Source organism: Paenirhizobium cremeum, assembly GCF_022884085.1.
In the GTDB taxonomy this organism is placed as follows: domain Bacteria; phylum Pseudomonadota; class Alphaproteobacteria; order Rhizobiales; family Rhizobiaceae; genus Allorhizobium; species Allorhizobium cremeum.
The window spans coordinates 170,287-227,957 of the sequence record NZ_JAGGCS010000004.1 but is presented as its reverse complement, the minus strand read 5'-3'; the positions used below and the strand labels follow the sequence as shown (position 1 = coordinate 227,957).

The window sequence follows — 57,671 nt, the reverse complement described above, 5'->3', positions numbered from 1 at the left end:
CGATGCCGATCACGACGTTGGAAACGAGCGTCAGCAGCAGGTAGAGGGCGCCTGCCGCGCAGAAGAACAGCATGTAGGCCTTGGTGCTGCCGGCCGCCTGGCGCGTCACGAGTGTCAGTTCGCTGAACCCGACGACCGCTAGCAGAGCGGTGTCCTTGGTGGCGATCAGCCAGAGATTGGCGAGTCCGGGAATGGCAAAGGGCAGCATGGCAGGAAGCGTGACGCGGATCATCACCTTGATCGGCGACATGCCATAGGCCCGCGCAGCCTCGATCTGCCCAGGCGGCACGGCCTTGATCGCGCCGCGCAATACCTCGGTCGAATAGGCCCCCTGCACCACGCCGATGACAAAGACACCGGCCGCAAGTCCGCTGATGTCGACCGAGGGCAGTCCGGCCAGCGAAAGCAGCGCGTTCACCGCGTCCGTGCCGGCATAATAGAGGAGAAGGATCAGGACCAGTTCCGGTACGGCCCTAATGACGGTGGTATAGACCTCCAGGAGGTCACGAAGGATAGGCCCGCCATAAAGCTTGCCGAAGGCTCCGCCGATCCCGATCAGGATGCCGAGCCCGTAGCCGCCCACCGCAAGCTGCAGCGATTGCGCAAAGCCTTGCAGAAGCACGCCGCCCCAGCCCGGCGGCGAAAGCGCCAGAAGGCTCCAGTCGAAAAGGCTGCCGGACGCTGCCGCCATCTTGAAACGCCTCGATTGTCAGAAGTGCGGAGAAGGCATGCGGCGGACCCCCGCCGCATGTCCGGGGAAACGGTCAACCGCCGTAGATGTCGAAGTCGAAATACTTCTTCGAGAAGGTGTCGTAGGTGCCGTTGGCACGGATCGCCTTGATCGCAGCGTTGACCTTATCCTTCAGCTCGGTTTCGCCCTTGCGCAGACCGACGCCAACGCCCGCTCCGAGGATGGCCGGATCGTCCTTCACATTGCCCTTGAGCTCACAGCAGGTAGCGCCGGCTTCGGACTTCAGGAAGGCGTCGAGCGCGATGGCATCGGCCTGAACGGCATCGAGACGGCCGGCGGCGAGGTCCTGGTTTGCCTCGTCCTGGGTCTGGTATTCCTTGATTTCCGATGCCTTGTCGCCGAAATACTTGTGAGCGTAATCGGCGTGGACGGTCGAAACCTGTACACCGAGGATCTTGCCGGCAAGCCCTTCGGGCGTCGCTTCGAACTTTTCGCTCTTCGGCCCGACAATGCCGGTCGGCGTGTTGTAGTATTTGTCGGAGAAGTCGATGGTCTTCAGGCGTTCCTCCGTGATCGACATCGAGCCGACGATCATGTCGATCTTCTTCGAGGTCAATGCCGGAATGATGCCGTCCCAGGCGACCGGAGTGATGACGCAGTCGAGCTTGGCCTCGGCGCAGATGGCCTCCATGAAATCGACCTCCCAGCCGACCCATTTGCCGGCAGCATCCGGCGATGCGAAGGGCGGATAGGGCTCGGCGGAGAAGCCGACCTTGACCTGTTCGGCGGCAGCGTTGCCAAAGGCCGCTCCGCCGATGGCCAGTGCGATAAGGGTGATCTTCATTGCATTCTTCATTATGTTCCCCTGTTGTTTTTAGGTTTGATGAAGTCTCAATGGATTGAGCTGATGAATTTCTTGAGCCGTTCGGATTTCGGCGCGCCGAACAGCTGTTCCGGCGGTCCCTGTTCCTCGATCACGCCGTTGGCGAGAAAGACCACATGGTTGGAGACTTCGCGGGCGAACTTCATTTCATGGGTGACGAGGATCATCGTGCGCTTTTCCCGGGCGAGATCGCCGATGACGGAGAGAACCTCGCCGACAAGCTCCGGATCGAGCGCCGAGGTCGGCTCGTCGAACAGCATGACTAGCGGTTGGATGGCCAGCGCCCGGGCGATAGCGGCACGCTGCTGCTGCCCGCCGGAAAGGAAGGCCGGATAGGCGTCCCGCTTCTCGTAAAGACCGACCCGCCTGAGCAGCGTTTCGGCGATGGCGACCGCTTCGTCCTTGCGCATGCCCAGGACATGCACCGGCACCTCGATGACATTCTGCAGCACCGTCATGTGCTGCCAGAGATTGAAGTTCTGGAACACCATGCCGAGCCGGCTGCGGATGCGCTGCACCTGCCTGCGGTCCGCCGGCATCAGGCCGCCATGACCGTCCTTCTTCATGGCGATCGTCTCGCCATGGATCGTCACCGAGCCCGCGCTCGGCAGTTCCAGCATGTTGATGCATCTGAGGAAGGTGGATTTTCCCGAGCCGCTGCCGCCGATGATGGCGATCACGTCGCCCTGCCTTGCCGATAGCGAAACACCCTTCAGGACCTCGAGCGGACCGAACCGCTTGTACAGATCCTGCACGTCAATGGCTTGCGCCGATATCGTCATGAATACCGCCAATGCCCGGAGGCAAAGCCCCGGCAAGATGGTTGCCACTGTTCCCGCCAGCTTCTTGTCTGCCCGGTGCGGCGCTGGATCCCGCCCGGTGGATTGCCCGGGAGTTTTGCACTTGTGCAGTAATTATTCAAGCGTATAAGTAAATCAGTTTGCAGTGCGGTCAGACATGCCAGGCCGTGGGATCGGGAAGGGCGCATGAAGAATTACGGCTCTCAGGACATGTCGGGGAAACTCTTGAGGGTGGTGATGCGCCGGCCGGGTGCGAGCCTCAGGGATGCCGATCCCTCCGTCTGGCATTACGGGCCGACCTTCGACGGCGCGAGAGCCGTCCAGCAATACGGGCATTTTGCCGATCTGGTGGCGGGCGCCGGGGCTGAAATCCTGTGGCTAGAGGACCGCGGCGACGGTTTGGCGGACGCCATGTTCACCCACGATCCCTCGCTGATGACAGATCACGGCGCCATCATCCTCAACATGGGCAAGCCGCTGCGCCAGCGCGAACCGGAACTGCACGAGGCAGTCTATAGCAAGGCCGGCATTCCGATTCTCGGTCGCATCGAAGCTCCCGGCACGATCGAAGGTGGCGACTGTGTGTGGGTGGACGCAACAACGCTTGCGATCGGCCGCGGTGTGCGCTCCAACCAGGCCGGCATCGAGCAGATGACGGCGATGCTGGCACCCCATGGTGTCACGGTTCTCGGCTTCGACCTGCCGCTCTGGCAGGGCGAGGAAGCCTGCCTGCACCTCATGTCGGTCATCAGCCCGCTCGCCAAGGATCTGGCGCTCGTCCATGCGCCGCTGCTGCCGGCCGCCTTCTATTTCCTCTTGAAGGAAAAGGGCATCCGGCTTGTCCTTGCTCCAGAAGAGGAGTTTGCCGCCAGCAACGGCCTGAACCTCAACGTCCTGCCGACCTCGCCGCGCAAGGTCATCATGGTGGAAGGCTTCCCCGGAACCCGCGCCGCCATGGAGGCAGCCGGCTGCGAGGTACAGACCTTTGCCGCCGACGCGCTCTGCATCGCCTGCGAAGGCGGTCCCACCTGCCTGACCCGGCCGATATTGAGACTGGCGTCATGAGCCGGCGGGTCTTCCATCGCGCCGGGGAGGCGGAGCGGCGGCAGGACCTGATCAGGGCAACGCTGGACTGCATTTCGGAGAAGGGACTGGAGGGCGCGACCGTACGCGAGATCGCGGCCCGCGCCGGCGTCACCGGCGGCCTGATCCGCCATTACTTCGCCAGCAAGGACCAGATGCTGCAGGCCGCCTATCGCGAGACCATGGCATCGATGACCACGACGGCGATCAGCGCGGCTGGGGTCGAGGGCGGGGGCGACGTGAAGAGCGCGCGCCTCAGACTGCATGATTTTATCATCGCCAATGTCAGTCCGCCGGTCACCGATCCGCGCACGCTCTCGCTTTGGGCCGGGTTCATCAGCCACATCCGCGTCGATCCGGAATTTGCCCGCATCCACCGCGAGAACTACCTGATCTTCCGCGATGCGCTGGAAGAACTCATCTCCGACTTTCTCGCCGAATGCGGCCGCACGCCGGCATCGGGCGAGAGCCGCAAGCTGGCCATTGCCATCAACGGCCTGATCGACGGTCTCTGGCTCGAGGGTTCGCTTGCCCAGGATCTTTTTGACGACCATGCTCTGCCGCGTATCGCTCTGAAATCGGTCGAGGCCCTGCTCGGTGGCCTGCGCCTTACCGGGCCAGATGCCGGCACCAACGAAAAATGATCGGAACACCCATGCGTTACGCCTCCATCACCGAGCGGCTTGCTCACCTTGGTTCGGGAAAATGGGCCGTTCACATCGAGGCCCGTCGCAAAGCCGCGAAGGGCATTCCCGTCATCGAACTGACGATCGGGGAGCCGGACGTGGCACCAGATCCGGCCCTGCTCGCCGAATGTGCCCGCGCCATGTATGCGGGCCGCACCCGCTATTCGAACGGCCGCGGCGAACCGAGCGTGGTAAAGGCGCTGGCCGCCAAATACGTAAAACGCCGTCCTGACGTTACCGAGCGCAACATTCTCTGCTTTCCAGGCACCCAGACCGCTCTCTTCACGGTGATGCTCGGCCTGCTCGAACCGGGCGATGAGGTGCTGGTCGGCGACCCCTTTTACGCAACGTACGAAGGCGTCATCGCCTCCAGCGGCGCGCGCATGGCGCCCGTTCCGCTTCGGCCGGAACACCACTTCCATCTGCAGCCGGACGATCTTGGCCGGGCGATTACGCCCCGCTCGCGCGTGTTGCTTCTTAATACGCCGCACAATCCGACCGGCGCCGTTCTGTCGGCAGACGAGATTGCCGCCATCGGCAAGGTCTGTCGCGATCACGATCTCTGGATCGTCTGCGACGAGGTTTACGAAGAACTGATCTTCGACAAACCCTTCGCCTCGCCCTTCGACCAGCCGGATCTGGCGGAACGGACCGTCGTCGTCTCCTCGATTTCCAAGTCCCACGCAGCCCCCGGTTTCCGCAGCGGGTGGGCCGCCGGTCCCGTCGAATTCTGTGATCGCCTGCTGCCGGTTTCGGAAACCATGCTGTTCGGCGTCCAGCCCTTCATCGCCGACATGACGGCAATGGCGCTCTCCGAACCCTTCGACACCTCCGCCGTCATGCGAGGTAATTATGCACGCCGCGCGCGACTTGTGGCCGAAGGCCTTGCCGGCAACGGACCGCTGCAGCCGATGATGCCAGAAGGCGGAATGTTCATCGTGATCGACGTCAGCGCGACCGGGCTCACTGGCCTAGAGTTTGCTCACCGCCTCCTGGACGAGAAGAACGTCGCCGTCATGCCGGGCGGCTCCTTCGGCAAGCAGGCGGAAGGTTTCATCCGGGTGTCGCTCACCGTCGATGACGAAAAGCTCGAGGAAGCCACCGGACGCATGGCCGAACTGGCGACGGAACTGATCGAGCGGGAGGATGAACAGAAATGGGCGGCGAAATGAAGACAGTCGGAGAAGCACTGATCGATATTCTGGAAGCCAATGGCGTCGATACCGTCTTCGGCATTCCGGGCGTCCACACCGTCGAACTCTATCGCGGGCTTGCCGCTTCCAACATCCGCCATATCACCCCTCGCCACGAACAGGGTGCAGGTTTCATGGCTGACGGCTATGCCCGCGTCAGCGGAAAACCGGGCGTCTGTCTGCTGATTACCGGCCCCGGCCTTACCAATGCGATAACCGCCATGGCGCAGGCCCAGCAGGATTCCGTGCCGCTCCTCGTTATCTCCGGCGTCAATGCGCGGTCGAGCCTCGGCCACGGACGCGGCCGGCTGCATGAACTGCCTGACCAGCATGCGATGATGGCTTCCTTCACGCTGATGAGTCAGACCCTTCTCGATCCGGCCGATCTGCCTGCGGTGATGGCGAGAGCCTTCACCATCCTGCGTTCCGGCCGCCCGGGACCGGTTCATATCGAAATCCCGATCGACGTCATGTCGATGGAGATCCCTCTGCCGAGGCTTCTTCAAAGTCCGGCCTTCTTGCCCCGCGCCGATCTTGCCAGCGTGCTCGATCTGGCGGAACGCTGCGAACGCGCCCGAAATCCGGTCATTCTTCTGGGCGGCGGCGCGGTTGATGCGGCAAAGGCGGTCGCAACGCTTGCCGAACGGCTCGATGCGCCTGTTGTTAGCACCGTGAACGCCCGCGGCATGCTTTCGGGGCATCCCCTGTCGGTGCCGGCAAGCCCGAGCCTCAAGGCCATGAGAAAGCTTGTCGCCGAGGCTGACCTCGTGCTGGCGCTCGGCACCCAGATGGGGCAGACCGACTACGGCATGTTTGCCGATGACGGTTTTCCGGAACTCGACAATCTCGTTCGCGTCGATATCGACGCCATGCAGCTCGCACGGGGCCCACGGGCCGTCCTGTCGATCCTGTCGGACGTCGGCACGCTGGTCGAGGATCTTCTGACGGAGATCGGCGAGGAGAAGACATCTTCCGGCGGAAGAGGGCGTGCCGCCGCTGCGAGAACCGCGGCCCATGCCGAACTGACGGACAAAATGCGCGCCGAAATCTCCATCCTGGAGACCATCCGGGATACGCTTCAGGGCGCGATCATCGTCGGCGATTCCACCCAGGCCGTCTATGCCGGCAATCTCTATTTCGAAGCGGGCCGCCCGCATGGCTGGTTCAATTCGGCGACCGGCTACGGCGCGCTTGGCTATGCCGCGCCGGCATCGGTCGGTGCAAGTCTCGCCGAACCGGACACGCAGATCGTCTGCCTGACGGGCGACGGCGGCCTGCAGTTTTCGCTTGCCGAACTCGGCTCCGCCAGGGATGCCGGCGTCCGCGTCATCTTCCTCGTCTGGAACAATGACGGCTACAGGGAGATTGAGACCTATATGATCGAGCAGGGGATCGTGCCGGAAGGCGTGAAACCTTCGGCGCCCGATTTCCTGAAGATCGCCACGGCCTACGGTATCTCCGCGGAACGGCTCGGGCATGTCGATGATCTTCCTGCGGCTCTGCGCAAAGCCCGGGACAATGGCGGCCTTGCGCTGATAGAAATTCATGAACGGAAGACCGCCGGCATGGTCGATTGATACCCGCATGGCGACTATCGGCGGCGATCAGCAAAATGTCTGATTGCCATGGCCCCTGCCCAGAGACTATCAGTCGGCCGGTGGGGAGAAGACGATGACCGACAGAACACCGGAACGGAAGAGACAGCACAAGACCGAGGCGGATAACGAGCCTTTGCGGGCGCCGCTGCGGCAGGACCCGCATGCCGTGCGCGATCCCAAGGAAAACAATCTGGAAATCGCGATCGGTCACGAGGTCAGGGCCTTCCGCAAGAAGCTCGGTATCACCGGCTCCGACCTGGCCGCCGCGACCGGCATATCGCTCGGCATGCTGTCGAAGATCGAAAACGGCAATACCTCGCCCTCGCTCACCACGCTGCAATCGCTGGCGCGGGCGCTCGGAGTGCCGGTCACCACCTTCTTCCGCCGTTTCGAGGAGCCGCGCAATGCCGTCTTCGTCAAGGCGGGCGAAGGCGTGGAGATCGAGCGCCGCGGCACCCGTGCCGGCCATCAGTACAACCTGCTCGGTCACATCCCGACGAGCGGCAACGGCGTGCAGGTGGAGCCCTATCTCATCACCCTGACCGCAGATTCCGACGTTTTCCCCGCTTTCCAGCATGCCGGCATGGAATTTATCTACATGCTGGAAGGCGAGGTGAAATACCGTCACGGCGACAGGCTCTACACCATGCTTCCCGGCGACAGCCTGTTCTTCGACGCCGATGCCCGCCACGGGCCGGAAGTGCTGGTACGCCTGCCGATCCGCTTCTTGTCGATCATCTGCTATCCCGACCGTCCTGAAAATCCGTGACGCTTTCCGGCGTCGCGTCCCATGGGCCGGGCCAAGGCTCTCGATGTAATACCCCTTGGCTACGGCTTTGAAATACGGCATAAAAAAGCCAATTTTCCCAGCGAAGGCACGAAAGATTTCCGCCTAGACCAGTTTTCTGATCGGCATCGCTGCGCAAACCGGCTTTTTGAGTTCGGATGATTGAACGACCGGCCGGATTTGTGCAAAGCGAGGCGCCGAAGGACGGCAGTGGTCGAGACAAACCCTGACGAACGCCTTCTAAACCCAGAACCCGAGAAATTAAGTCTTCCCATGACTCCGCATGTTCCGTCGCGCGACTTTGAATCCAGACAGATCGATCACAATGACTCGATCCGGGCCGCCTATTTCACGATCGACGAGCTGCGTGAAAGCGCCGAAGCGCTCGCGCGGGATGGCGCAAGCGAGTTACCGGGCCTGATCGATTTCGATTTCTTTGCCCGGCACAAGGAAAACGAACGGGAAATCCTGCGCGTCTATCGCGCGACGGCGGCGGATGTCGAGGCCGGCGCAACCATCACGCCTGCTGCCGAATGGCTGCTCGACAATCACTACATCATCGAGGAGGCGATCCAGGAAGTCCGGCGTGACTTCCCGCGGCGTTTCTACCGCCAGCTTCCGACGATGAAAATCGGCAACCGCGAGATCCCGCGCACCATGGCGCTGGCCTGGCTCTATGTCGCCCATACCCATTCGACCGTGTCGATGGAAAGCATGACGGCGCTCGTCGAAGGCTTCCAGAAGCATCAGGTGCTGGAAATCGGCGAACTCTGGGCGCTGCCCTCCATCGTTCGTTTCGTGCTGATCGAAAACCTGCGGCGTATCTCCACCCGCGTCGACCGCTCGCGGCGCATGCGCCGCAAGGCCAACGAGGTCGCCGACGAGATCATTCGCATCAACGACGCCGACGCCTCGGCGGACATCCTGAAGCAGATCGAGCAGCTGGCAGAAGACAATACCTTCGCCACGCAGTTCCTCTACCGTCTGCGCAACGGTTCCCAGGACACGAGCTTTGCCGTCAGCTGGCAGGAGCAGCGACTGGAACAGGCGGGTCGCAGCGCCGAAGAGGCGATGACCGCCGAGCAGAACCGCCTGTCCTCCGGTAACGTGACCACCGGCAATATCGTCAAGGGACTGCGGGAGATCGACGACAAGGAATGGTCGGTCTGGGTGGAAGACGTCTGTCTGGTCGACAAGGTTCTCAGCCAGCACACAGACTACCGTCAGCTCGACTTCGGTTCGCGCAACGCCTATCGCAACACCATCGAAAAGCTTGCCCGCCGTTCCGAAAAGTCGGAAATCGAAATCGCCCAGGTGGCGATCGATCTCGCGCTTGCCGCTACGCGCTCGGGCGAAGCCGGCGCCGCTCCCGATGTCGGCAGCTATCTCGTCGGCACCCGGCGTCCATTGCTCGAACAGGCGATCGACTATCGCGTGCCGCTGTGGCGCCGTCTCGCCGACGGCATCAAGCGGCTGAACTGGCTTGCCATTGCCGTGCCCGTCGTCGGCCTGACGATCGCAGCGCTGGCCCTTGTCGGCTATTTCCTCGCTCAGGCGGGCCTGTCCACGCCGCTCATCCTAATCCTGCTGGCGATGTTCTCGCTTCCGGCCTCCGAGGGCGCTACCGGCCTGTTCAACACGCTTGTGACCCTGATGGTCAAGCCATCGCGGCTTACCGGCTACGAGTTCAAGGCTGGAATTCCAGCCGATGCGCGTACTCTTGTCGCGGTGCCCTGCCTGATTGCCAAGCGCGACGATGTCGACGAACTCATCCGCAATCTCGAGGTCCATTACCTCACCAATCCGCATGGCGAGATCTATTTCGCACTGCTGAGCGACTGGCGGGACAGTCCCGTGGAGGAAAGCCCTGCAGACCTAGAGGTCCTCGAATATGCCAAGCAGGAAGTGGCAGAGTTGAACGCCCGCTATGCCCATGTGGGAAGGACGCTGTTTTATCTGCTGCATCGCCGCCGGCTCTACAATCCGGCTGAAGGCTGCTGGATGGGCTGGGAACGCAAGCGCGGCAAGCTGCACGAGATGAACCTGCTTCTGCGCGGCGATCGCGACACATCCTATCTGCCGGGCGCCAACATGGTGCCCGAAGACGTGAAATACGTGATGACGCTCGATGCCGATACGCGCCTGATGCGCGACGCCGTCACCAAGCTGGTCGGCAAGCTGCATCATCCGATCAACCGCCCGGTCCACGATCCGAAGAGCGGTCGGGTCGTCAGCGGCTACGGCCTCCTTCAGCCGCGCGTAACGCCTTCGCTCACCACCGGTGAGGACGCCTCGGTCTTCCAGCGAATCTTCTCGATCAACCGCGGCCTCGATCCCTACGTCTTCACCGTTTCGGACGTCTATCAGGACATCACCGGCGAAGGCACCTTTACCGGAAAGGGCCTCTACGACGTCGATGCCTTCGAGACATCGATCAAGGGACGTATCGACGAAAACACCGTTCTCAGCCACGACCTGCTGGAAGGCTCCTTCGCCCGTTGCGCGCTGGTGACCGATGTGGAGCTGGTGGAGGATTTTCCGACCCGATACGAGGTGGAAATCTCACGTCAGCATCGCTGGGGTCGTGGCGACTGGCAGCTTCTGCCTTATATCCTCGATCCTGCCCGCGGCATCACGGCGCTCGGCCGCTGGAAGATGGTCGACAACCTGCGCCGCTCGCTAACCCCGATCGCCTGGTTCATCGCCTCCGTGCTCGGTTGGGCCACCATGGGGCCGATGGGTGCCATGGTCTGGCAGCTGGTGCTGATCTTCAGCCTTTTCGTCGCTCCCACCATTTCGCTGCTTTCCGGCCTCATCCCGCGCCAGACCGACATCGTGCCGGCTGCGCACTTCCAGACCCTGTGGTCCGAAGTCCGCTCGGTCAACGCCCAGGTCGCGCTGCGTATCGTCTTCATCGCCGATACCGCCTACATGATGGCCGACGCCATCATCCGGTCGCTCTACCGCATGCTGGTGAGTCGCAGGCTGCTTTTGGAATGGCGGACCGCCGCAAGCGTGCAGTCGGTCGCCCAGGGTGATATCGCTTCCTATTACCGCTCGATGCGGCACGCGCCGGTTCTGGCCGTGCTCGCGGTTCTCGCCGCATCGCTGTCGGGCGACTACGGCTACCTGACCGGCCTGCCCTTCGTCGTGCTCTGGGTCTTTTCTCCGCTCGTCGCCTGGTATGTCAGCCAGTCGGCGGAAACCGAAGACAGCCTGGAAGTTCCCGAACAGGTCACCGTCGAACTGCGCAAGATCGCCCGCCGCACCTGGCGTTTCTACGAGACCTTCGTGACCGCCGGAGACAACTACCTGCCGCCGGACAACTACCAGGAGGAGCCGGAGCCGATCGTCGCGCACCGCACCTCACCGACGAATATCGGCGTCTATCTGCTTTCCACGGTTTCGGCGCGGCACTTCGGCTGGCTGAGCTTCGAGCAGACCATCGAGCGTCTCGAACAGACGATTTCGACGGTGGAGCGGATGGACAAGTTCCGTGGCCATCTCTTCAACTGGTATCACACCGATACGCTGAAGACGCTCGGTCCGCGCTACATCTCCGCCGTCGACAGCGGTAACCTCGCCGGCCACCTGATCGCGATTTCATCGGCGTGCCGCGAATGGGGCGAAGCTCCTTCCGCCCATCTGCAGGGCAATCTCGACGGCATCGGCGATGTCTGCGGCATCCTCTATGAGACGCTGAAGGAACTGCCTGACGACCGCAAGACGGTGCGTCCGCTGCGCCGGCGCTTGGAAGAACGTATCCTCGGCTTCAAGACCGGCCTTGCCTCGATCAAGCGCGAACGGGAATTTGCCTCGATCCGCATCGCCAATCTCGCCGTGCTCGCCCGCGACATCCAGAAGCTCGCCGCCAACCTGCATCACGAGGTCCGCTCGGAACAGAGCGCCGAAGTCACCCGCTGGACGGAATCGCTGGTCGGCGTCTGCGAGGCGCATATCGCCGACTCGTCTTTCGACCTGTCGAACATCGACCCGCTGCGCCAGCGTCTCTGCGTTCTGCGAGACCGTGCCCGCGACCTCGCCTTCTCGATGGACTTCAGCTTCCTCTACCGGCCGGAGCGCCGCCTGCTGTCGATCGGCTACCGCGTCGAAAGCCGCGAGCTCGATGAGGCCTGCTACGACCTGCTCGCATCCGAATGCCGCCTGACCAGCCTGTTCGCGGTGGCGAAGGGCGACCTTCCGACCGAACACTGGTACAAGCTCGGCCGTCAGGTGGTGCCGATCGGCGCCCGTGCGGCGCTGATCTCTTGGTCTGGCTCGATGTTCGAATATCTGATGCCGCCGCTCGTCATGCAGGAGCGTCAGGGAGGTATTCTGAACCAGACCAATAATCTGGTTGTCGTCGAACAGATGAACCATGGTCGCCGGCTCAACATCCCCTGGGGTATCTCGGAAGCGGCCTTCAATGCCCGCGACCACGAGATGAACTACCAGTACACCAACTTCGGCGTACCGACGCTCGGCCTCAAGCGCGGCCTCGGGCAGAATGCCGTCATTGCGCCCTATGCCTCGATCCTTGCCAGCCAGTATTATCCGGAGGAGTCCCTCAGGAACCTGGAACGCCTGCGAAAGCTCGGCGCGCTCGGCGCCTACGGCTTCCACGATGCCGTCGACTTCACGCCCACCCGTATTCCGGATGGCAAGACCTGCGCGGTGGTCTACAACTACTATGCCCACCACCACGGCATGTCGATCGCGGCAATTGCCAACGTCGCCTTCAACGGCCGCCTGCGCGAACTCTTCCACTCCGATCCGGTGATCGAAGCCGCCGAACTCCTGCTGCAGGAAAAGCCGCCGCGCGAAATCCCGGTGATGAGCGCCAAGTACGAGCCCCAGACCCCCGGCAAGGGACAGGCCGACCTGTTGCGTCCGGAAATCCGCACCATCACAGATCCGGCCAACAAGGAACGTGAAGTCGCATTCCTGTCGAACGGACATTACTCGGTGATGCTGACGGCAACCGGCTCGGGCTATTCGCGCTGGAACGGTCAGTCGGTTTCCCGCTGGAAGGCCGACCCGACCGAAGACCGCTGGGGCACCTTCATCTTCCTGCGCGACACGGCAAGCGGCCAGTGGTGGTCCGCGACCGCAGCGCCGCGCCGCGCCGAAGACGAAAAGACCAAGGTCATCTTCGGCGACGACAAGGCCGAATTCTTCAAGACGGTCGGCGATATCCAGACGAGCGTCGAATGCATCGTCGCTACCGAGCACGATGCGGAAGGCCGCCGCCTGACCATCCTCAACACCGGCCCGGAAGACCGCTTCATCGAAGTGACCTCCTATCTGGAACCGGTGCTGGGCTTCGACGACGCCGACAACGCCCATCCGCTGTTCTCGCGCATGTTCGTCAAGACCGAGTTCGGCCGCCGTCGCGACGTTATCCGCGCCGAGCGCAACAAGCGCAGCCCCAGCGATCCCGATATCTGCGTCGCCCATCTGGTGGTCGACAATGCCGGCCCCGGCCGTCCGACCGAATTCGAGACGGATCGCCGTCGTTTCCTCGGCCGCGGCCGCAGCCTCGCGGAGGCGGCCGCCTTCGATCCGGGTGCGACGCTTTCTGGCACAGAGGGTTTCACACTCGATCCGGTGCTCAGCCTGCGCCGCGTCGTGCGCGTACCCTCGGGTAAGAAAGTCAGCGTGATCTTCTGGACCATCGCCACGCCGAGCCGCGAAGAGGTGGACAAGGCCATCGAGCGCTACCGGCACCCGGATGCCTTCGCCCACGAACTCATTCACGCCTGGACCCGCGCCCAGGTGGAACTGCGCCACATCGGCATCACCTCGCAACAGGCCGCGGCCTTCCAGCATCTCGGCCGCTACCTCGTCTATCCCGACCCGCATCTGCGTGCAGACCCGGAAACGGTCCGCAACGGCCTGCGTTCGCAATCGGCGCTCTGGCCGATGGCGATCTCGGGCGACTTCCCGATCTTTGCGCTGCGCATCAACGACGACATGGATATCGACATCGCCCGCGAAGCGCTGAGCGGTCTCGAATACCTGCGTCGCCGAGGCGTCACCGCCGACCTCGCCATCGTCAATGAGCGTGCGACCTCCTACATCCAGGACATGCAGCATGCGCTGGATCGCATTGCGGAGAACATGCGCAACCGCCTGCAGGATGTGTCAGGCCGCCAGCACGTCTTCACGGTCCGCCATGACCTTATGGACGAGAACGGCTCCCAGGCCCTTCTTGCCGCCGCGCGCGTCGTCTTCCATGCCCGCAACGGCAAGATCGTCGACCAGATCAACCGCGCGGTCTCGCTGTTTGCCACGCCGCGCATTCCTGACGGATCCGAAGGCGAATGGGCCGGTCTTCTGCCGGCAACGCCGGCTTCGGCCCCGGTCGCAACGACACCCGCAACGGCCGATGACCTCGACATGTGGAACGGTTTCGGCGGCTTCGCCAAGGACGGCACGGAATATGTCGTGCGTCTCGATGCCGCGACCTCGACGCCGCAGCCGTGGATCAACGTGATCGCCAACGAACAATTCGGCTTCCACGTTTCCGCCGAGGGTGCCGGTTTCAGCTGGAGCCAGAACTCCCGCGACTATCAGGTTACGCCATGGTCGAACGATCCGGTGACAAACCGTCCCGGCGAGGCTTTCTATGTGGTCGATCTTGAAAGCCGCAACACCTATGTGCCGTTCCAGTCGCTGAACCTCAGCGACAGCGCCCGTTTCGAGACACGCCACGGCCTCGGCTATTCGGTCTTCACCAGCCATCACGACGGTCTCGAACTGGAACTGACCCAAACGGTCGACAGGAACCGCCCGGTCAAGCTTTCACGTCTGGTGCTGAAGAACACCGGCAGCGAAGCCCGCACCTACCGGGTCTACGGCTATGCGGAATGGGTGCTGGGCAACAACGCCCAGAAGACGGCTCCCTTCGTTCTCGCCTCCCATGACGAGGAAACGGGCGCACTCTTCGCCACCAATCCGTATGACATCAACTATCCTGGCCGTATCGCTTTCCTCGCCGGCGTTGAAACGCCGACCGGCTTCACCGCGAGCCGGAGGGAGTTCATCGGACGCCATGGCACGATCCGGATGCCGCAGGCGCTCGCCCGCCAGTCGCGCCTCTCTGGTTCCATCGATACCGAGGGCGATCCCTGCGCGGCCATCGCCTTCGACATCGAAGTGCCGGCGGGAGCGGAAAAGGACGTGACCTTCCTGCTCGGCGAGACAGCAACGGCGGACGCCGCCCGCGCACTGATCGGCGACATCAGGAAGGAGGACTTCCAGTCGATCCTGTCGACAACAAAGTCCTTCTGGAGCGATTTCACCGGCAAGCTGCAGGTCAGGACGGGTGACCAGTCCTTTGACAACCTCGTCAACCGCTGGCTGCCCTATCAGGCGCTCGCCTGCCGCATCTTCGCCCGCGCCGGCTTCTATCAGGCCAGTGGTGCCTATGGCTTCCGCGACCAGCTGCAAGATACTCTCGCCTTCCTGCTGCACCAGCCCGCACTTGCCCGCCGCCAGATCCTCAACGCGGCTGCACGCCAGTTCCTCGAAGGCGATGTCCAGCACTGGTGGTTGCCCCAGACGGGCGCTGGCGTGCGTACCCACATCTCTGACGACGTGGTGTGGCTTGCCCATGCGGTGGACGAGTACATCACGGCAACCGGCGACAAGAGCTTCCTCGACGAGAAGCTCGCTTTCCTTGAGGGGCCGCTGCTTGACGCGAACCAGCACGACTCGTTCTTCCAGCCGACCGTGTCGGAACAGGAAGCGGATCTCTACGAACATGCAGCCCGGGCGCTCGACCTTGCGGTTGCCCGCACCGGTCCGCACGGCCTGCCGCTGATCCTCGGTGGAGACTGGAACGATGGCATGAACCGCGTCGGCGCCAAGGGGCAGGGCGAAAGCGTCTGGCTCGGCTGGTTCCTTGCGGCAACGCTGAAATCCTTCCTCATCTATGCCGAGGAGCGGGGAGACAAGAACCGCGTGTCTCGCTGGACGGCCCATCTTGCAACGCTTTCCGAAGCTCTGGAGACTGCCGGCTGGGATGGCGACTACTATCGTCGCGGCTACTTCGACGACGGCACGCCGCTCGGTTCGAAGGACTCGCAGGAGTGCCGGATCGACTCGATTGCACAGTCCTGGAGCGTGCTTTCCGGTCAGGGCAAGCCTGAGCGTACTGTCAAGGCGCTCGACGCGGCCGTTTCCGAACTGGTCGATGAAGAGGCGGGCATCGTTCGCCTGTTCACGCCGCCCTTTGCCAAGTCGCCGCTCGATCCCGGCTACATCAAGGCCTATCCGCCGGGTGTGCGCGAAAACGGTGGCCAGTATACCCATGCCGCGATCTGGCTCGGTCTGGCGCTCGCCAGGGCCGGCCGGGCGTCAGACGCCTGGCGCTGCTTCGAAATCCTCAACCCGGTCAATCACGCCCGGGATGCGGAGGCCGCCGAGCGCTACCGCGTCGAGCCCTATGTCGTCGCAGCCGATGTCTATGGCGGGGAGGCCTATCTCGGCCGCGGTGGCTGGACCTGGTATACCGGCTCGGCCGGCTGGCTCTACCGCTTCGCTGTCGAAGGGCTGCTCGGCATCAGCCGCAAGGGCAATCTTCTGTTCGTCCGTCCGGTCCTGCCGCCGGAATGGAAGACCTTCGAAGCGACGGTAACGATCGACGAAACGGCTTACGCAATCGTGGTCGAGCGCAGAGGCGATGCGGCTTATGCCGTGACGATCAACGGCAAGAAGGTTGCCGATCCGGAAAAGGGCTTCAAGCTCGCAAAGACGAAGTAACCCGACTTCGAGGTTCGACAAAACAAAAGCCCGGCTCGACGAGCCGGGCTTCTTTGTTGAAGGACGGTGTCTGCGCCCGGCTGTCAGCCGGCAAAAACCACCAGCAGGTCCTTTGCATCGATCTGGTCGCCGGCCTTGACGAGGACTTCGGAGATGGTTCCGTCGCGGTCCGCATGGAGTGCGGTTTCCATCTTCATCGCCTCGATGGAAAGCAGCACGTCGCCGACCTTGACCGCCTGACCAGCAGAGACAGCCACTGTCGATACGACACCCGGCATCGGCGCGCCAAGATGGGCGGCGTTGGTCACATCGGCCTTCCGGCGTACCAGCGAGGTGGCGGCGCGGTTGCGGTCCGGGACCTTGATCAGGCGTGGCTGGCCGTTCAGCTCGAAGAACACCTTCACCATAGCCTGCTCGTCCGGCTCGCTCTTGGCCTGATGCAGAATGACCAGCGACTTGCCCCGCTCGATCTCGGGCTGCAGTTCCTCGCCCGGCGCCAGCCCGTAGAAATAGGCAGGCGTCGGCAGAACGCCCACCGGGCCATAGGTCTCGGCGACCAGCGCGTAGTCGGTGAAGACCTTGGGATACATCAGATAGGAGGCGAATTCAAAGTCCGAAACCGCGCGTTCCAGCTTGGTCTCGATCGCCTTGCGCTCCGCATCGAGATCGGCCGGCGGCAACAGCGAGCCCGGAACCGCCGTATAGGGCTTCTCACCCTTGAGCGCTTTCTTCTGCAGGGCCTCCGGCCAGCCGCCCGGAGGCTGACCGAGGTCACCCTTCAGCATGGAAACCACCGAATCCGGGAAAGCGATGTCCTTGTCCGGATTTTCGACGTCGGCCACGGAGAGATCCTGGCTGACCATCATCAGCGCCATGTCGCCGACCACCTTGGAGGACGGCGTCACCTTCACGATATCGCCGAACATCTGGTTGGCATCGGCATAGGCCTGTGCGACCTGATGCCAGCGCGTTTCCAGCCCCAGCGAACGGGCCTGTTCCTTGAGATTGGTGAACTGGCCACCGGGCATTTCGTGCAGGTAGACCTCGGAAGCCGGTCCCTTGAGGTCGCTTTCGAAGGCCGCATACTGGTTACGGACGGCTTCCCAATAGAAGGAGATCCGGCGGATCCATTGCGGATCGAGGCCCGGATCGCGCTCCGAACTCTTGAGCGCTTCCACGATGGAGCCGAGGCAGGGCTGCGAGGTGTTGCCGGACAGGGCATCCATCGCCGCATCCACCACGTCGACGCCCGTTTCCACCGCCGCCAGCACGGTCGCAGCCGCAATGCCGGAGGTGTCGTGCGTATGGAAGTGGATCGGCAGGTCGGTCGCCTCGCGCAAGGCCTTGAAGAGCACGCGGGCGGCTGCGGGCTTCAGCAGGCCCGCCATGTCCTTCACCGCGATCATGTGGGCGCCGGCCCGTTCCAGCTCGGCGGCGAGGGCGGTGTAGTATTTGAGGTCGTATTTCGGCCGGGCGGAATTCAGAATGTCGCCGGTATAGCAGATTGCCGCCTCGCAGATCCGGTTTTCTTCTGCGATGGCATCCATCGAGACACGCATGTTCTCGACCCAGTTGAGGCAGTCGAACACGCGGAACACATCGATGCCGCCCTTCGCCGCCTGTCTTACAAAATACTTCACGACATTGTCGGGATAGTTCTTGTAGCCGACGCCGTTTGCGCCGCGCAGCAGCATCTGCAAAAGCAGGTTCGGAGCATCTTCACGAATCCGGGCAAGGCGGTCCCAGGGGTCCTCGGTCAGGAAGCGCATGGAAACGTCGAAGGTCGCGCCGCCCCAGCATTCCAGGGAGAAGAGCTGCGGAAGCGCCCGGGCATAGGTGCCGGCGACCCGCGCGATATCGTAGGTGCGCATGCGCGTCGCCAGAAGCGACTGGTGACCGTCGCGCATGGTGGTATCGGTGACCAGCACCTGTTTCTGGGCGCGAACCCATTCGGCGAATTTTTTCGGGCCGAGTTCGTCGAGTTTCTGCTTCGTGCCGGCCGGGATATCTCCTTCGATGAAGGGCACTACCGGTGCTGCGATATCCGCGGGAGGTTTCGGTCGTCCCTTGGCTTCCGGATGGCCATTGACGGTCACGTCCGCAAGATAGGTGAGCAGCTTCGTGGCGCGGTCCTGGCGCTTGACCTGCTGGAACAGCTCCGGCGTCGTGTCGATGAAGCGGGTGGTGTAGCTGTTGTCGCGGAACTTCGGATGCGTGATGATCGCTTCGAGGAAGGTGAGGTTGGTGGCAACCCCGCGAATACGGAACTCGCGAAGCGCGCGGTCCATGCGCTGGATGGCTTCGAGCGGATCGGGTGCCCAGGCCGTTACCTTGACCAGCAACGGATCGTAGAAACGGGTAATAACCGCGCCCGGATAGGCGGTGCCGCCGTCGAGACGGATGCCGAAGCCCGAAGCCGAGCGGTAGCCTGTGATCCGGCCATAGTCCGGAATGAAGTTCTGCTCCGGATCCTCGGTCGTGATGCGGCACTGGAGCGCATGGCCGTTCAGCCGGATGTCCTCCTGCTTCGGCACGCCCGACCCCGGAGTGCCGATCGCGTGGCCATCGAGGATGTGGATCTGCGCCTTCACGATGTCGATGCCGGTCACCACTTCGGTGACGGTGTGCTCGACCTGAATGCGCGGATTGACCTCGATGAAGTAGAACTTGCCGGTATCCGCATCCATCAGATATTCGACGGTGCCGGCGCCGACATAGTTTGTCGCCTTGGCGATCTTCAGCGAATAGGCGGCCAGTTCCTGGCGCTGCGCCTCCGAAAGATACGGAGCCGGTGCGCGCTCGACGACCTTCTGATTGCGCCGCTGGATGGAACAGTCGCGCTCGAACAGATGCACGACATTGCCGTGAGTATCGCCGAGGATCTGGCTCTCCACGTGCCGCGCCCGCTCGACGAGTTTCTCCAGATAGACCTCGTCCTTGCCGAATGCAGCCTTCGCCTCGCGTCTGGCTTCCGTCACCTCGCGGATCAAGTCCTTCGGGTCACGGATCGCGCGCATGCCGCGCCCGCCCCCGCCCCAGGACGCCTTCAGCATCACGGGATAGCCGATCTCCTCCGCCAGCCGATGAATTTCCGCTGGATCGTCCGGCAGCGGATCGGTCGCCGGGACGACAGGCACACCGACCGAAATCGCCAGATTGCGGGCAGCGACCTTGTTGCCCAATTGCCGCATGGTTTCGGCGCGAGGACCGATGAAAGTGATACCTGCAACGTTGCAGGCGTCGACGAACTCGGGACTCTCCGACAGGAGACCGTAGCCTGGATGGATAGCATCGGCGCCGGAAAGCTTCGCAACCCGAATGATCTCCTCGATCGAAAGATAGCTTTCGATCGGTCCGAGTTCGCGGGAAAGATGCGGGCCGCGGCCGATCTGGTAACTTTCGTCAGCCTTGAAGCGATGCAGCGAAAGCTTGTCTTCCTCCGCCCATATCGCGACTGTTTTCAGGCCGAGTTCGTTGGCGGCGCGAAAGACGCGAATGGCAATTTCGGATCGGTTGGCGACAAGTATCTTGGAAATGGGCAAATCGGTCTCCTCAAACGACAGGCCAAGGTATTTTTGCAACTGCGAAATATCTTCATAACCTGGTGTCCGGGGCAAGCCCCATCTGCGTCGTTTTCTGGAAATTTTAGCCCACGCCCGATGCCGTCAGGTGATGAGCCCGAGCCGGAGCGCTAGCGCCACGACATGCTGGCGGTTCTTTGCCTTCAACTTGTCCTGGATGCCATTCATGTACCAATCCACGGTGTGGTTGGATATCTGCAGCACCTTGCTGATCTCGTTGGACGTCATGCCGTCGGCGAGATAGTTCAGAACCTCCATCTCGCGCCGCGTCATTTTCGTGTCGACCGTGGCGGCAGCCTCAAGCTCGCCGGTCTCCTGTTTCAACTCCAGAAGACGCCAGAAGGCCTTCTTGGCCACGGCGTCGAACAGCGTGATTTCCACCGGCGACAGGTCAACGGGCTTGCCGCCGAGCGTCATGTTGCCCAGCAGCCCCTGTCGTCCGTGAACCGGGAAGATGTAACCGTCCTCAAGGCCGAAGCGTATCGATTCGCCCATCATGCGTTCCATGCGCTTGCGGTGCGGATCGTTGCGGAATGCGACAATCGTGTCGCGCCAGCGGAATCCCTTCTGGGCCTGCGCAAGATAGCGGATGGTCGGATCGATCAGCACGAATTTCTTGGAAATGTAGGTTTCCGGCCAGCGCTCCGGCCAACGGCCGACAAGCACCAGCTTCATGGGATTTTCGTGCGGTTTCGGATGCCGCAGAATTCCATAATAATCAAAGCGATAGGTGCGAAGGAGCTTTTCCAGCTCGACGACGACCTCTTCCGGCGACCTGCATTCGTCGGCAACCACAAGGAACTGGATTATCTGATTGACACTCACTTAAACCCCCAAGGCCGCCGAAGCGGCAACACCACGAAAAAGCCATAGCCGTCGCGTTTGTCTTGTGCCCGTCCGGCACGATGTAAATCATTTGCTACCATATTCGGTTAGGAGGCGTTTAAATTCGACATCCGAAATCTAGCCATTGCCGCCGGAACAACCAATCGAAATCCGCCGCCCGTCCCGGTTGCAGTGTTCTTTTTATCGAGCGCGTGGCTTGAGCTGCACAACAACCATATGCCCCGGTTTCCCGCCTCACTCTTGCCTTCCTACGCGAAAAGCGCTTGAAGCTTTGAACGGATAGCGGTTGACCGACGAGAGAACGCAATTGTCCCTGTTTCAAGTCTATATAAAGGCGCTCAAATACCTCGCGACCTACAGGTTCCGGGTGGCGCTGGTAGTGTTCGCCAACATCATTCTCGCCGTCATCACCATTGCCGAACCCATTCTCTTCGGTCGCATCATCGACGCGATCTCCGAAAAGCGCGATCCGAAGATGATCCTCATCGCCTGGGGCTGTTTCGGCGTCTTCAATACTTTCGCCTTCGTTCTTGTCGCACGCGAGGCTGACCGTCTCGCGCACGGCCGGCGGGCCGACCTGCTGACCGAGGCTTTCGGCCGCATCATTTCCATGCCGCTCAGCTGGCACCAGAAGCGCGGCACCTCGAATGCCCTCCACACGTTGCTGCGCGCCAGCGAAACGCTCTTCGGCCTCTGGCTCGAGTTCATGCGCACGCATCTTTCAACCGCTGTTGCGATTGCGCTTCTGGTTCCGACCGCGTTTTCCATGGATGTCCGCCTTACCGCCGTCCTGGTCGTGCTCAGCATCTTCTACGTTCTGATCGGCAAGACGGTGATGACCCGCACCAAGGAAGGGCAGGCATCCGTCGAGAGCCATTACCATACCGTCTTTTCCCACGTCAGCGACTCGATCAGCAACGTGTCGGTGCTGCATAGCTATAACCGCATCGAAGCCGAGACGCGCGCGCTAAAACGCTATGCCGAGCAGCTTCTCGCCGCACAGTATCCCGTACTCGACTGGTGGGCCATCGCCAGCGCGCTGAACCGCATCGCCTCGACCCTGTCGATGCTCATCATTCTGGTCATCGGCACCCTGCTCGTCCAGAGCGGCGACCTCAAGGTCGGCGACGTCATCGCATTCACCGGTTTTGCCACCCTTCTGATCGGCCGTCTCGACCAGATGCGGCAGTTCGCGACCCAGATATTCGAGGCCCGCTCGAAGCTGGAGGACTTTTACAAGCTGGAGGATGCGGTGCAGGAACGTGAGGAGCCGGCCGGCGCCGTCGAACTGCGGAACGTCAAGGGCGACGTGGAATTCCGCGACATTTCCTTCGATTTCGCCAATACCGGACAGGGCGTCCACGACGTATCCTTTTCGGTAAAGGCCGGCCAGACGATCGCGATCGTCGGGCCGACGGGTGCCGGCAAGACCACGCTCATCAATCTCTTGCAGCGTGTCTACGAGCCCCGGAAGGGCAAGATCCTGATCGACGGCGTCGATATCTCCACCGTCACCCGGAAATCGTTGCGTCATTCGATCGCGACCGTGTTCCAGGATGCGGGCCTGCTCAACCGCTCGATCCAGGAAAACATCCGCCTTGGCCGCGAGGATGCGACCGAAGAAGAGGTCATGAAGGCGGCAGAGGCTGCCGCTGCCACCGATTTCATCGAGAGCCGCCTGACGGGTTATACCACAGTGGTCGGCGAACGCGGCAACCGGCTTTCGGGCGGCGAGCGTCAACGCATCGCGATTGCCCGTGCAATCCTGAAGAATGCCCCGATCCTCGTGCTCGACGAAGCGACGAGTGCGCTCGACGTTGAAACCGAAGCCCGCGTCAAGGACGCCATCGACAGGCTGCGCAAGGACCGCACCACCTTCATCATCGCCCATCGCCTGTCGACCGTGCGCGAAGCCGACCTCGTGCTGTTTCTCGACCAGGGCCGGATCATCGAAATGGGCGGTTATGACGAACTGAGCGCAAGAGGCGGCCGTTTCGCCTCGCTGCTGCGCACCAGCGGCCTGCTTTCCGATACGCAAGGCCAGTAACGACAGGCTCCTTCGCGGCGTTCATCGGCGCCGATGAAATCTTGGGGGATTTCGGATTGCGTTGCCTCTTTAGCGATGTCCCGGCCAGATGGGATGTTCGGGACGCCACCGCGCATGGCTCCCATGCGTCCTTTAGCGGATTCTTTTCTTGACAACGGTCATCGGGTTTTGCAGAAAGAAGTGGCTGAAAGTCATGTTTCCTGGGCAACGAAACCATGCTGGTTTGTAGCTGCAACTTTATTACCGACAAAGAAATCAGGGAGGTTATCAACGAACTCCTTGATGAGGACTGTTGGCAGCTTATCGTGCCCGCCAAGGTTTACCATGCCATGGGCAAGCGCGGGCGGTGTTGCGGCTGCTTCCCCAACGTCGTCGATATCATCATCAAAACGACGGAAGAGTATCACGCTACACACAAGACGGACGGCGTGAAGGTCTGCGACTTCATGGAACGCCTGCGCCGTTTCCATGAAGAACAGCGACTTGCCAATCTTGAGCGCCGCCGAAACCTCGGCAAGGTCGCCTGATATCCGATGACTTCAGGCGCGCATATGTCCCGCGCCGGCTTCCATTGAATCCCGTTTCATTTCCATGTCCGGCAAGGAACCGGCCGTCGGTCGGCCCGTTTTCAAGAACGCGTTGATGTTCTAGGATGGCCGGTGCAGCATACACAGTAGTTTGGATTAGAATCATTCTAAAAGTTTGACATGACACTGGATGCAGGGTTTATGTCAGTTATTGCAACACAGGTAGAGGATATCACCACCATGAAGGGCGATAAGAAAGTCATCGAAAGATTGAACGAGGCATTGTTCCTCGAACTTGGCGCGGTCAACCAGTACTGGCTGCACTATCGCCTGCTGGAAGACTGGGGCTATCTGAAGCTTGCGAAGAAGGAACGTGCTGAGTCCATCGAGGAAATGCAGCATGCCGACAAGCTGGTTGCCCGCATTATCTTCCTCGAAGGTCATCCGAACCTGCAAACGGTCGCACCGCTGCGCATCGGCCAGAACGTCAAGGAAGTTCTGGAAGCCGATCTCGCCGGCGAATATGACGCTCGCACCTCCTATAAAAAGTCCCGCGACATCTGTTATGAGGCCGGTGACTATGTCTCTATGAAACTGTTCGAGACCCTTCTGGCGGACGAGGAGGGTCATATCGACTTCCTCGAGACCCAGCTCGAACTGCTTTCGAAGATCGGCGAGGAAAAATACGGCCAGCTCAACGCCGCTTCCGCTGACGAAGCGGAATAACCTCGGGCCCGACGCCATCACCGCGTGAAAAGGCGGGCGGTCTTCGGCGCCCGCAGCCTCACCTATCAACAGGCCGGAGCATCGGACAAGATGCTCCGGCCTTGTTTGTTATCGGCGGCCTTGCTGCAGCGTGTCCGGTTCAATGAAGTGCGCTGCACTGACTGCGTTTTGCCTGGGCGAGCCTTAGAGAATGTCATCCATCGCTTCGATAAGGCGGCGGCATTCGGCTTGCGTACCGATGGAAATGCGCAGGAAGTCGGCGATGCGCGGCTTGTTGAAGTGGCGTACCAGGACGGCCCGCTGCCGCAGCGCTGCGGCAAGCTCCTTTCCTTCGAAGCCCGGTTTGCGGGCGAAGACGAAATTCGCTTGCGACGGCAGCACCACGAAGCTGCGGTTTTCCAGTTCGACCGTCAATTGTCTGCGGTTTTCGATCAGTTCGTCCCGGCGGGCGGTAAACCAGGCATCATCCTCGATCGAGGCGACCGCGGCAACCTGAGCGATGCGATCCAGCGGATAGGAATTGAAGCTGTCCTTCATCCGCTCCAGCGCCTCGATCAGCGGGCGCTGGGCGATGGCGTAACCGACCCTGAGGCCGGCGAGCGAGCGCGACTTCGAGAAGGTGCGGATGACGATGACATTTTCATGGTCGGCGATCAAAGGGATCGCCGTCTCGCCACCGAAGTCGACATAGGCTTCATCAACCGCCACGACCTGATCGGAATGGGCTGTGGCAAGCCGTTCGATATCGCCAAGCGGTAGGCCGACGCCTGTCGGTGCGTTCGGATTGGGCAGGATGATCGCACCGCAGGGGGCGTTATAGTCTTCCGGGCGGATGCGGTAATCCGCGTCGAGCGGGATCGTGCGCGTCTCGATGTCGAAGAGACGGCTATAGGTCGGGTAGAAGCTGTAGGTGATGTCCGGATAGAGCAACGGCGCATCGTGCTTCAGCAGGCTTGCGAAGATGAAGGCCAGAACCTCATCCGAGCCGTTGCCGACGAAGACCTGTTCCGATGCTACGCCATGATAGCGGGCTATAGCCTCCTTCAGCGCCCTTGCTGAAGGGTCGGGATAGCGGCGCAGATCGTCATTGATCGCGGCGTGGATCGCCTCCAGCACCTTCCGTGAGGGACCCCAGGGGTTCTCGTTGGTATTCAGCTTCACGAGGTTCGCGATCGCCGGCTGTTCTCCGGCGACATAGGGTTCGAGCGCGGTGACGATCGGCGACCAGAACTTGCTCATGTCAGTGCTTTCGGTTGGCGACGAAACGGGCGGCTTCAATGAGGGTTGTTGCCTTCTCGCCATAGGCGCCGATCAGGCTTTCCGCCTCCGCCACCAGCCGGTCGAGTTCGGCCTCCGCCCATTCCTGCCCTTTGAGCGCCACCAGCGTTCCCTTGCCGCGAGCGGCGTCCTTACCGGCGGCCTTGCCGAGCGTGGCGGCGTTGGAGGTGAGGTCGAGCAGGTCGTCGGCAAGCTGGAACGCACGGCCGATCACCTCGCCGAAACACCTGAGGCGGGCACGATCTTCAGCCGGCGCCTCGGCGATGATGGCGCCGGCCTCGCAGGCAAAGCGCAGGAGGGCGCCGGTTTTCATCGACTGCAGAAGCACGATGCCGGCCTCGTCCGGCGCCTGCTTCTCGGCCGCAAGGTCGAGGGCCTGACCGCCGGCCATGCCGCCGATGCCGGCGGCGCGGGCAAGCGCCAGTACCAGTTCGATCCGGGCGCGATCGGAAAGCGCGGTTTCCGGTGCCGCAATCACGTCGAAGGCGTAGGTCAAAAGGCTGTCGCCGGCGAGAATGGCGGTCGCCTCGTCATAAGCGACATGAACCGTCGGCTTGCCACGGCGCAGGTCGTCGTCGTCCATCGCCGGCAGGTCGTCATGCACCAGCGAATAGCTGTGAAGACATTCAAGCGCGCAGCCAATGCGCAATGCCGCCCCGGCGTCGCCGCCGAAGAGGGCGGTGCTTTCGACCACGAGGAAGGGGCGGATGCGCTTTCCGCCGTTGAGCGTCCCGTGGCGCATGGCATTAAGCAGCCGTTGCGGCCGGACGAGTTCGTCATGCAGACAGCCGGACGAGAGGAGTTTGTCCAGAAGCGCCTCGACCCTCGAAGCGGTTGTCAGCAGGCGGCTTTCGAAGGAAGGTGTCGTCGGGCTCTTTGTCATCGCGCTCATGGGCGGCTATTTGGCATGCTCTTCAAGCGCAGGCAACGGGAATCTGGGGGCTTGGCGAGCCATAGGCGAAAGCGGTCTGGCATTGGCCGCCAAGGGCGGCTAAGAGAAACGGAAAGTCTAACATCGGACAGGGTTTCATTGGCTGAGGACAGCGATATCGGGTATGCAGGCCCGGAGGAGGAACCGGTGCCACCGCGGCGGATACCGCAGACGGCAAGGCGGATCGCGGGTGTGGTGGCCGCACTTCTCCTGCTGCCCTATGCCCTGATCGTTCTCTACCGTCTCGATTTCATCCATCCGGTCTCGACGCTCATGCTCGCCGATCTCGTGACGTTTCAGGGCTATGACCGCCGCTGGGTCGATTTCGAAGACATTTCGCCGAACCTCGTGCGCGCCGTGATGATGTCGGAGGACGGGCAATTCTGTTCTCATCACGGTGTCGACTGGGGCGAGATGAAAAGCGTGATCGATGACGCGCTTGCCGGAGAGGCCACTCGCGGCGCAAGTACAATTCCGATGCAGACGGTGAAGAACCTCTATCTCTGGAATGGTCGGTCGATGCTGCGCAAGGCAATGGAGTTGCCGCTGGCAATTGTCGCCGACGCCGTCTGGTCCAAACAGCGGACGATGGAAATTTACCTTAATGTCGCGGAATGGGGGCCGGGCATTTATGGCGTCGAGGCTGCGGCCCAGCACCATTTCAAGATCCCGGCGGCAAAGCTCAATGCGCGGCAGGCGGCGCTGCTTGCCGTTTCGCTGCCCAATCCGATCACCCGGGTAGCCAGCAAGCCGGGCAACGGCATGAAGCGTCTGGCCGGCGTCGTCGACCGGCGCGCCAAGCGTTCAGGCGACTATATCACTTGCCTTTATGACTGACTTTCAAAAGATTTGTTGGTGCTGAACGGTGGGCGACCCTAAGCTCGAAACCGGCGTAACCAGCAGGAGGAAGGCAATGGACGGGCTCGTTCTCTATATCGGCAACAAGAATTATTCCTCATGGTCGTTCCGGCCCTGGATCGCGCTGACGGCGGCCGGTGTCCCTTTCGAGGAGCAATTGATCCCGTTCGACTTCGAAGCGGGCAATCCTCGCTTCCGGGATATCTCCCCGACAGGGCGGGTGCCGGTGCTGCATCACGGCGCATTGCGGGTCTGGGAGTCGCTCTCGATCATCGAATATGCCGGTGAACTCTTTCCCGATGTAGGAATCTGGCCCGAGGATGTCGGTGACCGGGCGATGGCGCGCTCGATCGCGATGGAAATGCTCTCCGGCTTCCGCGCGCTGCGCGGCGCCTGCCCGATGAACATCCGGCGGGAGAAGCGGGCGATCGACCTGCCGGAAGGCGTCACGGCCGACGTCCAGCGGATCGAGAACATCTGGCGGGAGATGCGCCGGCGCTCGGGCGGACCCTTCCTGTTCGGAGGGTTCTCGGCGGCCGATGCCATGTATGCACCGGTGGTCAATCGGTTTGATGTCTACGATCTGGTTTCCAGCGAGGATACGCTGGAATACATGTCGGCAATGCAGGCTCACCCGGCATGGGTCGCCTGGCGGGACGCAGCCCTTCAGGAAACCTGGATCGTGCCCGAGGACGAGGCATGACGCCATTTCTGTCAGGGCCGGGCGAAAAAAATGCGCCAGGGACTGGTCAAAGCCCTGCCGGGCATGTATAAGCCCGCAAAATTCCGAGATCGAGACAGATGCTGTTCGGCCTCACCGGGCCGCGGAATCTGTTTTGCCCGTCATGTGGAGTAACTGAAATGGCTGTACCGAAAAGAAAAACAAGCCCGTCCAAGCGCGGTATGCGCCGTTCTGCTGACGGTCTTAAGGCCCCGGCTTATGTCGAGGACAAGAACTCCGGCGAACTGCGCCGCCCGCACCATATCGATCTGAAGACCGGTATGTATCGCGGCCGTCAGGTGCTGACGCCGAAGGAAAGCGCATAAGTCCTGCTTACGCAGAGATCTTTCAAGGGCCGGCCTTTGCGCCGGCCTTTACTTTTTCCGGCCAGCCGGCAATTAATCGTCCCGAAATGAGACAGGGAGTTCGTTTCCCGCCGGCTGAAGGACTTTCTCATGGTTGCCGCCATCCCGCTGATGATCGTGCCGTTCGTGCTCTACAATCTCGCCATGCTCGGCGTTTTCGGAGCCGGCGGTATCGGGGCGCTGCAGCACGACGTGATGTCGCTGTTGATGCTCTCAGGCGCGATCTGGACCCTGTCGGTCGGCGACGTGTTCATTCTCGTCGGCCTCGTCGTGCTGTTCGTCGAGATCCTGAAGGCCACCCGGAACGGATCCGGTTCGCTTCTCAACCATATGCTGTCGATGCTGGTCTTCATCGCGTTTCTGGTCGAGTTCCTGCTGGTGCGGGACGCGGCGACGCAGAATTTCTTCATCTTGATGACGATCGCCTTCATCGACGTCGTCGGAGGCTTTGCGGTTTCCATCCGCTCGGCCGGCCGGGACGTTTCGATCGGTCTCTGATTGCAGGCTTGTTCTCGGCCCACAAAAAAAGCGGAAGCCATGCTTCCGCCCTTCGTGTCGCGTACCTCTCTGTAATTGGCTCAGAGGCTGTCGAGCTTGTTCTGCAGCGTGCGAAGCTGTTCCTTGAGTTCATCGATGTCCTTGGCCTCCGCCTTGCGGCTTTCCTTCGGAGGTTGGCTGCCGAGGAAGGGCGAGAACATCTGCATCGCCTGGTGGAACATTTCGGTATTGCGCTTCACCTGCTCTTCCATGAGCTGTATGGGCATCTGCAGATTCTTGGTCAGCGGCGTTTCGCCGAACGCCTTGGTGATCTGTTCCCGCATCTGGGTCTGCTGTTCGGTGAAGGCCTTCATCGAGTGTTCGAGAAAGCTCGGTACGACCATCTGCATCTGGTCGCCGTAATAGCCGATGAGCTGGCGCAGGAAGGAGATCGGCAATAGCGTATTGCCTGTCTTCGACTCCTGCTCGAAAATGATCTGCGTCAGGACGGAATGGGTGATGTCCTCACCGGTCTTGGCATCCTGTACGACGAATTCCTCTCCCTTCTTCACCATCTTGGCCAGGTCCTCCAGCGTGACGTAAGTGCTGGTGCCTGTGTTGTAGAGCCGGCGGTTGGCATATTTTTTTATGACAATCTCGCCCTCTGTCTTGGCCATTCGTGCCTCCTAACCCCGTCGTTATTGTGAATTTTTGCTCTTCCCTCCATGAATGTAAACGCAAACGAAGCGCGGTGACAATCTCTTTGTGCAATGCGGGACCCGCATTTGACGAAATTCAAGAGGGTACAACCAAGGAATGAAACGGGTCTGCTTTCTTCCTGTTTGACACCGGGTGAAAGCTTTGCCAGTTTCATCGTCAACGACTGATAAACGCGAGGAGACCACCCATGAGCAGTGCATCCATTGTCATCGCCAGCGCGGCGCGCACCCCGGTTGGATCTTTCAACGGCGTCTTCGCCAATGTGCCGGCTCACGAACTCGGCGCGGTTGCGATCAAGGGCGTTCTGGAGCGGGCGGGCGTCGACGCCAAGGAAGTTGACGAGGTGATCCTCGGTCAGATTCTCACAGCGGGACAGGGGCAGAATCCGGCGCGGCAGGCCGCGATGAAGGCCGGCATTCCGCAGGAAGCGACGGCATGGGGCATGAACCAGCTCTGCGGTTCGGGTCTGCGCGCCGTTGCGCTGGGCATGCAACAGATCGCGACGGGCGATGCTGCAATCATTGTTGCCGGTGGCCAGGAATCAATGTCCATGGCGCCCCATGTTGCGCATCTTCGCGGCGGCACCAAGATGGGTGATCTGAAGATGATCGACAGCATGATCAAGGACGGGCTGACCGACGCTTTCTACGGCTATCACATGGGCATCACCGCCGAAAACGTCGCCCGCCAGTGGCAGCTTTCGCGCGACGAGCAGGATGCCTTCGCCGTTTCCTCGCAGAACAAGGCTGAGGCGGCGCAGGTTGCCGGCCGTTTCAAGGACGAGATCGTGCCGGTGGTCGTGCCCAGCCGCAAGGGCGACATCACGGTCGATGCCGACGAATATATCCGCTTCGGCGCGACGCTCGACAGCATGACCAAGCTCAAGCCTGCCTTCGACAAGGAAGGCACGGTCACCGCGGCCAATGCGTCCGGCATCAATGACGGTGCGGCAGCGGCACTGCTGATGACCGAGGAGGAGGCCGGCCGACGCGGTATCGCGCCGCTTGCCCGCATTGCGTCCTGGGCAACCGCAGGTGTGGATCCGCAGGTCATGGGCACGGGACCGATCCCGGCCTCGCGCAAGGCGCTGAAAAAAGCCGGCTGGAACGTCGCGGATCTCGATCTGGTCGAGGCAAATGAGGCCTTTGCGGCGCAGGCCTGCGCGGTCAACAAGGACCTCGGCTGGGATACCTCCATCGTGAACGTCAATGGCGGCGCCATCGCAATCGGTCATCCGGTCGGCGCTTCCGGCGCGCGTATTCTCAATACGCTGCTGTTCGAGATGAAGCGCCGCGGTGCGAAAAAGGGACTTGCCACGCTTTGCATCGGCGGCGGCATGGGCATCGCCATGTGCCTCGAGGCTCTTTAAGGGAGGAACGAAGACCTGCGGGAGCCGGCGGGGTGGGAAACGCCGCCGGGCGGGTCTGATCAAGTGTCATAAAACTATCCTAACAACGGCTTCGGAAGAAAAGTCGGTGGCCGGCGAAGCTTTACAGAGAGGGAGTGACAGCTCATGGGCAGAGTGGCATTGGTGACGGGTGGAACGCGGGGCATCGGAGCGGCGATCTCGGTCGCGCTCAAGGACGCCGGCTATTCGGTGGCGGCAAATTATGCCGGCAACGACGAGAAGGCGCAGGCCTTCAGGCAGGAGACGGGTATCCCGATCTTCAAATGGGACGTTTCCAGCTACAGCGCCTGCGTCGAAGGGATTGCCAGTGTGGAGGCGGAACTGGGTCCGGTCGACGTGCTCGTCAACAATGCCGGTATCACCCGGGATGCGATGTTTCACAAGATGACGCCGGAGCAATGGAGCGAGGTCATCAACACCAATCTCAACGGTGTCTTCAACATGACCCACCCCATCTGGTCCGGCATGAGGGACCGCAATTTCGGGCGCGTCATTACCATTTCCTCGATCAACGGACAGAAGGGGCAGATGGGGCAGGCCAACTATTCCGCCGCCAAGGCCGGCGATCTCGGTTTCACCAAGGCACTCGCCCAGGAAGGGGCCGCCAAGGGCATCACCGTCAATGCCATCTGCCCCGGCTACATCGGTACGGAGATGGTCCGCGCCATCCCGGAAAAGGTGCTGAACGAACGCATCATTCCGCAAATCCCGGTTGGTCGCCTCGGCGAACCGGAAGAGGTCGCGCGCATCGTGGTGTTTCTTGCGTCAGACGATGCAGGGTTTATTACCGGTTCAACGATTTCGGCCAATGGCGGACAGTTTTTCGTCTGAGAAAATTCGCCTGTCATAATATGAGGCCGGCCTTCGTGCCGGCCTCATGCCTTTTGCGCATACGTTAACGATCCGATCCGGTGGCTAAGGGAAATCCCTTAATATCCACCGTTCTCTATGGTTAACCGTTTGTTATTCAACAATATATAGCGGTGAACAAAGCGGGAAACCCGCTGCGTAAGCGATTCGTCGCCGATTCGTTCCGGCTTTGGTCGAAGTCTTAACGCGGGTGCTGAAAACGGTCGGCAAAAAGCCACCGGCGGTGGGGCCGGTGGCTTTTCGGAAGCGCTGGTTTCGCCGATCAAGCGGCTGCGGTTCGTTCCGGAACCGCAATCCTCCTCGTGCGTTTATCGGCAGCGCGCTTCATATCGGCGACCATACCTGTCGCGATAGATGCAATAGCCCGGTCGTTCCTGGGATTGCCCGATCAGGGCGCCGGCAACACCGCCGACCGCTGCGCCGACCGCCGCTCCGCCCCAAGAGTTCGTTGCAACGCCGCCGACTACGGCGCCGGTAGCCGCGCCGATGCTCGCGCCTTTTTCCGTAGCCGTGCAGGATGCGAGAGGAGCGATCAATGCCAGAGCAAGAAGAGTTTTTTTCATCGTCTTTTCCTTTCGATGGAACGTGGGCTCAAATCCGGCCCATGAGCAAGAGAATGACAAGGATGAGCAGCACAAGGCCCAATCCACCGGAAGGGCCATAGCCCCAACTACGACTATAACCCCAGTTCGGCAGCGCGCCGATCAGGAGCAGAATGATGATAACGACGAGAATAGTACTCAGCATGGCGGCCCTCCCCATTCAGATGCAAAGCTCGGTTCTGCCTTGGCCTTCAACGCGGCGTGGGCAAGTTTGTTCCATCGCGCCGTTTCCCTTGCAACAGTGCGGCAAACCAGGGGAATTTCCGGCATATGCGGGTGTTCGGCGTGCAGGCGACGACGGTTTCAGCCGAAAGAAACTGGCCGGCAAGGGCCAGCTTCCAGGGATGATGGCCCGGCAACGGACAGGCGACCGTCCTTCCTTGCCAGCAGATGTCGGGACCAAAGACCTGCCAGAAGACGGGAGCCATGACGATGACGTGGAGCAGAACGAAGTTATAGCCGTTCCTTCTGCTGATCCATTCTGCCGGTGGCGGGGAAGTTTTATTTCGTGTCAACCTCGCCGGCAGAAACGCTATTGACAGACGGAAGTTCCCCGATTCTCCGCTTTGCCAGCAAACTGATTGCCTTAAAGCAGGAACTTCATGATTTGATTCAGCATTTCGTAGGAGTCCGGCAAGAGTCCGACGATATGTAGCCGTGAACAAATGCTGAATCCGCTGGAGTCGTCGATTCGTCGCCGATTCGTTCGCAGCCTGTTCCGGAATCGGAAAAATGCGCGCTTTTGTCTTCCGAAACACATCGCTTTTCGGAGTTTGGCGATGATCGGCCTTGCCTTTGACGGCGTTCGTCGCCATGTGTGGGCGAGGTTTGCGGGTCGGATTTTCGTTCCTGCCGGCGGCCATTTGCAGTCCGGAGCGGTAATTGAATTCGCAACCCATGATCCTGAGCGGCCGCGGCGTCACTGCTGTGCTGGGGCCGACCAATACCGGCAAGACCCATTTCGCCATCGACCGCATGGTCGCCCATGGTTCCGGGATCATCGGCCTGCCGCTGCGGCTGCTCGCCCGTGAAGTCTATACGCGGCTTGTCGAGCGCGTCGGTGCCCAGCATGTCGCGCTGGTGACGGGCGAAGAAAAGATCGCGCCGCCGAATGCCCGTTTTTCCGTCTGCACGGTTGAGGCGATGCCGCGGGAGACCAAGGCCTCCTTCGTGGCGATCGACGAGATCCAGCTTGCCGGCGATCTCGAGCGCGGGCACATCTTCACCGACCGGCTGCTGCATCTTCGCGGGCGCGACGAGACGCTGCTTCTCGGCTCCGGTACGATGAAGCCGATTCTCCTGCAATTGCTGCCGGGCATTACCGTCATCGAAAGGCCGCGCCTGTCGCAGCTTTTCTATGCTGGGCAGAAGAAAATCACCCGCCTGCCGCAGCGGACCGCCATTGTCGCCTTCTCGGCAGACGAGGTCTACGCCATCGCTGAACTCATCCGGCGCCAGCGGGGCGGTGCCGCCGTGGTGCTCGGGGCGCTCAGCCCACGTACCCGCAATGCACAGGTAGGGCTCTATCAGGCGGGCGACGTCGAATATCTCGTCGCGACCGACGCCATCGGCATGGGTCTCAATCTCGACGTCGACCACGTTGCCTTCGCTCAGGACCGCAAGTTCGATGGCTACCAGTTCCGCAATCTCAATCCCGCGGAACTCGGGCAGATTGCGGGACGTGCCGGCCGGCATCTCAAGGACGGTACTTTCGGGGTGACGGGACGGGTCGATCCCTTCGACGACGAACTCGTTGAGCGCCTCGAAGGACATGAATTCGATACTGTGAAGATTTTGCAGTGGCGCACTGCCGCCTTCGATTTTTCCTCGATCACGGCGTTACAGCGCAGCCTGGAAGCGGCGCCCCGCATCGAGGGACTGACACGTGCATTGCCGGCTATCGATCAGCAGGCGCTGGATTTCCTTGCCCGCTATCCGGAAGTCATCGATCTTGCGAACACGCCGGCGCGGGTCGAAAAGCTCTGGGATGCCTGTGCGCTGCCGGATTATCGCCGAATCACGCCGGCGCAGCATGCAGATCTGATCCAAAGCCTCTTTTCGGATCTCGTCAGGCATGGCACGGTGAACGAGGATTTCCTGGCCGAACAGGTGAAACGCGCCGATCGCACCGATGGTGAAATCGACACGCTTTCCGCGCGAATCGCCCAGATCAGGACATGGACCTATGTGTCGAACAGGCCCGGCTGGCTTGCCGATCCGACACACTGGCAAGAAAAGACGCGGGAAATCGAAGACCGATTGTCCGATGCGCTACATGAACGGTTGACGAAACGCTTTGTTGATCGCAGGACATCTGTGCTCATGAAGCGCTTGAGAGAGAATGCGATGTTGGAAGCTGAAATCAGTGTGAACGGCGATGTCTTCGTGGAGGGACATCACATGGGGCAGCTCGCCGGTTTTCGGTTCACGCCCATTTCGGGAACCGAGGGGCCGGACGCCAAGGCCGTGCAGGCCGCGGCGCAGAGGGCGCTTGGTCTCGAATTCGAGGCAAGGGCGGCAAGGCTGCATGCTTCCGGCAACAACGATCTTGCGATCAGTTCGGAAGGTCTGGTTCGCTGGCTCGGCGATCCCGTCGCCCGGCTGACGGGCAGCGACCACATCCTGCATCCGCGTGTCATTCTGCTTGCAGACGAGCAGTTGACCGGCAATGCGCGCGATCATGTGGTTGCCCGCATCGAACGCTTCGTTAATCATCACATCTCGACGGTTCTGAAGCCTCTCGACGATCTTTCGCGCGCCGAGGATCTTCAGGGGCTCGCCAAGGGACTGGCTTTCCAGCTCGTCGAAAACCTCGGCGTGCTGTTCCGCCGCGACGTTTCCGACGACGTGAAGTCGCTCGACCAGGATGCGCGCGCCTCGATGCGCCGCTATGGGGTGCGTTTCGGCGCCTACCACATCTTCATGCCGGCGCTTTTGAAGCCGGCTCCGGCGGAGCTCATCACCCTTCTCTGGGCGCTGAAGAATGACGGCCTCGACAAGCCCGGCTACGGCGACTTGATTCCGGTTCTTGCCGCCGGCCGTACGTCCGTGGTGACCGATGCGAGCTTCGAGCGGATGTTCTACAAGCTCGCCGGCTTCCGCTTCCTCGGGAAGCGGGCCGTGCGGATCGACATTCTCGAGCGTCTGGCCGATCTCATCCGGCCGCTGCTGCAGTGGAAGCCCGGCGCGACCCCGCGTCCGGACGGCGCCTATGACGGCCGCCGTTTTACGACCACCACCGCCATGCTGTCGATTCTCGGTGCGACGCCTGACGACATGGAAGAAATCCTGAAGGGCCTTGGCTATCGCGCCGACAGCGTGACCGCGGAAGAAGCGGCTGCCTTCCTTGCAGCCCAGTCTCCAGCGGATGCCGCGCCGGCAGGTGAAGTCGTCGCGGATGGCGAGGCGGCTCCGGAAGAGATTTCCTCCGGGGACGAGCAGAGTGCCGATGCGACGCAGGATGAGACGGCAAGCACGGACGAGGCGATTGCCACGTCTGCCGGCGAAGCGGAAACCGCTATCGCCGTCGAGGCATCAACTTCCGCTGACGAGGCTGCGCCTGCAGAGCCGAAGCCGGTTCTCCTGTGGCGTCCGGGCGGTCGTAACGACAATCAGCGTGGCGCGCGTCCCGGTGGCGACCGGCGCGGGCATGGCGGCAATCGCGCACCGGCCGAAGGCCGCGGCGAAGCCCGCCGTGACGACCGTCGCCGCGACGACGAACGCCATGGCGGAAAACCCAAGGGCAAGGAAGGCGGACGCGGCGGTTTCGGCCAGAAGTCGGACGGCGGTCGTCCGGATCGGGGCGAGCGCAAGGACCGGCCCAACCGGCCCGAACGCGACAACAAGTCGCAGCCTGCCCGTTTTGAGGCCAAGCCTCCGCGAAAGGAAAAGCCGATCGATCCGGATTCGCCCTTTGCGAAGCTCGCTGCTCTGAAGGAGCAGATGAAGAAGTGACGTCCGCCGATCAACAGCCACCTTCCGGTTCGCGCCAGCGTATCGACAAGTGGCTGTTCTTTGCGCGGATACTCAAGTCCCGGACGCTGGCGCAGGAGCGGGTGTCTGCCGGGCATGTCAAGGTCAATGGCTTGAACGTGCGCCAGCCCAGTCACCTCCTGAAACCCGGAGATCGCCTTGAGATCGCGCTGGAGCGGCGCGATCTCGTTGTGGTGGTCTTGAAGCCGGGCGAGCGGCGCGGGCCCTACGAAGAGGCCCGCCAACTCTATGAGGACCAGACGCCGCCGGAACCGGAACGCATCAGCGCGCTGGAGCAGGCGATGCGTTCTTCCGGAAGCGGCCGCCCCACCAAAAAAGAGCGACGGGCAATCGACCGGCTGCGACCGGACGAACCTTGAAGTCTCCCATTAGAAAACTGTGTGTGTCTGCGGCTATTTTCAGGATTGTTTATCCTTGCTATAGCGCCAATAACGCAGTAGCTGACAAGCCGTCCGACCGATCCTCCCATTGGTTAAACGAGTGCGTTCAGCCGTGGTCTGAACCCAAATTTGCGCGGGCACGCGGTCGTCACCGTCCTCGCGCGGAAAACGAGCTTTTGGAGTGCCGCAATGACCTATATTGTCACCGACAATTGCATCCGCTGCAAATACACCGATTGCGTGGAGGTCTGCCCGGTCGACTGTTTCTATGAGGGCGAGAACTTCCTCGTCATTCATCCCGATGAATGCATCGATTGCGGCGTCTGCGAGCCCGAATGTCCTGCCGAGGCGATCAAGCCGGATACCGAGCCGGGTCTCGACAAGTGGCTGCAGATCAATACCGAATATGCCAAGATCTGGCCGAACATCACGGTCAAGCGCGATCCATTGCCGGAAGCCAAGGAGATGGATGGCGTCGAAGGAAAGTACGAGATGTACTTCTCCCCCAAGCCAGGGCAGGGCGACTGAGGGAGCGGATCGGGGAGCGCTCGCCTGATACTCCCCCTTCGTCGGTGATTCGCCGCATTTAGGGCCGGGTCAAGTCTGCGTCGCGGCATTTAAGGCGACGTGGCAGTAAAATATTGATTTCCTCAGTTTTTTGTGATAGGTTGTCGAAACTGTTCCACTTTGCGGCATTAGCATGCCCTGAACCATCACGAAAGCAAACTCATCATCCTCCGCGGGTTCCGTGACATTAACGACATTTGACTGTCGGGTCGCTGTCGCGAAGAAGGTTGTGTTTGCGTGTGACGGGCTGGATCAGGATGGAGTGACCCGACGGTTTCCCCCGTCTCATCCGGGCCTGACCGACCCGGCGCCGGCATCTTGCCGGGAGCATAACAGGGAGTTTTTGAAACGAATGACGACCCAGCAGAAGAAATCTCCGACTCGCCACGGCTTCAAGACCGGCGAGTCGATCGTCTACCCGGCACATGGTGTCGGTACCATTACCGCCATCGAAGAGCAAGAAGTAGCAGGCATGAAGCTTGAGCTTTTCGTGATCGACTTCGAAAAGGACAAGATGCGGCTGAAGGTTCCGGTCGCTAAAGCTGTGAGCATCGGCATGCGCAAGCTGTCCGAAACCGATTTCGTCGATCGCGCCCTGAAGGTCGTTCAAGGCAAGGCGCGCGTGAAGCGCACGATGTGGTCGCGTCGCGCCCAGGAATATGATGCGAAGATCAATTCCGGCGACCTGATCTCGATCGCCGAAGTGGTTCGCGATCTTTATCGCGCCGAAAACCAGCCGGAGCAGTCCTATTCCGAGCGTCAGCTCTACGAAGCCGCTCTCGATCGCATGGCTCGCGAAATCGCGGCCGTGAACAAGATGTCGGAAACCGAAGCTGTCCGTCTCGTCGAAGTGAACCTTGCCAAGGGTCCCAAGCGCGGCAAGACGATCGAGGAAGACGACGCACCGGAAGAAGAGGCAGCGTAAAACTTGCCTTACGTGCGGCGATTTCGGATCGCCAGCCGTACTTTTGAAAAAGCCTCCGGGTTTGCGCCGGAGGCTTTTTTCTTGGGCTCCTGAAGTGCATCGCGACCTTTCAGGTTCGCTCTGCAAACTTTTCCGATGCCCGTCGGGACATCCCCGGGAGACGCCGAGGGCACTAATCTCAACAAAAAGCCCCGCCGATTGGCGGGGCTTCTTCAAACTGAGCGAAACGGCGCCGAATGTGACGCTGTTCGATGTTCCGTCCGTTACTCGCGGTTGCCGAGAAAACGGAGGAGGAACAGGAAGAGGTTGATGAAGTCGAGGTAGAGCTGCAAAGCGCCCATGATCGCCTTGCGGCCGGCCATTTCCGCCCCATCGGCCTCATAGTAGGATTCCTTGATGCTCTGGGTGTCGTAGGCCGTCAGGCCTGCGAAGATCAGGACGCCAATCACAGAGATGGCGAATTCCAGGGCCGAGGAGGCCAGGAAGATATTCACCAGCGAAGCGATGATCAGGCCGAACAGACCCATGATCAGGAACGAACCCATGGCCGAGAGGTCACGCTTGGTCGTGTAACCATAGAGCGACAGGGCGCCGAAGGACGCGGCCGTCACGAAGAAGGTCTGGACGATGCTGGAACCGGTATAGACCAGGAAAATCGACGACAGCGAGAGACCCATCAGCGCAGCATAGACCCAGAAGGTTGTCTGGGCGGCGGGAACGCTCATCGAGTTAATCCTGAAGCTCATGAAGAACACGAGCGCGACAGGGGCAAAGATCACCACCCATTTCAGGGCGCTGAAATAGATCGCCTGGCCGAAGGCGGTCAACTGGCCGTCGCTGCCGACCGCCATCTGGAAGGTGACGAATGCAGCAATACCGGTGATCGCGAGACCGAGAGCCATCAGGTTGTAGACCTTCAGCATGTAGGCGCGAAGGCCTTCATCGATCATCGCGGCCGACTGGGCGCCATTCTGGCCCACACGACTCTGGTAGTTGCGGAGTTCAGACATTGTTTCCTCTTTTCAAGCTCCGATGGATGTTACGGTGTCGGGCAATACGCCCGGGCGCCGCTGCGGAGCTCAGCATGCCTGTGGATAATATGAGATTTATCGTGGCCCGCGACAAGTCCCGCCCAAGTTAAAAAGGCGTAATCATTACGCGCCTTGGTAAACGACCTGCCTCAGAGTTCACGCAGCACGGGTGCGGCCTTCTGCCCGAGTATGCGCCAGGTGCCGGCAAGGCCGATGCCGATCGTCGTCGCCAGGGCGATCACCAGTGTCATGAGCGCGACATCGGGCAGGAAGGAGGAGGGCAGTTTCATGATCCTGGCGAGGACGAACCAGGCGACGCCGCCGCCGGCAATGAGTGCGAAGATAGCGGTCGCAGCGCCGAGCAGCAGGTATTCGTAGGTAAATGCCCGGATCAGCATCGCCCGCGTTGCCCCAAGCGTCTTCAGCACGACTGCATCGTGGGTGCGGGCGCGATTGCCGGCGGCGAGCGCGCCGGAGAGCACCAGGACCGAAGCGATCAACGCAATCGCTGCCGCGGCCCGGATCGCGGTTGCGAGCTGTCCGACCAGCCGGTCGACGACGTCAAGCGCATCCTTGACCCGAACGCTGGTAATGGTCGGATAGGTCTGCGTGACGGCTTTCAGGATTGCCGCCTCGTCCGAGGTCGTGGCGCCCGGATCGGTCAATGTCGCCAGCCAGGCATGCGGCGCACCGGCAAAGGTGTTGGGAGAAAAGACCATGACGAAGTTGATCGACAGCGACTCCCATTCCACCTTGCGGAAATTGGCAATCCTGGCCGTGATGTTTCGTCCCAGCACGTTGACTGTGACGGTGTCGCCGAGTTTCAGGCCGAGCTCTCGCGCTTCCTCGGCGGAGAAGGATACAAGCGGTTCCCCGGTGTAATCGGCCGGCCACCAGCTTCCTTCCGTAACGGAGGCGTTCTCCGGCAGATCGGCGGAATAGGTGATTCCACGGTCGCCGCGCAGCACCCAGCGCCCCTCCGGAGGGACTTGCATTTTGGTAACGTCGGTGCCGTTGAAGGCGAGGATGCGACCCCTGAGCATAGGAACTTCGACGATATTTCCCTTCGGCGCCCGCTGCTGCAGGATCGAGCGGAAACCGTCGAGGTCGGCCTTCTGGATATCGACGAAGAAGAAGTTGGGCGCCCTTTCCGGCAGGTTTCCGGTTAGTTCCTTGCGCAGGTTGCCGTCGATCAGAGCAAGCGCCACAAGCAGGCTGAGACCAAGCCCGAGCGAAAGCGTCACGGCCGGCGTCAATGCGCCGGGCCGGTGTATGTTTCCAACGGCGAGCCGGAGCGCCGGGGACGGCATATGCGGGCTGCGCCGGGCGAGGAAGGCGATCAGCAGCGCGACAAGCCTTAGGAGGAGGAAACCGGCGGCCATCGCCACGAGAAAGATTGCCGCAATGCGACGGTCGTCGGACGTGAAAATCGCAAGCGCCGCCAGCGCGGCCAGCGCCAGCGCGGTCGCTGCGACGTAAGGCCATGCCGGAAGCCCGCGTGCCTCAAAGCCCTGTTCCCGGAAAAGTGCCGTCGCAGGGACCTTGCGGGCGTGACCCAGCGGCAGGATCGCGAAGGCGAGTGTCACCAGCATGCCGAATACGGTCGCAAGCAGCAGGGCTCCGGGATAAAGCCGGGGGGCCGGAGAGATCGGCAGGATGCCGGCCAGATAGCTTGCGGCAACGATCGGGGCGATGGCGCCGAGCAGGAGACCGATGCCGATGCCGATCGCGGCGACGATGGCGATCTGGAAGAGATAGACCATCACCACCACCGAGGCCGGGGCGCCGAGGCATTTCAGCGTTGCGATCACCGTGCGCTTGGAATCGAGGAAGGCACGCACGGCATTGGCGACGCCGACGCCGCCGACCACCAGGGCCGTCAGGCCGACCAGCGTCAGGAACTGCGAGAAACGGTCTATATTCTCCGTGAGCGACGGAGCGGCGCGGTCGCTGGTGCGGATAGACCAGCCGGCATTCGGCAGTTCCTTCTGCGCTCTTTGACGCACGTCCTCCGGTCCGGGTGCCGGGTCGTTATAGCGGACTTTGTAGGCGTGTTCGACGAGGCTGCCGGTTTCGATAAGGCCGGTTGCCCTGAGCGCATCCCGGCTGGTCAGGAGACGCGGGGCGAAGCCGAAGCCGTCGGAAATGGAATCCGGTTCGTTGACGATGGCGCCGGTGATCCTGAAGCGGGCTTTTCCGACAAGGATCTCCTGGCCGACCGACAGGCCGAGCCTTTCCAGAAGCAGGGGTGCTGCGACGGCGCCATAGGCTCCGTCTTTCAAGGCAAGGAGGTCGAGTATCGATAGGGGCGGCTCGGTGACGAGGGCGCCATAGAGGGGATAGGCCTCATCGACGGCCTTGACCTCAACCAGCGACTGATCCGATCCGTCCGGCAGGCGGGCCATCGAACGCAGCACCGTCGAAGCGGATACCTTTCCCAGGCCTTCCAGGAAGCGCATCTCTTCACCGTTCGCCTCGCGATTGGTCAGTTCGAAGCGGACGTCTCCGGCAAGGAGGGTGCGGCCTTCGGAGGAAATGGAATCGGTAATCGCGGTGGAGACGGAATTTACCGCCGCGATGGCCCCGGTGCCGAGCGCGATGCAGGCGAGGAAGATGTAAAAGCCTTTCAAGCCGCCGCGCAGTTCCCGAAGTGCTATTCGAAAGGCGATGCCGAGCCGTGATGTAAAGTCCTTCATGCCGGCTGCCGTTCCGGCTGTCTTTTGTCACCCACGAGATCGGCGGCGATGCGCCCGGAGGCGACGCGCACTTGGCGGGAGCAGCGGTCGGCGAGCGCCGGATCGTGGGTGACCAGCACCAGCGTCATGCCGCGCTCTGCCTGCTTGGCAAACAGGAGATCGGCAATCTGGCGGCCGGTTTCCACGTCGAGATTTCCCGTCGGTTCATCCGCGATCAGCACGGCCGGCGAAGGGGCAAGGGCGCGTGCTATGGCGACGCGCTGCTGTTCGCCGCCCGAAAGCTGTCCGGGATAGTGATCCAGGCGTTCGCCGAGGCCAACGGCCTGAAGTTCCTTCCGCGCGATATCGAAGGGATTCCGCGTGTTCGCAAGTTCCAGCGGAACCGCCACGTTCTCAAGCGCGGTCATGTTGGCGATCAGGTGAAAGGACTGAAAAACGATGCCGATGTTCCTTCCGCGGAAATCGGCGAGCGCATCTTCCCCAAGGCGATGCAGCGGTTCGCCGTTGACGTTGATTTCGCCGCTGTCGAGCCGTTCCAGTCCGGCGAGCACCATCAACAGGGTGGACTTTCCCGAACCCGAGGGACCGACGATGCCAACCGATTCACCCTGGGAGATGGCAAGGTCTATATTCTTCAGCACATGCACCGAGGCTGCGGCGCTTCCGAGCGTCAGATCGGCCTTCTTGAGTTCGATGATGGTTTTTCTCACGCTTGCCCGCCTTATATAGATTGGCGCGAAGAGGCCGCCGCGCACCGTCATCGGCCTCGCCAATTTAGGAAAGGCACAATGAGATTTAAAGCCGCTCTTCTTCATTTAGCCGTGATCCTGGGCGGGATGTTCCCGCTCGCGTCTTTCGCGTCGGCCGAGTCCCTGCAGCTTGTCGGCTTCGGCGACAGCCTGATGGCGGGCTATCAATTGCCGCAGGAGGATGCGTTGCCGGCCCGTCTGCAGGCGGCGCTGGTCGCGCGGGGGCATGACGTCGTCATCGCCAATGCGGGTGTCTCGGGTGACACGACCTCGGCGGGGCTTTCCCGTGTCGACTGGTCCGTCCCCGAGGGCACGAGCGGCGTGATCCTGGAGCTTGGCGCAAACGATGCCCTACGCGGCGTCGCTCCGGAGGAGACGGAACGAAATCTCGAGGCAATCATTAGCCGGCTTGAAGAGCGCGGCATTCCGGTGTTGCTGGTCGGGATGCTTGCGCCCCCCAACATGGGCGAGGACTATGCCCAGCGTTTCAACGGCATCTATCCGAGGCTTGCGGAAAAATACGCGCTTGCCTTCTATCCCTTTGTTCTCGATGGCGTTGCCGCTCAGGCGGCACTGCAATTGGAGGACGGAATGCATCCGAATGCAAAGGGTGTGGCGACCATGGTCGAGCGCATGCTGCCGGTCACGGAGAGCTTCCTCAAAACGATTAAGGACAAGCCGAAATAATAGCTTGCACGCATGCCCATTGCGTGATTCGCTATGAGCATCTGCAAAAAGATTCGGGGAGCTCGCTATGCCGAGATTATTTACTGCCCTCGAAATTCCGCGCAATGCGGCATTAAGCCTCTCCCTTCTGCGCGGTGGTCTTCCCGGTGCCCGATGGATCGATGTGGAGAATTACCACATCACCCTTCGCTTCATCGGCGATGTGGATGGTCGCACCGCCGACGAGATCGTCGACCGACTCGACCGTATCGACCGTCCCGAATTCCAGCTCAGTCTCAATGGCATCGGTTCTTTCGGATCGAAGAAACCGCATTCGGTCTGGGCCGGCGTGTCTCCCGCTCCGGAGATGTATGCCTTGCAGGCGGAAATCGAACGAATCTGCCAGCGCATAGGCCTGCCGCCGGATCCGCGAAAGTTCACGCCGCATGTGACGCTCGCGCGCCTCAAGTCGGCGCGTGTCGACGATGTCGTGCATTACCTCGCCGGCCGCGGCGATTTCCACACGGCTCCCTTTACCGTCACACGCTTCGTGCTGCTGTCGTCGAAGGAATCGGTCGGCGGCGGTCCTTACCTGACGGAAGAGGTCTTCCCTCTTCACGAGGCCCGGGCCGCTTCCAGTTTTTCCAAGATGGAACTGCAGCCGGTCAAGAGCATGCTGTAGACCCGTTCGAAGTCCGCAAGACCGCCGTAATAGGGGTCAGGGATCTCCGTTTCATCCGCGAAGGCATAGTCGCCGAAGAGTGCGATATCGCTTCGGCACCCGGATGGCGCCATCTTTCGCACATGGGCGAGATTGTTCTTGTCCATAGCCAGGATCAGGCCGGGACGTTTGAAATCCGATGGGTCGACGCGTCGCGCGCGAAGGCCGGAAATATCTATCCCGTGGCCGAGGGCCACTTTCACGGAACGATGGTCCGGCGGATGGCCGATGTGCCAGCCGCCCGTTCCGGCTGAATCGGCCGGATAGGAGGAGGCGAGGCCGCGCTGCTCGGCCAGATGGCGAAAGATGCCTTCGGCCAATGGCGAGCGGCAGATATTGCCGAGGCAGACGAAAAGGATTGGGAACGCAGTCATCCAGGCCCTGATCGAGGAGGTATCGCTGCTATGAAATACGAAAAACTGGACCCAGCCGCAATCGACACGATGCTTGCGGAACGACGGGGGTGGGAACTCGGACGGGATGGGGCCGCAATCAGCCGCAGCTTCCGCTTCAGGGACTTCAGCGAAGCCTTCGCCTTCATGACCCGCTGCGCCCTGCTTGCGGAAAAGATCGATCACCATCCGGAATGGTTCAACGTCTATAACCGCGTCGACATCATTCTTTCCACCCATGCCGTCTCGGGCCTGAGTGCGCTGGACTTCAAAATGGCGGAGGCGATCGACCGTCTGTTGCCGGCCGATTGATTTCATCTCGCCATTCACCATATTTTGATCGTGTCCAAACACGAGGATCATGAAAGCATGGACGATATCAAAATCGGCGAGATCCTGTTGCCCGGTGACGAGGAAACGCAGGCGAGGCAGGAGGAGAATGTCCGCGCGAAATTCTGGCCGACGCTGAAGAGGGCGTTGCGACAGATCCCGTTCTCGCGTGACGTCGTCGCTTCGTTCTATTGTGCGACCGACCGGGAAACGCCCTTGCGGGTGCGTGGCATCCTCCTTGCCGCGCTCGGTTATTTCGTGTTGCCGCTCGACACGATCCCGGACATGTTCGCCCTTATCGGATTCACCGACGATATCGCGGTACTGACGACGGCGATTGCGCTGATCAGCGGGCATATCAAGGAACGGCATTACACGGCGGCGGACCGGATGCTCGCGGACAATCCCTCGGCGCAGGACGCCGCCTGAGCGACTGAAACGGGCCGGATGAAAAATCCGGACTGCGAAGGTCGGCGAACAAAGACGCATGCAGCCCAACTCTTGCCCGATTTCTTGAATCTAGATCAAATCATCGGAAGGGATGGTGCGGTAAACATCTCCCCATGGCCCGGTCATATACGGAAACCAAGACTGTGCAGCGACCTGCGACAAGAAACATCGCGGCGTTGACGGTTTGGTAACCTAAATTAAGTCAAACTGAATCAGGTTTCGACGAAAAATATCCCGATCTCCCCGATCGGGCGATGGATGGAAACACAACCGGCAGGAAGACATGTTCGCAAGAAGTACCGTAACCGCAGTGGCAATCATCCTGGCAAGCGGCGGCATCGCTGCTGCCCAGTCGCCCACTCGCATCGAGCAGTTCAAGGCCTGGGGTGCCTATTCTTACAAGTCGAATAGCGGAACGGTCTGCTATGTATTGTCGGTGCCGACCGACAAGCAGCCGCCTGCCGTCAATCATGGGGATATCTTCTTTGTCATATCCCAGCGCCCCGGCCAGAACATCTCCTATGAGCCTCAGGCCATGATGGGCTATCCGTTGAAAGAGAACTCGAAGGTCAACGTCACGGTCGACAACAAGAATTTCGTGATGTTTGTGAAGGACACTTCGGCCTGGGTGGAAAATGCCGCCGAGGAACCGGCGCTGGTTGCGGCGATGAAGACGGGTCATTCGATGACGGTCAAGGCGACTTCGGCCCGTGGAACCGGAACTGCCTATACCTATTCGCTTTCGGGTATTTCGGCTGCGCTGAAAAAGATCGAAGGCTGCAAGTAAGTCCGGCCTGACAAGGGCTGTGCACGAAGGGCCGGCGGAAGCCGGCTTTTCGCGTTTCGGGGAAGCCTCATATTCGGCGTGACGCAGGGCAAAAAAACTGCTAAAGGCGCGACCCGAGCCGGAAGGTCCGCACAAATTTGCGCGCCTGCGGATTTTTCTGAAGCGTGTCGCGATCCTGCGGATAGCATCCTGCGCTTCGGTTTCGTGTTTTTCGCATGTCGTGATTGCAAAACCGATCGACACGTTTGCCCGACATGCCTTAGGTGCATCGAAGCGATCGAAAGCGCCCGCTTTTAAGGCGGTCGCTTGATCGGCGCATTGGGTCAGGAAGGTTGAGCGGCATGGCCGTCATGGAAAATGTGATCGCACGTGATGTTGCACCGGCGGCGCCCGGGCCGGCAAGGCTGTCCGAGAAGCCGTCCCTGATCGGCCTCAGCCGGGAGGACATGGCGGCAGCCCTGCGCGAAAAGGGTGTGGCGGAACGGCAGGTCAAGATGCGCGTCAGCCAGCTGTGGAACTGGCTCTACGTGCGCGGCGTTTCCGACTTCGACGCGATGACCAATGTCGCCAAGGACATGCGTGAAATGCTGAAGACGCATTTCACCATTGCCCGCCCGGAGATCGTCGAGGAACAGGTCTCCAACGATGGCACCCGCAAGTGGCTGCTGCGCTATCCCGCGCGCGGGGCCGGCCGGCCCGTCGAGGTCGAGACCGTCTACATCCCCGAGGAAGGCCGTGGAACGCTTTGTATTTCCAGCCAGGTCGGCTGTTCGCTCACCTGTTCCTTCTGCCACACCGGCACGCAGCGGCTGGTGCGCAACCTGACGGCGGAGGAAATTCTTTCGCAGCTTCTGCTTGCCCGCGACCGTCTGGGCGATTTCCCCGATCGCGACGTGCCTGTCGGTGCCATGGTGCCTTCCAGCGATCGCAAGATCACCAACATCGTCATGATGGGCATGGGCGAGCCGCTCTACAATTTTGAGAACGTCAAGCAGGCCTTGCTGATCGCCTCGGATGGCGACGGCCTGTCACTTTCGAAGCGGCGTATCACGCTTTCCACATCCGGCGTCGTGCCCGAAATCTTCCGTACCGGAGAGGAGATCGGCTGCATGCTGGCAATCTCTCTGCACGCCGTGCGCGACGAGCTGCGCGACATGCTGGTGCCGATCAACAAGAAGTATCCGCTGAAAGAACTGATCGACGCCTGCCGGAAGTATCCCGGCCTTTCGAATGCCCGCCGCATCACCTTCGAATATGTGATGCTGAAGGACGTGAACGACAGTCTTGAGGACGCCAAGGCGTTGGTGCAGCTCCTCAAAGGGGTTCCTGCGAAGATCAATCTCATCCCGTTCAATCCGTGGCCCGGCACCAACTACCAGTGTTCCGACTGGGCGCAGATCGAGAAGTTCGCCGACTTCATCAACCAGGCCGGCTATGCCTCGCCGATCCGCACTCCGCGCGGTCGCGATATCCTTGCTGCTTGCGGCCAGCTGAAGTCGGAGTCCGAGCGCATGCGCAAGACCGAGCGCCTCGCTTTCGAGGCGATGATGATCGTGGGCCACGGCGAGGACGACTAAGGTCTGACGTGTCTTCGGCCTGCGCGATTGATTTTGACCGGTCGCTTCCATAAGAAGACCGGATAAAACAAAATCCCGGAGGTTACCCCATGCGCGCAATTCTGCTCGCCCTGTTTGCAGCCACTGCGATCGTCCTGCCTGCCAAGGCCGAGGACGTCACCGTTGCGGTTACCGCAATCGTCGAACATCCCGCTCTCGATGCGGCGCGCGATGGTATCAAGGAGGCGCTTGCCGAAGCCGGCTACAAGGACGGCGAAAACCTGAAATTCGTCTACGAGTCGGCCCAGGGCAATCCGGGCACGGCCGCGCAGATCGCACGCCAGTTCGTGGGCGACGCCCCGACTGTCATCGTGCCGATCTCCACGCCGTCCGCCCAGGCCGTGGTCGCTGCCACCCGCGACATTCCGGTTGTCTTTACCGCCGTTTCCGATCCGCTCGGCGCGCAGCTCGTCAAGGACATGGAAAAGCCCGGCGGAAACGTTACCGGCCTTTCGGACATGTCGCCGGTTGCCGACCATGTCGCGCTCATCAAGGAAATCACGCCGAACGCCAAGTCGATCGGCTTCATCTACAACTCCGCCGAAGCCAACTCCGTCTCGACGCTTGCAGCCCTCAAGGCTGAAGCCGAGAAGGCCGGCCTGACGGTCGTCGAATCCGTCGCCACCAAGTCGGCGGAAGTACAGGGTGCGACACGTGCACTCGTCGGCCGCGCCGATGTGATCTACATTCCGACCGACAACACGATCGTTTCTGCATTCGAAGCCGCCGTCGGCGTTGCCGAGGAAGCGAAGATTCCGCTTTATGCAGGTGACACGGATTCCGTTTCCCGCGGCGCGCTCGCAGCCCTCGGCTTCAACTATTTCGACGTGGGCAAACAGACCGGCGAAGTCGTCGCTCGTGTCCTGAAGGGCGAAAAGCCCGGCGACATCGCGGTTCGCGTTGCAGCCGGCACCGATCTCGTGATTAACAAGGCCGCGGCCGCCAAGATGGGCGTCGCCTTCCCGGAAAGCGTCACGAAACGCGCGACCAAAACGATCGAATAACAAACGGACAGCGGGGCCGCGCGGTCGCGGCCCTTGCTCTTGCCGGGCTGCAGGCGGGCACGCCGTGACGTTCGCCGCAAGCTTGAAGGACTTCTGCCGTGAGCCAAATCGCCTTCTGGGGTGCCGTTGAGCTGGGTCTGGTCTTCGCCTTCGTGGCGATTGGCGTTTATCTTGCCTTCCGTGTCCTCGATTTTCCTGACCTGACCGTCGATGGTTCTTTTCCTCTTGGGGCCGCGGTTGCCGCAGTCCTCATCATTGCGGGATTGAACGCATGGGTGGCGACTGCCATCGCCATGGCGGCCGGATCGGCGGCTGGTCTCGTGACCGCGCTGTTGAACGTGCGTTTTCGCATTCTCAACCTGTTGGCCTCGATCCTGACGATGATTGCGCTTTTCTCCGTGAACCTCAGGGTGATGGGCAAACCGAACGTCGCGCTGCTCAATCAGGACACCATGCTGACGCCTTTCTACGGTCACGGGATTCCCGAATATTACGTGCGCCCACTCTTCCTCTTTGCCCTGGTCGCCATCGCGATCTTCCTCGTTTGGCGTTTTCTCGAAAGCGATGCCGGTCTTGCCATGCGCGCGACCGGCGCCAATGCGCGGATGGCTCGCGCGCAGGGCGTGCAGACGGATAACCAGATCTATCTCGGCATCGCGCTTTCCAATGCGCTGGTAGCGCTTGGCGGCGCATTGTTTGCCCAGACGAACGGCTTTGCCGACGTTACCTCCGGCGTCGGCACCATTGTCGTCGGTCTTGCGGCCGTCATCATCGGTGAGACACTGTTCGGCAAGCGCGGCCTGCTGGTTGCCCTTATCGGCTGTGTCGCCGGCTCGATCGCTTATCGCCTTGCCATCCAGCTTGCGCTGTCCAGCGACGTGCTCGGCCTCAAGGCCTCCGATCTGAACTTCGTGACGGCGGTGCTGGTTGCTGTCGCGCTCGTGCTTCCCAGACTACGCCGGGGAGGAGCTTCGGCATGATTTCGCTCGAAAACATCGATGTCGTCTTCGGCCGCGGCACGCCGCTGCAAAAACAAGCGCTGAAAAACGTCAGTCTCACCATCGAGACGGGGTCCTTCGTCACCGTCATCGGCTCCAACGGCGCCGGCAAGTCGACGCTGCTCGGCGTGCTTGCCGGCGATGTTTTGCCGACCTCCGGCCACGTCAACATCGGCAATGCGGATGTGTCTCGCAGGCCGACCGCCAGCCGTGCCGGGCTCGTGGCCCGCGTCTTCCAGGATCCGCTCTCCGGCAGTTGCGGTGCGCTCTCCATCGAGGAGAACCTCGCGCTTGCGGCCATGCGCGGCAAGCGTCGGGGCCTTTCGGCGGCGCTTGGCGGCAATCGCCGCGGGGAATTTCGCGATCGCGTGGCGGCGCTCAATCTCGGGTTGGAAAATCGCATGACCGACCGGATGGACCTTTTGTCCGGTGGTCAGCGGCAGGCGGTCTCTCTGGTGATGGCGACACTCAGCGGTTCCGACGTGCTGTTGCTTGACGAACATACGGCGGCGCTCGACCCGGGCATGGCCGAGTTCATCATGAACCTCACTCAGTCCATTGTATCGGAGCGCAAGCTGACAACCCTGATGGTGACGCATTCCATGCGTCAGGCGCTGGATTTCGGTGCCCGCACCATCATGCTGCATGCCGGCGAGATCGTTCTCGACGTTGCCGGCGACAGCCGCAAGGACCTCGAGGTGGAAGACCTGATAAACATGTTCCGACGCATTCGCGGCCAGACGCTTGATGACGACGAGTTACTGATCGGCTGAGCCGGTAAGGCGCGTTCTTGAGCGGCGTCCGGTTTCGACCCCGGGCGCCTTTTTGTTTCGTGTTCAGCGGGCCTGGGTGAAGAGGATCTTCACGGCGAAAATCGAGAAAACACCAGCGAAAGTGTAGTCGACGGCGCGGAGAACCTTGCGGTTCGCCTGCAGCCAACTCGACAGGACGTCGGCCATGTAGATGATGCCGAGACCAATCGGCAGCGACAGGAAAATCGACCAGATGCCGAGAAAGAGCAGCTTGCCGGTGACATGCGGATCGCTGGCGCTGACGAATTGCGGCAGGAAGGTCATGAAGAAAATGATGACCTTCGGGTTCAGCAGATTGACCCAGAGCCCGTTCAGGAAAGCCTGAACCGGCTGCGACTGGCGCTGGCCGTCGGCGCGCACGACGAAGTTCGAGCCGTGACGCACCGCCTGGATGGCGAGCCACAGCAGATAGCCGGCGCCGCCGGTCTTCAGGATGGTGAAGGCAGTGGGCGAAGCAACGATCAGCGCCGAAATGCCGAAGGCCACCAGCATGGTGTGAATGGAAATCCCGAAACTAGTGCCTGCAAGGGTCATAAGCCCTGTTGCCCGGCCGTCGCGCAGGGAGCGGCTGATCCAGAGCGTCATGTCCGGTCCGGGCGTGATGGCGAGCAGAAAAATAGCCAGGCTGAAAGCGAGGAGGGTGGGAAGGCTCGGGATGAATTCCATGGAGGCAGGTCCGCAACAGAGAGAAGCCCGGTATGGGCGACGCTATATGCGCCATCCATACCGGGCCGCGGGCGGATTGCCAATCGGCCTTATTGACCGTTCAGAAAGGCCCTGAACTTCTGTGCATAGTCCGGATGCCAGCGGGACAATGGCGGCCGGTTCTCGACGATGTCCCCGGCGGCCCAGAGGATGCGCTTTTCATCGGTCGCACGGTCCACGTCGTTGTCGGGGCACAGGATATAGAAATCGCCCCTCTCTATGCTCTCCAGCATGAAGGCTATTGTCTCTTCCGGCGTCCAGGCGCCTTCGGGCTTTGTCTTGGCGTCTCCCTGTGTCAGCCTGGTAAAGACCCAGCCGGGGATCAGCAGGTGAGCGGATACCCGGCATCCCTCGGTGTTGCGAAGCTCGTGTTGCAGGGCCTCGGTAAAGGCCTTCACGCCCGCCTTCGACACGTTGTAGGCCGGATCGCCTGGTGGTGTGGTGATGCCCTGTTTCGAGCCGGTGTTGATGATGAGGCCGGGTTCGCCATGGGCCATCATGTTCGGCCCGAAAACCCGTGTGCCGTTGATGACGCCCATCAAGTTGACCGTGAGAACGTTTTCCCAATTGGCCTGCGAACCGAAAATGCTGCTGCCCGGCTGGATGCCCGCATTGTTCATGAGAAGGTGAACGCGGCCGAAACGCTGGATGACAGCCCGTTCGAGCGCTTCCAGATCGGCAAGCCTGCCGACGTCGGTCTCGATCGCCACGATATCCGTATCGGGGTTCGGGGAGAGTTCTGCGACCTGCCGGCATGCATCCGCCAGGGGATCGCCGCCGAGATCGGCAAGAACGACGCACATGCCCTTGCGGGCAAAGGCTTTTGCGGCTGCGAGACCGATGCCGGACGCAGCACCGGTGACGACGGCGACATTGCCTTTTGAGATTGCCTGTTGCTGCATATGGAGCCCTCTTCTGATGACGATAGCGCATGTGATATGGGGCTTCGATCCAACCGGTCAAACACGAAGCCTTCATGACGGACGTCCCGTCCTTCTTTCAGCTGCGGGCCGTTCCTCTTGCGCAGCGCGATAATCTCGCTAAAAGTGCCCGCAAACCAAGGGTTCGTATGCCCCTGGCTGCTCACGCTCACGAACGGACTTCTCATCATGGCATCGCATAAAGACGTGAAGAAGGTCGTGCTCGCCTATTCCGGCGGCCTCGACACCTCGATCATCCTGAAATGGCTTCAGACCGAACTCGGCGCCGAAGTCGTGACGTTTACCGCCGATCTCGGCCAGGGCGAGGAACTCGAGCCGGCACGCAAGAAGGCCGAGATGCTTGGCATCAAGGAGATCTTCATCGAGGACGTGCGCGAAGAGTTCGTCCGCGACTTCGTCTTCCCGATGTTCCGCGCCAACGCCGTCTATGAAGGCGTCTACCTGCTCGGCACGTCCATTGCGCGTCCGCTGATCTCCAAGCACCTGATCGAGATTGCCAGGAAGACCGGCGCCGATGCGATTGCCCACGGGGCGACCGGCAAGGGCAACGACCAGGTGCGCTTCGAGCTTTCGGCCTATGCGCTGAACCCCGACATCAAGATCATCGCCCCCTGGCGTGACTGGTCGTTCAAGAGCCGCACGGACCTCCTCGAATTCGCCGAGAAGAACCAGATCCCGGTTGCCAAGGACAAGAAGGGTGAGGCTCCCTTCTCCGTCGACGCAAACCTGCTGCACTCTTCTTCCGAGGGCAAGGTTCTGGAAGATCCGTCGCAGGAAGCGCCCGAATATGTGCATATGCGCACGATTTCGCCGGAATCTGCGCCGGACAAGGCCACGATCATCAAGATCGGTTTTGAAAAGGGTGATGCCGTATCGATCGACGGCGTTCGGCTGAGCCCGGCGACCCTTCTTGCCAAGCTCAACGACTATGGTCGCGACAACGGCATCGGGCGCCTCGACCTCGTCGAGAACCGCTTCGTCGGCATGAAGTCCCGTGGCGTCTATGAGACCCCCGGCGGCACAATCCTGCTCGCAGCGCATCGCGCGATCGAGTCGATCACGCTCGATCGCGGTGCCGCTCACCTCAAGGACGAGTTGATGCCGCGCTATGCCGAACTGATCTACTACGGCTTCTGGTTCTCGCCGGAACGCGAGATGCTGCAGGCCGCGATCGACCTCAGCCAGCGCCATGTCGAAGGCGAAGTCACCCTTAAGCTCTACAAGGGCAATGTGATGGTGATCGGCCGCGAATCGCCGAAGTCGCTCTATTCCGACAAGTTGGTGACCTTCGAGGACGACCAGGGCGCCTATGACCAGAAGGATGCCGCCGGCTTCATCAAGCTCAATGCGCTGCGCCTGCGCACGCTCGCCAAGCGCAATCTCAAGGGCTGACAGCAGCCTTCGGGATTGAAATCGCAAAACCGCCGGGGTCTGGGCTCCGGCGGTTTTTTATTGCGGATTTGCTCAGGCCATGCGCCGGCGGGCGGCCAGCAGGCCAAAATAGGCAAAGATTGCCGTGAACTCCATGACGGGGATGATGGTGCCGAAGGCCGTGAGCGGATCGCCGAGCGTCGCTGCGGCGAGGCCGCCGAGGAAACCCGAGCCCATCTGCACGAAGCCGAGAAGGGCGGCTGCGGAACCGGCTATCTCCGGATGCGGCTGGAGACCGGCCGTGGTGATATAGGGGATCACGAAGGCAATGCCGAAGGAGCAGACGGCAACCGGGCCCATGATCGACAGGAAGGTCGGCTCGATCAGTCGGACGGAAAGTGCGATCATCGCTCCGCCGATACCGACAAGGGCAAGGCCGGTGCGCAAGGAACCTTTTTCGCCCAGCCGACGGCTGAGGAAACGCAGCGCAACGGAGCCGGCGAAGTAGAAGCCTGACTGCATCAACATGCCGAGACCGAACTGGCTGGGCGTAAGCCCCACCCGATTGATTAGCACGAAGGGCAGCATGGTCGACTGGGCATAAAGCGCACCGACGCAGCCGCCCAGCACGAGAGCGCAGAACAACACTCTGAGATCGCCGATCAGTGTGGCATAGGCGGTCAGCAGACGGACCGGCCGAATGCGCGACCTGTCCGGGATCGTCGTTTCCGCCATCAGGAAGCTGACGGCCAAACCGCTGAACATGCCGAAGCCGACCATCAGATGGAAGATCGCCTGCCAGCCTGACAGGGAGAGCGCAAGGCCACCGAGCGTCGGTCCCGCCGCCGGACCGATGGCCAGCATGATGCCCATCATGTTGAGGATGCGGGCTGCCTCCGGACCGGTGAATTGGTCTCGGACGATCGCGCGGGAAACGGTGACGCCGACCGAGGCGCCGATACCCTGAATTAGGCGACCGACAAGAAGCCACTCGACCGAAGGCGCGAAGGCCGCCGTGAGGCTTCCGGCGATATAGATGGCAAGGAAGGCGAGCGTCGCCTTTCGCCGACCGAAGGCGTCCGACATTGGTCCTGAGAGAAGCTGCGCGCAGGCAAAGCCGCCGAAATAGACTGAGAGGCTGAGCTTGATTGCGCTGTCGGTGGTCCCGAAGGCCTTTACCAGTTCCGGCATGGCGGGGGTATAGATTGCCATGGAAATGGGGCCGATGGTGGTCAGCAGTGCGCCGATCAGCGAAGTGCGGCGCTCGCTCATGCGAGCCTGGGTCATGCTCTTCCGTTCGTTATTATGGTCCGGGCGCCGCGGTCACGCGGCCCGGGTCGGAAAGGGACTTCGCCACCTTTTACGATCGGAAGACGTTCTTGGCGAGAGGCGAAATATACCAACTCCGCGACAGGTCTCCTGCATCGGAGGCCCAGAAATTTTGTCTCCATCATCGTTTGTACGCTTGCCAAGCAAATGATCGGGATACCATATCGCTTGAGGTGTCTGCTTCGCGGGCATCGGAGCGAAGATCGTCCAGGGGAAAATCGTCATGAGCAAAACGTCGTCATTCAGTTCCGCCGTCTTCGAATGGAATGGCCCCAACGGGTTGCCGCGCTTCGAAGCCGTTTCGGATGACGATTTCGCGCCGGCTTTTGACGCAGCGCTTGCCGAGCATGACGCGGAGATCGACGCCATCGCGACCAATCCCGAGGCTCCGACCTTCGCCAATACCGTCGTTGCCCTGGAAATGGCAGGAGACAATCTTTCGCGCGTATCCTCGCTGTTTTGGAACCGCGCCGGCGCGCATACCAACGACGCGATCCAGGCGCTGGAACGCGAGATCGCGCCGAAGATGTCGCGTCACTATTCGAAGATCGGCATGAATGCGGACCTCTTCCACCGCATCGATGCGCTGTGGGAAAGACGCGATGATCTTGGCCTGACAACGGAGGAGTTGCGCGTTCTCGAACGTCACTGGAAGGGTTTCGTGAAATCCGGCGCCAAGCTCGAAAAGGCGAAGCAGGAGCGGCTCGCCGCGATCAATGAAAAGCTGGCGGGACTCGGCGCCCGCTTCGGGCAGAATGTGCTGTCGGACGAGAAATCCTGGGCGCTGCCGCTTGATGGCGATGCCGACCTTGCCGGCATTCCCGATTTCCTGAAGGATTCCATGGCTGCTGCTGCGCAGGCCCGCGGCAAGGGCGAGGCCTATGTGGTGACGCTGTCGCGTTCCATCATCGAGCCTTTCCTCACTTTTTCCACGCGCCGGGATCTGCGCGAACAGGCCTTCAATGCCTGGATTTCCCGCGGCATAAATGGCGGTGAGACCGACAACCGCGACATCGTCAGGGAAACGCTGGCGCTGAGGTCGGAAAAGGCAGGACTGCTCGGTTATAAGGATTTCGCCAGCTACAAGCTGGACGACACCATGGCCAAGACGCCGGAAGCCGTGAATGAACTCCTGATGAAGGTCTGGAGCAAGGCAATGGTGCAGGCGAAGTCCGAGGAGGAAGAGCTTGCCGGCCTGATCGCCGAGGAGGGCAAGAACCACGAGGTTATGCCCTGGGACTGGCGTCACTATGCCGAGAAGTTGCGCGCCCGCAAATTCGATTTCTCGGAGGCCGAGCTCAAGCCCTACCTCCAGCTCGAAAAGATCATCGAGGCCTGCTTCGACGTCGCCGGGCGCCTGTTCGGCATCAAGGCGGTGCCGCTCAAGGATGTCGCCGGCTATCATCCGGATGTCCGGGTCTTCGAAATCCGCGACCGTAACGACAAGCTCGTCGCCATGTTTCTCGGCGATTATTTCGCCCGGCCATCCAAGCGTTCCGGTGCCTGGATGAGTTCCTTCCAGTCGCAGCACAAGCTGCCCTTGAAGAACGGTACCGTCGGCGAGATCCCGATCATCTACAATGTCTGCAATTTCGCCAAGCCGGAGGAAGGTAAACCAGCGCTGCTGTCGCTCGACGATGCGCGCACGCTGTTCCACGAGTTCGGCCATGCGGCCCATGGCATGCTGTCGGACGTGACCTATCCCTCCGTATCAGGCACCGGGGTTTCCCGCGATTTCGTCGAACTGCCGTCGCAGCTTTACGAGCACTGGCTGACGGTGCCGGACATCCTCAAGACCTATGCCGTCCATTACGAGACGGGTCAGTCGATGCCGCAGGCCCTTCTCGACAAGGTTCTGGCAGCCCGCACCTTCAATGCCGGTTTCGCGGCAGTGGAATTCACCTCGTCGGCGCTGGTCGACATGGCTTTCCATACCCGCGGTCCGGTCGAGGATCCGATGGCGGTTCAAGCGGAAGTGCTGGCGAAGATCGGCTTGCCGCGCTCGCTGGTGATGCGTCACGCGACGCCTCATTTCCAGCATGTCTTCGCCGGAGACGGCTATTCCGCCGGTTATTATTCCTACATGTGGTCGGAGGTGCTGGATGCGGATGCCTTTGCGGCCTTCGAGGAGACGGGTGACGCCTTCGATCCCGTCATGGCCGAGCGGCTGAAGGCGAACATCTATGCGGTCGGCGGCTCCGTCGATCCGGAAGAGGCTTATAAGGCTTTCCGCGGCCGGTTGCCGAGCCCCGACGCCATGCTGAAGCAGAAGGGATTGGCGGCCTGACGGCGCCCGATCTTCCAATCAATGCCGGGTATGCCTAGCGTAACCCGGCATTGGAAAAGGCTACGAATTGTCCTTCGAGACGACCTGCGATGACGCCGTCCGTCTCCAGAACAGCACCAACCGATATGCGTGCCCGTCCCCGTCGAGCCAGCAACCGTGCAAATGAAGCCCATACATCCCGCTCGACCAGATAGGAACGCGCGGTGAAGTCATCGTCGATCGGGGAAAGGTAGTCCATGCTGTTGTGCTGGATGACCACCCGGCTTTCCAGTCCCTCGGATTTCAGCCGCAGGTGGACGAGCGACCAGGCGGCGAGGATGGCAACAGCCGAGGCGCTACCGCCGAAGACCGTTTCGCGGTGATTGATGTTCGGAGCAAGCGGTGCCTGAAGTGTGATGCTGTCCTCCTCCGTTGACAGGACACGGACATGCATCGCTGCGGAAAGCGGAATATGGTCATGCAGATAGGCCTGCAGGT

49 protein-coding genes (2 of these 49 only partly in view) are annotated in these 57,671 nt (G+C 61.3%); 30 read left to right on the top strand and 19 right to left on the bottom strand.

Annotated elements, in window-relative coordinates; translation table 11 throughout:
- The 3 genes from J5N58_RS09640 to J5N58_RS09630 all read right to left on the bottom strand — a co-directional run.
- Nucleotides 1-691: the 5' portion of an ABC transporter permease gene (locus J5N58_RS09640; RefSeq protein ID WP_244710607.1), read on the bottom strand. Its footprint begins 41 nt before the window's first position; 691 of the gene's 732 nt are visible here — the first part of the coding sequence; the start codon lies at nt 689-691; the stop codon falls past the left edge of the window.
- Between the two features lie 73 nt (nt 692-764).
- Nucleotides 765-1,535, bottom strand: a complete 771-nt coding sequence (locus J5N58_RS09635; protein WP_425314461.1) for a transporter substrate-binding domain-containing protein — start codon at nt 1,533-1,535, stop codon at nt 765-767.
- 47 nt (nt 1,536-1,582) lie between these two features.
- Nucleotides 1,583-2,356 (bottom strand): ABC transporter ATP-binding protein, encoded by a 774-nt coding sequence (locus tag J5N58_RS09630; protein WP_113443122.1) that lies wholly within the window; start codon nt 2,354-2,356, stop codon nt 1,583-1,585.
- A 204-nt stretch (nt 2,357-2,560) separates the two neighbouring features.
- On the opposite strand from J5N58_RS09630, the gene J5N58_RS09625 reads away from it, so the two are divergent.
- The 6 genes from J5N58_RS09625 (at nt 2,561) to J5N58_RS09600 (ending at nt 16,487) form a co-directional block, all read left to right on the top strand.
- Entirely contained in the window at nt 2,561-3,439 is an 879-nt protein-coding gene (locus J5N58_RS09625; protein ID WP_113425486.1) for a dimethylarginine dimethylaminohydrolase family protein, read from the top strand.
- The gene (locus tag J5N58_RS09620; protein ID WP_244710605.1) at nt 3,436-4,101 is read left to right on the top strand and encodes a TetR family transcriptional regulator C-terminal domain-containing protein; all 666 of its coding nucleotides are present in this window, start codon (nt 3,436-3,438) and stop codon (nt 4,099-4,101) included. Before J5N58_RS09625 ends, J5N58_RS09620 begins: the two co-directional genes overlap by 4 nt.
- Before the next feature lie 11 nt (nt 4,102-4,112).
- The gene (locus J5N58_RS09615) at nt 4,113-5,315 is read left to right on the top strand and encodes a pyridoxal phosphate-dependent aminotransferase (RefSeq protein WP_113443121.1); all 1,203 of its coding nucleotides are present in this window, start codon (nt 4,113-4,115) and stop codon (nt 5,313-5,315) included.
- The gene (locus J5N58_RS09610; protein ID WP_112830489.1) at nt 5,300-6,913 is read left to right on the top strand and encodes a 5-guanidino-2-oxopentanoate decarboxylase; all 1,614 of its coding nucleotides are present in this window, start codon (nt 5,300-5,302) and stop codon (nt 6,911-6,913) included. The genes J5N58_RS09615 and J5N58_RS09610 overlap by 16 nt, the downstream gene beginning before the upstream one ends.
- Nucleotides 6,914-7,007: 94 nt before the next feature.
- The gene (locus tag J5N58_RS09605) at nt 7,008-7,703 is read left to right on the top strand and encodes a helix-turn-helix domain-containing protein (RefSeq protein WP_112830488.1); all 696 of its coding nucleotides are present in this window, start codon (nt 7,008-7,010) and stop codon (nt 7,701-7,703) included.
- Nucleotides 7,704-7,994: 291 nt separating this feature from the next.
- The gene (locus J5N58_RS09600) at nt 7,995-16,487 is read left to right on the top strand and encodes a glycoside hydrolase family 94 protein (protein WP_244710602.1); all 8,493 of its coding nucleotides are present in this window, start codon (nt 7,995-7,997) and stop codon (nt 16,485-16,487) included.
- An 83-nt stretch (nt 16,488-16,570) separates the two neighbouring features.
- On the opposite strand, the gene pyc is transcribed toward J5N58_RS09600, so the two are convergent.
- Entirely contained in the window at nt 16,571-20,029 is a 3,459-nt protein-coding gene (pyc, locus tag J5N58_RS09595) for a pyruvate carboxylase (protein ID WP_113338144.1), read from the bottom strand.
- Nucleotides 20,030-20,152: 123 nt separating this feature from the next.
- Nucleotides 20,153-20,893: a LuxR family transcriptional regulator gene (locus tag J5N58_RS09590; protein WP_112830485.1), complete on the bottom strand. Its 741-nt coding sequence runs from the start codon at nt 20,891-20,893 to the stop codon at nt 20,153-20,155.
- A gap of 328 nt (nt 20,894-21,221) precedes the next feature.
- Between J5N58_RS09590 and J5N58_RS09585 the strand changes: the two genes are divergently transcribed.
- The 3 genes from J5N58_RS09585 (at nt 21,222) to bfr (ending at nt 24,214) form a co-directional block, all read left to right on the top strand.
- Nucleotides 21,222-22,961 carry a glucan ABC transporter ATP-binding protein/ permease gene (locus J5N58_RS09585; RefSeq protein ID WP_112830484.1) on the top strand — a complete coding sequence of 580 codons (1,740 nt, stop codon included), beginning with the start codon at nt 21,222-21,224 and terminating at the stop codon, nt 22,959-22,961.
- 200 nt (nt 22,962-23,161) lie between these two features.
- On the top strand, nt 23,162-23,488 hold the full coding sequence (locus tag J5N58_RS09580; RefSeq protein WP_244710698.1) for a (2Fe-2S)-binding protein: 327 nt from the start codon (nt 23,162-23,164) through the stop codon (nt 23,486-23,488).
- 240 nt (nt 23,489-23,728) lie between these two features.
- The gene (bfr, locus tag J5N58_RS09575; protein ID WP_112830482.1) at nt 23,729-24,214 is read left to right on the top strand and encodes a bacterioferritin; all 486 of its coding nucleotides are present in this window, start codon (nt 23,729-23,731) and stop codon (nt 24,212-24,214) included.
- A gap of 183 nt (nt 24,215-24,397) precedes the next feature.
- Here bfr and hisC read toward each other — a convergent pair whose 3' ends face one another.
- A complete protein-coding gene (gene hisC / locus J5N58_RS09570) occupies nt 24,398-25,453 on the bottom strand; it encodes a histidinol-phosphate transaminase (RefSeq protein ID WP_113443118.1) in 1,056 nt (351 codons plus the stop codon).
- A gap of 1 nt (nt 25,454) precedes the next feature.
- Nucleotides 25,455-26,375 (bottom strand): polyprenyl synthetase family protein, encoded by a 921-nt coding sequence (locus J5N58_RS09565; protein WP_113443213.1) that lies wholly within the window; start codon nt 26,373-26,375, stop codon nt 25,455-25,457.
- A gap of 195 nt (nt 26,376-26,570) precedes the next feature.
- On the opposite strand from J5N58_RS09565, the gene mtgA reads away from it, so the two are divergent.
- The 4 genes from mtgA to J5N58_RS09545 all read left to right on the top strand — a co-directional run bounded on the left by mtgA (nt 26,571) and on the right by J5N58_RS09545 (nt 28,865).
- The gene (gene mtgA / locus J5N58_RS09560; RefSeq protein ID WP_162757398.1) at nt 26,571-27,260 is read left to right on the top strand and encodes a monofunctional biosynthetic peptidoglycan transglycosylase; all 690 of its coding nucleotides are present in this window, start codon (nt 26,571-26,573) and stop codon (nt 27,258-27,260) included.
- Nucleotides 27,261-27,336: 76 nt separating this feature from the next.
- Nucleotides 27,337-27,984: a glutathione S-transferase family protein gene (locus tag J5N58_RS09555; protein WP_113443116.1), complete on the top strand. Its 648-nt coding sequence runs from the start codon at nt 27,337-27,339 to the stop codon at nt 27,982-27,984.
- Between the two features lie 158 nt (nt 27,985-28,142).
- Complete coding sequence (gene rpmF, locus J5N58_RS09550; protein WP_112830478.1) at nt 28,143-28,328, top strand: 50S ribosomal protein L32; 186 nt, start codon at nt 28,143-28,145, stop codon at nt 28,326-28,328.
- Between the two features lie 129 nt (nt 28,329-28,457).
- Complete coding sequence (locus J5N58_RS09545) at nt 28,458-28,865, top strand: hypothetical protein (RefSeq protein ID WP_244710600.1); 408 nt, start codon at nt 28,458-28,460, stop codon at nt 28,863-28,865.
- An 80-nt stretch (nt 28,866-28,945) separates the two neighbouring features.
- Here the strand turns inward: J5N58_RS09545 and phaR are convergent, their stop codons facing one another.
- Complete coding sequence (phaR, locus tag J5N58_RS09540) at nt 28,946-29,521, bottom strand: polyhydroxyalkanoate synthesis repressor PhaR (protein WP_112830476.1); 576 nt, start codon at nt 29,519-29,521, stop codon at nt 28,946-28,948.
- A gap of 230 nt (nt 29,522-29,751) precedes the next feature.
- On the opposite strand from phaR, the gene J5N58_RS09535 reads away from it, so the two are divergent.
- Together J5N58_RS09535 and phbB are read left to right on the top strand one after the other, a co-directional pair.
- Nucleotides 29,752-30,933 carry an acetyl-CoA C-acetyltransferase gene (locus J5N58_RS09535; protein ID WP_113447443.1) on the top strand — a complete coding sequence of 394 codons (1,182 nt, stop codon included), beginning with the start codon at nt 29,752-29,754 and terminating at the stop codon, nt 30,931-30,933.
- Between the two features lie 144 nt (nt 30,934-31,077).
- A complete protein-coding gene (gene phbB / locus J5N58_RS09530) occupies nt 31,078-31,803 on the top strand; it encodes a beta-ketoacyl-ACP reductase (RefSeq protein ID WP_112830474.1) in 726 nt (241 codons plus the stop codon).
- Between the two features lie 347 nt (nt 31,804-32,150).
- Here phbB and J5N58_RS09525 read toward each other — a convergent pair whose 3' ends face one another.
- From J5N58_RS09525 to J5N58_RS09515, 3 genes are read right to left on the bottom strand one after another with little or no spacing between them, the layout of a single operon-like run.
- On the bottom strand, nt 32,151-32,405 hold the full coding sequence (locus J5N58_RS09525) for a glycine zipper domain-containing protein (protein ID WP_112830473.1): 255 nt from the start codon (nt 32,403-32,405) through the stop codon (nt 32,151-32,153).
- A 28-nt stretch (nt 32,406-32,433) separates the two neighbouring features.
- Complete coding sequence (locus J5N58_RS09520; RefSeq protein WP_112830472.1) at nt 32,434-32,589, bottom strand: DUF3309 family protein; 156 nt, start codon at nt 32,587-32,589, stop codon at nt 32,434-32,436.
- Nucleotides 32,590-32,635: 46 nt separating this feature from the next.
- Nucleotides 32,636-33,307 carry a hypothetical protein gene (locus J5N58_RS09515; RefSeq protein WP_162757393.1) on the bottom strand — a complete coding sequence of 224 codons (672 nt, stop codon included), beginning with the start codon at nt 33,305-33,307 and terminating at the stop codon, nt 32,636-32,638.
- 34 nt (nt 33,308-33,341) lie between these two features.
- On the opposite strand from J5N58_RS09515, the gene J5N58_RS09510 reads away from it, so the two are divergent.
- From J5N58_RS09510 to J5N58_RS09495, 4 genes are all read left to right on the top strand, one after another.
- Entirely contained in the window at nt 33,342-36,398 is a 3,057-nt protein-coding gene (locus J5N58_RS09510; RefSeq protein ID WP_244710695.1) for a helicase-related protein, read from the top strand.
- Entirely contained in the window at nt 36,395-36,796 is a 402-nt protein-coding gene (locus tag J5N58_RS09505) for an RNA-binding S4 domain-containing protein (RefSeq protein ID WP_113465970.1), read from the top strand. Before J5N58_RS09510 ends, J5N58_RS09505 begins: the two co-directional genes overlap by 4 nt.
- Nucleotides 36,797-37,006: 210 nt before the next feature.
- Nucleotides 37,007-37,345 carry a ferredoxin FdxA gene (gene fdxA, locus J5N58_RS09500; RefSeq protein ID WP_112830468.1) on the top strand — a complete coding sequence of 113 codons (339 nt, stop codon included), beginning with the start codon at nt 37,007-37,009 and terminating at the stop codon, nt 37,343-37,345.
- A gap of 391 nt (nt 37,346-37,736) precedes the next feature.
- On the top strand, nt 37,737-38,309 hold the full coding sequence (locus tag J5N58_RS09495) for a CarD family transcriptional regulator (protein ID WP_112830467.1): 573 nt from the start codon (nt 37,737-37,739) through the stop codon (nt 38,307-38,309).
- Between the two features lie 263 nt (nt 38,310-38,572).
- Here the strand turns inward: J5N58_RS09495 and J5N58_RS09490 are convergent, their stop codons facing one another.
- The 3 genes from J5N58_RS09490 to J5N58_RS09480 all read right to left on the bottom strand — a co-directional run bounded on the left by J5N58_RS09490 (nt 38,573) and on the right by J5N58_RS09480 (nt 42,746).
- Nucleotides 38,573-39,319, bottom strand: a complete 747-nt coding sequence (locus J5N58_RS09490) for a Bax inhibitor-1/YccA family protein (RefSeq protein WP_112830466.1) — start codon at nt 39,317-39,319, stop codon at nt 38,573-38,575.
- Between the two features lie 170 nt (nt 39,320-39,489).
- Nucleotides 39,490-42,036 (bottom strand): ABC transporter permease, encoded by a 2,547-nt coding sequence (locus J5N58_RS09485; RefSeq protein ID WP_113465969.1) that lies wholly within the window; start codon nt 42,034-42,036, stop codon nt 39,490-39,492.
- Nucleotides 42,033-42,746 (bottom strand): ABC transporter ATP-binding protein, encoded by a 714-nt coding sequence (locus tag J5N58_RS09480; RefSeq protein ID WP_112830709.1) that lies wholly within the window; start codon nt 42,744-42,746, stop codon nt 42,033-42,035. The genes J5N58_RS09485 and J5N58_RS09480 overlap by 4 nt, the downstream gene beginning before the upstream one ends.
- Before the next feature lie 78 nt (nt 42,747-42,824).
- Between J5N58_RS09480 and J5N58_RS09475 the strand changes: the two genes are divergently transcribed.
- The gene (locus J5N58_RS09475) at nt 42,825-43,472 is read left to right on the top strand and encodes an arylesterase (RefSeq protein WP_113338157.1); all 648 of its coding nucleotides are present in this window, start codon (nt 42,825-42,827) and stop codon (nt 43,470-43,472) included.
- Nucleotides 43,473-43,539: 67 nt separating this feature from the next.
- Entirely contained in the window at nt 43,540-44,133 is a 594-nt protein-coding gene (thpR, locus tag J5N58_RS09470; protein ID WP_113338158.1) for an RNA 2',3'-cyclic phosphodiesterase, read from the top strand.
- On the opposite strand, the gene J5N58_RS09465 is transcribed toward thpR, so the two are convergent.
- The gene (locus tag J5N58_RS09465; RefSeq protein WP_244710598.1) at nt 44,067-44,546 is read right to left on the bottom strand and encodes a low molecular weight protein-tyrosine-phosphatase; all 480 of its coding nucleotides are present in this window, start codon (nt 44,544-44,546) and stop codon (nt 44,067-44,069) included. The two genes, thpR and J5N58_RS09465, sit on opposite strands and share 67 nt — an antisense overlap.
- Nucleotides 44,547-44,576: 30 nt before the next feature.
- On the opposite strand from J5N58_RS09465, the gene J5N58_RS09460 reads away from it, so the two are divergent.
- The 7 genes from J5N58_RS09460 (at nt 44,577) to J5N58_RS09430 (ending at nt 50,522) form a co-directional block, all read left to right on the top strand.
- Nucleotides 44,577-44,876, top strand: coding sequence for a 4a-hydroxytetrahydrobiopterin dehydratase (locus J5N58_RS09460; RefSeq protein WP_113447437.1), 300 nt, complete (start codon nt 44,577-44,579; stop codon nt 44,874-44,876).
- Between the two features lie 57 nt (nt 44,877-44,933).
- Nucleotides 44,934-45,323 (top strand): YkvA family protein, encoded by a 390-nt coding sequence (locus J5N58_RS09455; RefSeq protein ID WP_244710596.1) that lies wholly within the window; start codon nt 44,934-44,936, stop codon nt 45,321-45,323.
- Between the two features lie 304 nt (nt 45,324-45,627).
- Complete coding sequence (locus tag J5N58_RS09450; protein WP_112830459.1) at nt 45,628-46,131, top strand: invasion associated locus B family protein; 504 nt, start codon at nt 45,628-45,630, stop codon at nt 46,129-46,131.
- Between the two features lie 350 nt (nt 46,132-46,481).
- On the top strand, nt 46,482-47,708 hold the full coding sequence (gene rlmN, locus J5N58_RS09445; protein ID WP_425314460.1) for a dual-specificity RNA methyltransferase RlmN: 1,227 nt from the start codon (nt 46,482-46,484) through the stop codon (nt 47,706-47,708).
- 89 nt (nt 47,709-47,797) lie between these two features.
- The gene (locus J5N58_RS09440; protein WP_244710594.1) at nt 47,798-48,751 is read left to right on the top strand and encodes an ABC transporter substrate-binding protein; all 954 of its coding nucleotides are present in this window, start codon (nt 47,798-47,800) and stop codon (nt 48,749-48,751) included.
- Nucleotides 48,752-48,849: 98 nt separating this feature from the next.
- Entirely contained in the window at nt 48,850-49,731 is an 882-nt protein-coding gene (locus tag J5N58_RS09435) for an ABC transporter permease (RefSeq protein ID WP_113443110.1), read from the top strand.
- A complete protein-coding gene (locus J5N58_RS09430; protein ID WP_112830455.1) occupies nt 49,728-50,522 on the top strand; it encodes an ABC transporter ATP-binding protein in 795 nt (264 codons plus the stop codon). Before J5N58_RS09435 ends, J5N58_RS09430 begins: the two co-directional genes overlap by 4 nt.
- A gap of 63 nt (nt 50,523-50,585) precedes the next feature.
- On the opposite strand, the gene J5N58_RS09425 is transcribed toward J5N58_RS09430, so the two are convergent.
- Complete coding sequence (locus tag J5N58_RS09425; protein ID WP_112830454.1) at nt 50,586-51,227, bottom strand: LysE family translocator; 642 nt, start codon at nt 51,225-51,227, stop codon at nt 50,586-50,588.
- 89 nt (nt 51,228-51,316) lie between these two features.
- Nucleotides 51,317-52,168: an SDR family NAD(P)-dependent oxidoreductase gene (locus J5N58_RS09420; RefSeq protein ID WP_244710591.1), complete on the bottom strand. Its 852-nt coding sequence runs from the start codon at nt 52,166-52,168 to the stop codon at nt 51,317-51,319.
- Nucleotides 52,169-52,375: 207 nt separating this feature from the next.
- Between J5N58_RS09420 and J5N58_RS09415 the strand changes: the two genes are divergently transcribed.
- Entirely contained in the window at nt 52,376-53,599 is a 1,224-nt protein-coding gene (locus J5N58_RS09415; protein ID WP_113425501.1) for an argininosuccinate synthase, read from the top strand.
- A 72-nt stretch (nt 53,600-53,671) separates the two neighbouring features.
- Here the strand turns inward: J5N58_RS09415 and J5N58_RS09410 are convergent, their stop codons facing one another.
- On the bottom strand, nt 53,672-54,865 hold the full coding sequence (locus J5N58_RS09410) for a multidrug effflux MFS transporter (RefSeq protein WP_244710589.1): 1,194 nt from the start codon (nt 54,863-54,865) through the stop codon (nt 53,672-53,674).
- A 265-nt stretch (nt 54,866-55,130) separates the two neighbouring features.
- Here J5N58_RS09410 and J5N58_RS09405 point away from each other — a divergent pair, with 265 nt between their 5' ends.
- Nucleotides 55,131-57,194: a M3 family metallopeptidase gene (locus J5N58_RS09405; RefSeq protein WP_244710587.1), complete on the top strand. Its 2,064-nt coding sequence runs from the start codon at nt 55,131-55,133 to the stop codon at nt 57,192-57,194.
- A 34-nt stretch (nt 57,195-57,228) separates the two neighbouring features.
- Here the strand turns inward: J5N58_RS09405 and J5N58_RS09400 are convergent, their stop codons facing one another.
- Nucleotides 57,229-57,671, bottom strand: the 3' portion of a protein-coding gene (locus tag J5N58_RS09400; RefSeq protein WP_244710584.1) for a YiiD C-terminal domain-containing protein. It continues 28 nt past the right edge of the window; only the last 443 of its 471 coding nucleotides appear in the window; its start codon lies off the right edge, out of view; it ends in the stop codon at nt 57,229-57,231.

What these genes read in the sequence shown, in the direction of transcription:
- J5N58_RS09635 (WP_425314461.1), bottom strand. Translation starts at nt 1,535, where the DNA reads ATGAAGATCACCCTTATCGCACTGGCCATCGGCGGAGCGGCCTTTGGC.
- J5N58_RS09630 (WP_113443122.1), bottom strand. Translation starts at nt 2,356, where the DNA reads ATGACGATATCGGCGCAAGCCATTGACGTGCAGGATCTGTACAAGCGG.
- J5N58_RS09625 (WP_113425486.1), top strand. Translation starts at nt 2,561, where the DNA reads ATGAAGAATTACGGCTCTCAGGACATGTCGGGGAAACTCTTGAGGGTG.
- J5N58_RS09620 (WP_244710605.1), top strand. Translation starts at nt 3,436, where the DNA reads ATGAGCCGGCGGGTCTTCCATCGCGCCGGGGAGGCGGAGCGGCGGCAG.
- J5N58_RS09615 (WP_113443121.1), top strand. Translation starts at nt 4,113, where the DNA reads ATGCGTTACGCCTCCATCACCGAGCGGCTTGCTCACCTTGGTTCGGGA.
- J5N58_RS09610 (WP_112830489.1), top strand. Translation starts at nt 5,300, where the DNA reads ATGGGCGGCGAAATGAAGACAGTCGGAGAAGCACTGATCGATATTCTG.
- J5N58_RS09605 (WP_112830488.1), top strand. Translation starts at nt 7,008, where the DNA reads ATGACCGACAGAACACCGGAACGGAAGAGACAGCACAAGACCGAGGCG.
- J5N58_RS09600 (WP_244710602.1), top strand. Translation starts at nt 7,995, where the DNA reads ATGACTCCGCATGTTCCGTCGCGCGACTTTGAATCCAGACAGATCGAT.
- bfr (WP_112830482.1), top strand. Translation starts at nt 23,729, where the DNA reads ATGAAGGGCGATAAGAAAGTCATCGAAAGATTGAACGAGGCATTGTTC.
- hisC (WP_113443118.1), bottom strand. Translation starts at nt 25,453, where the DNA reads ATGAGCAAGTTCTGGTCGCCGATCGTCACCGCGCTCGAACCCTATGTC.
- J5N58_RS09565 (WP_113443213.1), bottom strand. Translation starts at nt 26,375, where the DNA reads ATGACAAAGAGCCCGACGACACCTTCCTTCGAAAGCCGCCTGCTGACA.
- J5N58_RS09555 (WP_113443116.1), top strand. Translation starts at nt 27,337, where the DNA reads ATGGACGGGCTCGTTCTCTATATCGGCAACAAGAATTATTCCTCATGG.
- rpmF (WP_112830478.1), top strand. Translation starts at nt 28,143, where the DNA reads ATGGCTGTACCGAAAAGAAAAACAAGCCCGTCCAAGCGCGGTATGCGC.
- J5N58_RS09545 (WP_244710600.1), top strand. Translation starts at nt 28,458, where the DNA reads ATGGTTGCCGCCATCCCGCTGATGATCGTGCCGTTCGTGCTCTACAAT.
- phaR (WP_112830476.1), bottom strand. Translation starts at nt 29,521, where the DNA reads ATGGCCAAGACAGAGGGCGAGATTGTCATAAAAAAATATGCCAACCGC.
- J5N58_RS09535 (WP_113447443.1), top strand. Translation starts at nt 29,752, where the DNA reads ATGAGCAGTGCATCCATTGTCATCGCCAGCGCGGCGCGCACCCCGGTT.
- phbB (WP_112830474.1), top strand. Translation starts at nt 31,078, where the DNA reads ATGGGCAGAGTGGCATTGGTGACGGGTGGAACGCGGGGCATCGGAGCG.
- J5N58_RS09525 (WP_112830473.1), bottom strand. Translation starts at nt 32,405, where the DNA reads ATGAAAAAAACTCTTCTTGCTCTGGCATTGATCGCTCCTCTCGCATCC.
- J5N58_RS09520 (WP_112830472.1), bottom strand. Translation starts at nt 32,589, where the DNA reads ATGCTGAGTACTATTCTCGTCGTTATCATCATTCTGCTCCTGATCGGC.
- J5N58_RS09515 (WP_162757393.1), bottom strand. Translation starts at nt 33,307, where the DNA reads ATGGCCGCCGGCAGGAACGAAAATCCGACCCGCAAACCTCGCCCACAC.
- J5N58_RS09510 (WP_244710695.1), top strand. Translation starts at nt 33,342, where the DNA reads ATGATCCTGAGCGGCCGCGGCGTCACTGCTGTGCTGGGGCCGACCAAT.
- fdxA (WP_112830468.1), top strand. Translation starts at nt 37,007, where the DNA reads ATGACCTATATTGTCACCGACAATTGCATCCGCTGCAAATACACCGAT.
- J5N58_RS09495 (WP_112830467.1), top strand. Translation starts at nt 37,737, where the DNA reads ATGACGACCCAGCAGAAGAAATCTCCGACTCGCCACGGCTTCAAGACC.
- J5N58_RS09490 (WP_112830466.1), bottom strand. Translation starts at nt 39,319, where the DNA reads ATGTCTGAACTCCGCAACTACCAGAGTCGTGTGGGCCAGAATGGCGCC.
- J5N58_RS09485 (WP_113465969.1), bottom strand. Translation starts at nt 42,036, where the DNA reads ATGAAGGACTTTACATCACGGCTCGGCATCGCCTTTCGAATAGCACTT.
- J5N58_RS09475 (WP_113338157.1), top strand. Translation starts at nt 42,825, where the DNA reads ATGAGATTTAAAGCCGCTCTTCTTCATTTAGCCGTGATCCTGGGCGGG.
- thpR (WP_113338158.1), top strand. Translation starts at nt 43,540, where the DNA reads ATGCCGAGATTATTTACTGCCCTCGAAATTCCGCGCAATGCGGCATTA.
- J5N58_RS09465 (WP_244710598.1), bottom strand. Translation starts at nt 44,546, where the DNA reads ATGACTGCGTTCCCAATCCTTTTCGTCTGCCTCGGCAATATCTGCCGC.
- J5N58_RS09460 (WP_113447437.1), top strand. Translation starts at nt 44,577, where the DNA reads ATGAAATACGAAAAACTGGACCCAGCCGCAATCGACACGATGCTTGCG.
- J5N58_RS09455 (WP_244710596.1), top strand. Translation starts at nt 44,934, where the DNA reads ATGGACGATATCAAAATCGGCGAGATCCTGTTGCCCGGTGACGAGGAA.
- J5N58_RS09450 (WP_112830459.1), top strand. Translation starts at nt 45,628, where the DNA reads ATGTTCGCAAGAAGTACCGTAACCGCAGTGGCAATCATCCTGGCAAGC.
- rlmN (WP_425314460.1), top strand. Translation starts at nt 46,482, where the DNA reads ATGGAAAATGTGATCGCACGTGATGTTGCACCGGCGGCGCCCGGGCCG.
- J5N58_RS09440 (WP_244710594.1), top strand. Translation starts at nt 47,798, where the DNA reads ATGCGCGCAATTCTGCTCGCCCTGTTTGCAGCCACTGCGATCGTCCTG.
- J5N58_RS09430 (WP_112830455.1), top strand. Translation starts at nt 49,728, where the DNA reads ATGATTTCGCTCGAAAACATCGATGTCGTCTTCGGCCGCGGCACGCCG.
- J5N58_RS09425 (WP_112830454.1), bottom strand. Translation starts at nt 51,227, where the DNA reads ATGGAATTCATCCCGAGCCTTCCCACCCTCCTCGCTTTCAGCCTGGCT.
- J5N58_RS09420 (WP_244710591.1), bottom strand. Translation starts at nt 52,168, where the DNA reads ATGCAGCAACAGGCAATCTCAAAAGGCAATGTCGCCGTCGTCACCGGT.
- J5N58_RS09415 (WP_113425501.1), top strand. Translation starts at nt 52,376, where the DNA reads ATGGCATCGCATAAAGACGTGAAGAAGGTCGTGCTCGCCTATTCCGGC.
- J5N58_RS09410 (WP_244710589.1), bottom strand. Translation starts at nt 54,865, where the DNA reads ATGACCCAGGCTCGCATGAGCGAGCGCCGCACTTCGCTGATCGGCGCA.
- J5N58_RS09405 (WP_244710587.1), top strand. Translation starts at nt 55,131, where the DNA reads ATGAGCAAAACGTCGTCATTCAGTTCCGCCGTCTTCGAATGGAATGGC.